Annotated in this window: 52 protein-coding genes and 3 pseudogenes (1 of these 55 cut by a window edge); 29 read left to right on the top strand and 26 right to left on the bottom strand. The window is 59.1% G+C overall.

Going from position 1 to position 48,355, the window contains the following annotated elements:
* From ACLH1I_RS12375 to ACLH1I_RS12365, 3 genes and pseudogenes are all read left to right on the top strand, one after another.
* A pseudogene (locus ACLH1I_RS12375) lies at positions 1-95 on the top strand (integrase); the annotation flags it as partial.
* A gap of 193 nt (positions 96-288) precedes the next feature.
* Positions 289-477, top strand: a pseudogene (locus tag ACLH1I_RS12370) (hypothetical protein); the annotation flags it as partial.
* Positions 478-676: 199 nt separating this feature from the next.
* Positions 677-916 carry a DUF333 domain-containing protein gene (locus ACLH1I_RS12365; RefSeq protein ID WP_004203736.1) on the top strand — a complete coding sequence of 80 codons (240 nt, stop codon included), beginning with the start codon at positions 677-679 and terminating at the stop codon, positions 914-916.
* On the opposite strand, the gene ACLH1I_RS12360 is transcribed toward ACLH1I_RS12365, so the two are convergent.
* Together ACLH1I_RS12360 and ACLH1I_RS12355 are read right to left on the bottom strand one after the other, a co-directional pair.
* Positions 906-1,244 (bottom strand): DUF488 domain-containing protein, encoded by a 339-nt coding sequence (locus ACLH1I_RS12360; protein ID WP_074194547.1) that lies wholly within the window; start codon positions 1,242-1,244, stop codon positions 906-908. The two genes, ACLH1I_RS12365 and ACLH1I_RS12360, sit on opposite strands and share 11 nt — an antisense overlap.
* A gap of 4 nt (positions 1,245-1,248) precedes the next feature.
* Positions 1,249-1,758, bottom strand: a complete 510-nt coding sequence (locus ACLH1I_RS12355; protein ID WP_049004563.1) for a DUF523 domain-containing protein — start codon at positions 1,756-1,758, stop codon at positions 1,249-1,251.
* A gap of 145 nt (positions 1,759-1,903) precedes the next feature.
* Here ACLH1I_RS12355 and ACLH1I_RS12350 point away from each other — a divergent pair, with 145 nt between their 5' ends.
* Entirely contained in the window at positions 1,904-2,596 is a 693-nt protein-coding gene (locus tag ACLH1I_RS12350; RefSeq protein WP_004203741.1) for a CTP synthase, read from the top strand.
* Positions 2,597-2,627: 31 nt separating this feature from the next.
* On the opposite strand, the gene ACLH1I_RS12345 is transcribed toward ACLH1I_RS12350, so the two are convergent.
* Positions 2,628-3,803, bottom strand: a complete 1,176-nt coding sequence (locus ACLH1I_RS12345; protein WP_072140547.1) for a CynX/NimT family MFS transporter — start codon at positions 3,801-3,803, stop codon at positions 2,628-2,630.
* 107 nt (positions 3,804-3,910) lie between these two features.
* On the opposite strand from ACLH1I_RS12345, the gene ACLH1I_RS12340 reads away from it, so the two are divergent.
* Positions 3,911-4,705 (top strand): AraC family transcriptional regulator, encoded by a 795-nt coding sequence (locus ACLH1I_RS12340; RefSeq protein ID WP_072500731.1) that lies wholly within the window; start codon positions 3,911-3,913, stop codon positions 4,703-4,705.
* Here ACLH1I_RS12340 and ACLH1I_RS12335 read toward each other — a convergent pair.
* From ACLH1I_RS12335 to ACLH1I_RS12325, 3 genes and pseudogenes are all read right to left on the bottom strand, one after another.
* The gene (locus ACLH1I_RS12335) at positions 4,689-5,135 is read right to left on the bottom strand and encodes a DUF441 domain-containing protein (RefSeq protein WP_004203746.1); all 447 of its coding nucleotides are present in this window, start codon (positions 5,133-5,135) and stop codon (positions 4,689-4,691) included. The two genes, ACLH1I_RS12340 and ACLH1I_RS12335, sit on opposite strands and share 17 nt — an antisense overlap.
* 117 nt (positions 5,136-5,252) lie before the next feature.
* A complete protein-coding gene (locus ACLH1I_RS12330) occupies positions 5,253-5,753 on the bottom strand; it encodes a YbaK/prolyl-tRNA synthetase associated domain-containing protein (protein WP_004203748.1) in 501 nt (166 codons plus the stop codon).
* A 95-nt stretch (positions 5,754-5,848) separates the two neighbouring features.
* Positions 5,849-6,005: pseudogene (locus tag ACLH1I_RS12325) on the bottom strand (hypothetical protein).
* Here ACLH1I_RS12325 and ACLH1I_RS12320 point away from each other — a divergent pair.
* On the top strand, positions 6,000-7,136 hold the full coding sequence (locus tag ACLH1I_RS12320; RefSeq protein WP_074404065.1) for a glycosyltransferase family 9 protein: 1,137 nt from the start codon (positions 6,000-6,002) through the stop codon (positions 7,134-7,136). The pseudogene ACLH1I_RS12325 and the gene ACLH1I_RS12320 overlap by 6 nt on opposite strands.
* A 183-nt stretch (positions 7,137-7,319) precedes the next feature.
* On the opposite strand, the gene ACLH1I_RS12315 is transcribed toward ACLH1I_RS12320, so the two are convergent.
* Positions 7,320-7,562, bottom strand: a complete 243-nt coding sequence (locus ACLH1I_RS12315; protein WP_004203750.1) for a DinI family protein — start codon at positions 7,560-7,562, stop codon at positions 7,320-7,322.
* Between the two features lie 270 nt (positions 7,563-7,832).
* Here ACLH1I_RS12315 and ACLH1I_RS12310 point away from each other — a divergent pair, with 270 nt between their 5' ends.
* Positions 7,833-8,252 carry a translesion error-prone DNA polymerase V autoproteolytic subunit gene (locus tag ACLH1I_RS12310; RefSeq protein ID WP_004203751.1) on the top strand — a complete coding sequence of 140 codons (420 nt, stop codon included), beginning with the start codon at positions 7,833-7,835 and terminating at the stop codon, positions 8,250-8,252.
* Between the two features lie 2 nt (positions 8,253-8,254).
* Positions 8,255-9,520: a Y-family DNA polymerase gene (locus ACLH1I_RS12305; protein ID WP_004203752.1), complete on the top strand. Its 1,266-nt coding sequence runs from the start codon at positions 8,255-8,257 to the stop codon at positions 9,518-9,520.
* 6 nt (positions 9,521-9,526) lie between these two features.
* Here ACLH1I_RS12305 and ACLH1I_RS12300 read toward each other — a convergent pair whose 3' ends face one another.
* A complete protein-coding gene (locus tag ACLH1I_RS12300; protein ID WP_198079784.1) occupies positions 9,527-10,432 on the bottom strand; it encodes a LysR family transcriptional regulator in 906 nt (301 codons plus the stop codon).
* 165 nt (positions 10,433-10,597) lie between these two features.
* On the opposite strand from ACLH1I_RS12300, the gene ACLH1I_RS12295 reads away from it, so the two are divergent.
* Positions 10,598-11,347, top strand: a complete 750-nt coding sequence (locus tag ACLH1I_RS12295) for an SDR family oxidoreductase (RefSeq protein ID WP_017898608.1) — start codon at positions 10,598-10,600, stop codon at positions 11,345-11,347.
* A gap of 88 nt (positions 11,348-11,435) precedes the next feature.
* On the opposite strand, the gene ACLH1I_RS12290 is transcribed toward ACLH1I_RS12295, so the two are convergent.
* Positions 11,436-12,029, bottom strand: coding sequence for an ester cyclase (locus tag ACLH1I_RS12290; RefSeq protein WP_064794860.1), 594 nt, complete (start codon positions 12,027-12,029; stop codon positions 11,436-11,438).
* Positions 12,030-12,031: 2 nt separating this feature from the next.
* Positions 12,032-13,141: an alkene reductase gene (locus ACLH1I_RS12285; protein WP_043522464.1), complete on the bottom strand. Its 1,110-nt coding sequence runs from the start codon at positions 13,139-13,141 to the stop codon at positions 12,032-12,034.
* Between the two features lie 100 nt (positions 13,142-13,241).
* Here ACLH1I_RS12285 and ACLH1I_RS12280 point away from each other — a divergent pair, with 100 nt between their 5' ends.
* From ACLH1I_RS12280 to ACLH1I_RS12245, 8 genes are all read left to right on the top strand, one after another.
* Positions 13,242-14,150: a LysR family transcriptional regulator gene (locus ACLH1I_RS12280; RefSeq protein ID WP_004203758.1), complete on the top strand. Its 909-nt coding sequence runs from the start codon at positions 13,242-13,244 to the stop codon at positions 14,148-14,150.
* A 124-nt stretch (positions 14,151-14,274) separates the two neighbouring features.
* On the top strand, positions 14,275-15,132 hold the full coding sequence (locus ACLH1I_RS12275; protein WP_004203760.1) for a MurR/RpiR family transcriptional regulator: 858 nt from the start codon (positions 14,275-14,277) through the stop codon (positions 15,130-15,132).
* 128 nt (positions 15,133-15,260) lie between these two features.
* Positions 15,261-16,589, top strand: coding sequence for an aspartate aminotransferase family protein (locus tag ACLH1I_RS12270; RefSeq protein ID WP_064794770.1), 1,329 nt, complete (start codon positions 15,261-15,263; stop codon positions 16,587-16,589).
* Positions 16,586-17,140 carry a carboxymuconolactone decarboxylase family protein gene (locus tag ACLH1I_RS12265; protein WP_023317981.1) on the top strand — a complete coding sequence of 185 codons (555 nt, stop codon included), beginning with the start codon at positions 16,586-16,588 and terminating at the stop codon, positions 17,138-17,140. Before ACLH1I_RS12270 ends, ACLH1I_RS12265 begins: the two co-directional genes overlap by 4 nt.
* A gap of 126 nt (positions 17,141-17,266) precedes the next feature.
* Positions 17,267-18,019 (top strand): glutamine ABC transporter substrate-binding protein GlnH, encoded by a 753-nt coding sequence (glnH, locus tag ACLH1I_RS12260; RefSeq protein WP_048294509.1) that lies wholly within the window; start codon positions 17,267-17,269, stop codon positions 18,017-18,019.
* 51 nt (positions 18,020-18,070) lie between these two features.
* Positions 18,071-18,727 (top strand): glutamine ABC transporter permease GlnP, encoded by a 657-nt coding sequence (gene glnP, locus ACLH1I_RS12255; RefSeq protein WP_062913803.1) that lies wholly within the window; start codon positions 18,071-18,073, stop codon positions 18,725-18,727.
* A gap of 2 nt (positions 18,728-18,729) precedes the next feature.
* Positions 18,730-19,452, top strand: coding sequence for a glutamine ABC transporter ATP-binding protein GlnQ (glnQ, locus tag ACLH1I_RS12250; RefSeq protein ID WP_064794861.1), 723 nt, complete (start codon positions 18,730-18,732; stop codon positions 19,450-19,452).
* A gap of 21 nt (positions 19,453-19,473) precedes the next feature.
* Positions 19,474-20,490 (top strand): acyl-CoA--6-aminopenicillanic acid acyl-transferase, encoded by a 1,017-nt coding sequence (locus ACLH1I_RS12245; protein WP_048295789.1) that lies wholly within the window; start codon positions 19,474-19,476, stop codon positions 20,488-20,490.
* On the opposite strand, the gene ACLH1I_RS12240 is transcribed toward ACLH1I_RS12245, so the two are convergent.
* The gene (locus ACLH1I_RS12240; RefSeq protein WP_048294510.1) at positions 20,487-21,677 is read right to left on the bottom strand and encodes an MFS transporter; all 1,191 of its coding nucleotides are present in this window, start codon (positions 21,675-21,677) and stop codon (positions 20,487-20,489) included. The two genes, ACLH1I_RS12245 and ACLH1I_RS12240, sit on opposite strands and share 4 nt — an antisense overlap.
* 175 nt (positions 21,678-21,852) lie before the next feature.
* On the opposite strand from ACLH1I_RS12240, the gene ACLH1I_RS12235 reads away from it, so the two are divergent.
* Complete coding sequence (locus tag ACLH1I_RS12235) at positions 21,853-22,734, top strand: LysR family transcriptional regulator (RefSeq protein WP_004203772.1); 882 nt, start codon at positions 21,853-21,855, stop codon at positions 22,732-22,734.
* A 70-nt stretch (positions 22,735-22,804) separates the two neighbouring features.
* Here the strand turns inward: ACLH1I_RS12235 and ACLH1I_RS12230 are convergent, their stop codons facing one another.
* On the bottom strand, positions 22,805-22,924 hold the full coding sequence (locus tag ACLH1I_RS12230) for a hypothetical protein (protein ID WP_032425956.1): 120 nt from the start codon (positions 22,922-22,924) through the stop codon (positions 22,805-22,807).
* Between the two features lie 67 nt (positions 22,925-22,991).
* Between ACLH1I_RS12230 and ACLH1I_RS12225 the strand changes: the two genes are divergently transcribed.
* On the top strand, positions 22,992-23,303 hold the full coding sequence (locus tag ACLH1I_RS12225; RefSeq protein ID WP_004203773.1) for a hypothetical protein: 312 nt from the start codon (positions 22,992-22,994) through the stop codon (positions 23,301-23,303).
* Between the two features lie 246 nt (positions 23,304-23,549).
* A complete protein-coding gene (locus ACLH1I_RS12220; protein ID WP_004203774.1) occupies positions 23,550-23,990 on the top strand; it encodes a VOC family protein in 441 nt (146 codons plus the stop codon).
* A 147-nt stretch (positions 23,991-24,137) separates the two neighbouring features.
* On the opposite strand, the gene ACLH1I_RS12215 is transcribed toward ACLH1I_RS12220, so the two are convergent.
* From ACLH1I_RS12215 to yeaG, 3 genes are all read right to left on the bottom strand, one after another.
* Positions 24,138-24,620, bottom strand: coding sequence for a glutathione peroxidase (locus tag ACLH1I_RS12215; RefSeq protein ID WP_004203776.1), 483 nt, complete (start codon positions 24,618-24,620; stop codon positions 24,138-24,140).
* A 251-nt stretch (positions 24,621-24,871) separates the two neighbouring features.
* A complete protein-coding gene (locus ACLH1I_RS12210; protein ID WP_012968476.1) occupies positions 24,872-26,155 on the bottom strand; it encodes a YeaH/YhbH family protein in 1,284 nt (427 codons plus the stop codon).
* A gap of 85 nt (positions 26,156-26,240) precedes the next feature.
* The gene (gene yeaG / locus ACLH1I_RS12205; protein ID WP_004203779.1) at positions 26,241-28,175 is read right to left on the bottom strand and encodes a protein kinase YeaG; all 1,935 of its coding nucleotides are present in this window, start codon (positions 28,173-28,175) and stop codon (positions 26,241-26,243) included.
* A gap of 416 nt (positions 28,176-28,591) precedes the next feature.
* Between yeaG and ACLH1I_RS12200 the strand changes: the two genes are divergently transcribed.
* The gene (locus tag ACLH1I_RS12200) at positions 28,592-29,338 is read left to right on the top strand and encodes a MipA/OmpV family protein (RefSeq protein ID WP_004203780.1); all 747 of its coding nucleotides are present in this window, start codon (positions 28,592-28,594) and stop codon (positions 29,336-29,338) included.
* A gap of 91 nt (positions 29,339-29,429) precedes the next feature.
* Positions 29,430-30,284 (top strand): aldo/keto reductase, encoded by an 855-nt coding sequence (locus ACLH1I_RS12195; protein WP_025999078.1) that lies wholly within the window; start codon positions 29,430-29,432, stop codon positions 30,282-30,284.
* A 60-nt stretch (positions 30,285-30,344) separates the two neighbouring features.
* On the opposite strand, the gene ACLH1I_RS12190 is transcribed toward ACLH1I_RS12195, so the two are convergent.
* Positions 30,345-31,229, bottom strand: a complete 885-nt coding sequence (locus ACLH1I_RS12190; RefSeq protein ID WP_004203783.1) for a D-hexose-6-phosphate mutarotase — start codon at positions 31,227-31,229, stop codon at positions 30,345-30,347.
* Between the two features lie 74 nt (positions 31,230-31,303).
* The gene (gapA, locus tag ACLH1I_RS12185) at positions 31,304-32,299 is read right to left on the bottom strand and encodes a glyceraldehyde-3-phosphate dehydrogenase (protein ID WP_004203784.1); all 996 of its coding nucleotides are present in this window, start codon (positions 32,297-32,299) and stop codon (positions 31,304-31,306) included.
* Between the two features lie 338 nt (positions 32,300-32,637).
* On the opposite strand from gapA, the gene msrB reads away from it, so the two are divergent.
* Together msrB and ACLH1I_RS12175 are read left to right on the top strand one after the other, a co-directional pair.
* Positions 32,638-33,051 carry a peptide-methionine (R)-S-oxide reductase MsrB gene (gene msrB, locus ACLH1I_RS12180; protein ID WP_198079782.1) on the top strand — a complete coding sequence of 138 codons (414 nt, stop codon included), beginning with the start codon at positions 32,638-32,640 and terminating at the stop codon, positions 33,049-33,051.
* Between the two features lie 43 nt (positions 33,052-33,094).
* The gene (locus tag ACLH1I_RS12175) at positions 33,095-33,373 is read left to right on the top strand and encodes a YeaC family protein (protein ID WP_004203787.1); all 279 of its coding nucleotides are present in this window, start codon (positions 33,095-33,097) and stop codon (positions 33,371-33,373) included.
* A gap of 93 nt (positions 33,374-33,466) precedes the next feature.
* Here the strand turns inward: ACLH1I_RS12175 and yajD are convergent, their stop codons facing one another.
* From yajD to sppA, 5 genes are all read right to left on the bottom strand, one after another.
* The gene (gene yajD, locus ACLH1I_RS12170; protein ID WP_002901254.1) at positions 33,467-33,811 is read right to left on the bottom strand and encodes an HNH nuclease YajD; all 345 of its coding nucleotides are present in this window, start codon (positions 33,809-33,811) and stop codon (positions 33,467-33,469) included.
* Between the two features lie 163 nt (positions 33,812-33,974).
* Positions 33,975-35,228 carry a glycoside hydrolase family 18 protein gene (locus tag ACLH1I_RS12165; protein ID WP_064794771.1) on the bottom strand — a complete coding sequence of 418 codons (1,254 nt, stop codon included), beginning with the start codon at positions 35,226-35,228 and terminating at the stop codon, positions 33,975-33,977.
* 170 nt (positions 35,229-35,398) lie between these two features.
* The gene (gene pncA, locus ACLH1I_RS12160; protein ID WP_004203790.1) at positions 35,399-36,040 is read right to left on the bottom strand and encodes a bifunctional nicotinamidase/pyrazinamidase; all 642 of its coding nucleotides are present in this window, start codon (positions 36,038-36,040) and stop codon (positions 35,399-35,401) included.
* 9 nt (positions 36,041-36,049) lie between these two features.
* On the bottom strand, positions 36,050-37,069 hold the full coding sequence (gene ansA, locus ACLH1I_RS12155) for an asparaginase (RefSeq protein ID WP_064794772.1): 1,020 nt from the start codon (positions 37,067-37,069) through the stop codon (positions 36,050-36,052).
* 138 nt (positions 37,070-37,207) lie between these two features.
* Entirely contained in the window at positions 37,208-39,061 is a 1,854-nt protein-coding gene (sppA, locus tag ACLH1I_RS12150; protein ID WP_004203792.1) for a signal peptide peptidase SppA, read from the bottom strand.
* A 166-nt stretch (positions 39,062-39,227) separates the two neighbouring features.
* Between sppA and ACLH1I_RS12145 the strand changes: the two genes are divergently transcribed.
* Positions 39,228-39,779, top strand: a complete 552-nt coding sequence (locus ACLH1I_RS12145) for an NAD(P)H nitroreductase (protein ID WP_004176531.1) — start codon at positions 39,228-39,230, stop codon at positions 39,777-39,779.
* Positions 39,780-40,365: 586 nt separating this feature from the next.
* Here the strand turns inward: ACLH1I_RS12145 and phoC are convergent.
* Positions 40,366-41,112 (bottom strand): acid phosphatase PhoC, encoded by a 747-nt coding sequence (gene phoC, locus ACLH1I_RS12140; RefSeq protein ID WP_004203793.1) that lies wholly within the window; start codon positions 41,110-41,112, stop codon positions 40,366-40,368.
* Positions 41,113-41,337: 225 nt separating this feature from the next.
* Between phoC and selD the strand changes: the two genes are divergently transcribed.
* The 3 genes from selD (at position 41,338) to ACLH1I_RS12125 (ending at position 45,489) form a co-directional block, all read left to right on the top strand.
* Positions 41,338-42,381: a selenide, water dikinase SelD gene (gene selD, locus ACLH1I_RS12135; protein WP_198079780.1), complete on the top strand. Its 1,044-nt coding sequence runs from the start codon at positions 41,338-41,340 to the stop codon at positions 42,379-42,381.
* A 4-nt stretch (positions 42,382-42,385) separates the two neighbouring features.
* Positions 42,386-44,332 (top strand): DNA topoisomerase III, encoded by a 1,947-nt coding sequence (locus tag ACLH1I_RS12130; RefSeq protein ID WP_023318003.1) that lies wholly within the window; start codon positions 42,386-42,388, stop codon positions 44,330-44,332.
* 176 nt (positions 44,333-44,508) lie between these two features.
* A complete protein-coding gene (locus tag ACLH1I_RS12125) occupies positions 44,509-45,489 on the top strand; it encodes an NAD(P)H-quinone oxidoreductase (protein WP_004203796.1) in 981 nt (326 codons plus the stop codon).
* A 43-nt stretch (positions 45,490-45,532) separates the two neighbouring features.
* Here the strand turns inward: ACLH1I_RS12125 and gdhA are convergent, their stop codons facing one another.
* Together gdhA and ACLH1I_RS12115 are read right to left on the bottom strand one after the other, a co-directional pair.
* Entirely contained in the window at positions 45,533-46,876 is a 1,344-nt protein-coding gene (gdhA, locus tag ACLH1I_RS12120; protein WP_004203797.1) for an NADP-specific glutamate dehydrogenase, read from the bottom strand.
* Between the two features lie 182 nt (positions 46,877-47,058).
* Positions 47,059-47,469, bottom strand: a complete 411-nt coding sequence (locus ACLH1I_RS12115; RefSeq protein ID WP_064794862.1) for a pyrimidine (deoxy)nucleoside triphosphate diphosphatase — start codon at positions 47,467-47,469, stop codon at positions 47,059-47,061.
* An 86-nt stretch (positions 47,470-47,555) separates the two neighbouring features.
* Between ACLH1I_RS12115 and ACLH1I_RS12110 the strand changes: the two genes are divergently transcribed.
* Positions 47,556-48,170, top strand: a complete 615-nt coding sequence (locus ACLH1I_RS12110) for a CDP-alcohol phosphatidyltransferase family protein (RefSeq protein ID WP_198079779.1) — start codon at positions 47,556-47,558, stop codon at positions 48,168-48,170.
* A gap of 48 nt (positions 48,171-48,218) precedes the next feature.
* Here the strand turns inward: ACLH1I_RS12110 and ACLH1I_RS12105 are convergent, their stop codons facing one another.
* Positions 48,219-48,355, bottom strand: the end of a protein-coding gene (locus ACLH1I_RS12105) for a sulfurtransferase (RefSeq protein WP_069603647.1). The gene runs 1,171 nt beyond the window's last position; only the last 137 of its 1,308 coding nucleotides appear in the window; the start codon falls outside the window, past its right edge — the gene reads right to left on this strand; the stop codon is at positions 48,219-48,221.

Genomic DNA, 48,355 nt, shown 5'->3' with positions numbered 1-48,355 from the left:
GTGAACGCCCTCATGAATCACTGAACAATATGACACCGGAGGAATACCGACAGCACCATTATTTGGCCGGGATCTCAAAAAATGCATGGAACTAAAACGGGTCTATTTACATAACCAGCCGACGCCTTCCATTAACTTCTGAAGGGGCCAAAGCAGAACGCTAAGTGCGGTCCCCAGGACCTCGCCAAAGGTCTGCCCGGCGCAGGCGCATTTGTTTAGCGCTTCGCGACTCTCCTCCGTGGGCCTTAATACTTTTTTAAACCAGTTCCAGACGTTTTTGACTCTATCCTGCATCTGACCGTGTCTGGCTTTAAGCCTGAAATCGATATTCAGGATTGGATCATTGCAAGAGCGGAATATGTGATCGGTGATAACGGATTTACCACGAAAATGGAGTTTGAGGCTAAAATAAGCGACTGTATTGAAGAGGGGGCTATTCTTGTCAATGTGGTCGATATGTGGACATTTTTGAAATAAATCCTTTTATTTCAATTTATTAAATCCCAAAAAAAAGCCCCGTCGGGGGCGACGGGGAAAAACTCATTGATTATGGAATGATCTGTTCTCTGGTCAGTTCGAGAACAGGGGCTACTCTACGGGGGAAAAGTGCAGGCAAGATGGAGAAACCATGGAGATTCAGGCTAAAATCCCCGGGAATTGGAGAAAGGGAGAAAAGATGAAAAAGTTACTGGCTATTTTGCCCCTGGCGCTGGCCGGCTGTGCCCAGCCGCAGCCCACCGCGCCGACGAAAACCATCGGCATGCCCAATCCCGCGGCGGTCTACTGCCAGCAATCCGGCGGCACCCGGGTGCCGGTGCAAACGCCGCAGGGCGTCAGCACCCAGTGCAAGCTGCCCAGCGGCGAAACCCTCGATGAGTGGGCGCTATGGCGCCGGGACCATCCGGCTAAATCGTAACCGGCAGGGCCGCCAGCCAGGCGGCCAGCACCCGGGCATGATTCTGCTCGGTGTTCTTCGCGGCGTACAGCAGCGTCAGCGTCTGGCGCTGCGCCAGCGCCGCCAGCCGCAGGCCCGTGTCGCGATGGGCGTCGAGCTCCTGAAGATAGCGCTGGCTGAAGTGGTCGAAATCGATCGCCTCGCCGTGAAAGGCTTTCCGCAGCTCAGCGGACGGCGTTAACTCTTTACACCACTCATCACAGGCCAGCGCCTCTTTTTTAATCCCCCGCGGCCAGAGACGGTCGACCAGCACCCGGTAGCCGTCGCTGCTTTCCTGCGGATCGTACACCCGTTTACATTGAATCATCATCCTGCTCCCTCTGTGCCATCCAGGCGAGCAACTGCGGGATCTGCCCGTCGGAAAATACCGTGATGCCGTGGGCGCGCAGCAGCTCGGCGGCCACGCCGGCGCCCGCTTTGCGCCGCCCGCGAAAGGAACCGTCATAGATAAACTGGCTGCCGCAGGTGGGGCTGCCGTCGGTGAGTAACGCCGCCTGACAGCCCGCTTCCCGGGCGGCGCTGAGCGCCAGCCAGGCGGCCAGCTGATAATGTCCCGTGACGTCGCGGCCGTCGCTTTCCACGATCCGCGCCCGTCCGGCAAGCACATCGCCGCCGGCGCCGCCGAGGATCTCCGCCGGCAGGCGGGGCGTCGGCAGACCGGCCGCCAGCTCCGGGCAGTGGATCACCAGACGATCCGCCTGCTGCCAGCGGGACAGGGTCGCCGCCAGCTGCGCCTTCTCGCTACCGTTATATCGCACCTGGAATCCCATCAGGCAGGCGCTGACCAAAAGCTTACTTTTCATCCTCTCTCCCTTTTGCGCTTGCTCCAGTATACCTCACCCGCTGGCCACGGCGGTGGGGTGAAAATAAGGATTGTGTTCCACAGAGGGGATCGCTATCCTGACGTGCCTTGTGCTGCTCGTCTCGTCCAGACATAAGGAACCTGCTATGAAAACCCCTTTACGCCTCGCCCTTGTCGGCGATTATCACCCCGATATTGTTGCCCATCAGGCCATTCCCCTGGCAATAGACGATGCTGCCGCCGTGCTGGAGCAGCCGGTGAAATATGACTGGCTCGCCACCCCGTCGATCGCCTCCGGCGACGCGCTGGCGGAGTACGATGCCGTCTGGGTCGTTCCCGGCAGCCCGTATCGTCACCCGGAAGGCGCGTTTACCGCTATCCGCTATGCCCGTGAAAACAGCATTCCTTTCCTCGGCACCTGCGGCGGCTTTCAGCACGCGGTGATTGAATACGCCCGTAACGTGCTCGGCTGGCAGGATGCCGGTCATGCGGAAACCGACAGCGAAGGGCGGATGGTGATCGCGCCCCTCAGCTGCTCGCTGGTGGAGGCTTCTGCCGTCGTCGAGCTGCGGGCGAATACGCTGATTGCCCGCGCCTATGGTCGGGAGAGCATTGAAGAGGGCTACCACTGCCGCTACGGTGTGGACAGCGCGTTTGCCGCGGAGCTGGAGCAGGGCGATCTGCGCGTCACCGGCTGGGATGAAGAGGGTGAGATCCGCGCCGTCGAGCTGGTGACGCACCCGTTTTTTGTCGCCACCTTGTTCCAGCATGAGCGCCACGCGCTGGACGGGCGTCCTGCGCCGCTGGTGCAGGCGTTGCTGCGCGCCGCGGCACAATAACCCTACCGGCAGCGCCCGCTGCCGGTCATCTTCAGGGATGAATCTCCCGGTCGCGCCCGGCGAGGGCGCCGCAGATCGCCATCACCAGCGAAATCAGCGCCACCGCCAGCAGCGGAATATGCCAGTCGCCATTGGCATCGTGGATCCTGCCCATCAGCGGCGGCCCGCAGGCGGCCAGCAGATAGCCGACGCTCTGCGCCATCCCCGACAGCGCCGCGGCCTGGTGCGCCGAGCTGGCGCGCAGGCCGATAAACGTCAGGCCGAGGATCATCGTGGCTCCGGAGCCAAAGCCGAACAGCAGCGTCCAGCCGATCGCCAGCCCTGGCAGTAGCCACAGCCCGGCGGCGCTGATGGCGCACATCAGGGCGACCAGCACCGCGATCCCGCGCTGGTCGCGCAGCCGATGCAGGATCAGCGGTATCGCCAGGCCGGGCGCAGCGGTCGCCAGCTGCAGCAGGCCATGCAGCGAGCCGGCCTGCGCTTCGCTATAGCCCATACTCTGCAGAATCGACGGCAGCCAGCCGATAATCACGTAATAGACCAGCGAGTTGATGCCGAGGAACAGCGTCACCTGCCAGGCCAGCGCCGACCGCCAGATCCCCCGGTTATGCATGGCACCTGAGCCGGTCAGCGGGGCCTCCGCTTGACGCCGGGACTGCGGCAGCCAGCTGAGGAGCGCCAGCAGCGGAAAGATCATCAGCAGCAGCAGCGCCCCGCGCCAGCCGAATCCGGCCATCGCCACGGGGACCACCAGCGCCGAGCCTAGCGCCGCTGCGCCGCCCATCGTCAGGGAATAGGCGCCGGTCATCCGCGCGACATGCTGCGAGAAATCCCGTTTAATCAGCCCGGGCAGCAGCACGTTTCCCAGCGCAATGCCGCAACCGATCACCGCCGTGCCGATAAACAGCCATGCAGCGGAGGGCAGGGAGCGCAGGGCAATGCCGGCGCAGATCAGCAGCATCGCCAGCAACAGGCTGCGCTCCATGCCGAACCGGCGGGCAACCCCTGCCGCCAGCGGCGAGACAAGGCCAAAGGCCAGCAGCGGCAGGGTGGTGAGCAGCCCGGTCTGCGCGGTGGTCAGGCCATAGTCGCTACGAATCGCGTCCAGCAGCGGCGCCGCGCCGGTAAAGACCACGCGCAGGGTGGTGGCGATGAGCAGGATACCGGCAATCAGCAGCGCGGAGCGGCGGCCGGTGGAGGAGGTCACAGAAGACATATCATTCTCAAGGTAACTAAAGAGGGGGGTTACGATAGCGACTTTGTCCTCTGTTTAAATCAAGCTAAAATGACAGATTATCGCTAATATCGGACAACATGATGATCGGACTGGGTCTGGATGGTTATGAACCGGACAGTGGCCACGAATCGGCCATTGCCTTTCGTATTCGGGTGGTGGAGGCGGAGCAGTATATTCCGGCGCATTCCCACCGTAAGGGGCAGCTGATCCTCGCCCTGCACGGCGCCTTAACCTGCGAGGTGGAGAACGCGATGTGGATGGTGCCGCCGCAGTATGCGGTGTGGGTCCCGGGGCAGCTTTCCCACAGTAACCGCGCCACCCCCGGCGCCCAGGTGTGCTTCCTGTTCATCGAGCCGGGCGCCGCGCCGATGCCGGACCGCTGCTGTACGTTAAAGATTTCCCCGCTGGTGCGGGAGCTGATCCTCGCCCTGGCGGAACGCGGCGGGGAGTCGCTGGCCGCCCCCGCCACGGCCCGGCTGGTGCAGGTTCTGTTTGATGAGCTGCCCCGTCAGCCGCAGGAGCACCTGCAGCTGCCGGTATCGAACCACCCGAAAATTCGCCAGATGGTGACGATGATGGCTGAGGATCCGGCGCGCTGGCAGACCCTGAACCAGTGGGCGGCGGAGTTCGCGATGAGCGAGCGCAATCTGGCGCGGCTGGTGGTGCGTGAAACGGGGCTGAGCTTTCGCCGCTGGCGCCATCAGCTGCAGCTGATCCTTGCACTGCAGCAGCTGATCCGCGGGCAGACGGTACAGCAGACGGCCCAGGCGCTGGGCTACGATTCCACCACCGCCTTCATCACCATGTTTAAGAAAGGGCTGGGGCAGACGCCGGGCCGCTATCACGGCAGCCTGGCTACGACTTCCCAATAAACAGCGAGATGATCCCGGCGGCAATCAGCGGCCCGACCGGGACGCCGCGAAACAGGGCGACGCCGAGCACCGTACCGACCAACAGCCCGGCCACCAGATGCGGCTGGGAGCCCATCAGCGAGACGCCGCGTCCGCCAAGCCACGAGACAAACACCCCGACCGCAATCGCCAGCAGCGATTTCCAGTTCATAAAGGAGTGGATCAGCGTCGATGGCGGCAGCGTGCCGCTGGCGATGGGCGCCATCACGCCGATAGTCAGAATGATGATCCCGACGGTCAGGCCCTGCTTCTCAATCCAGGGAAAGAAGGCGTTCAGCGGCGTGACGCGCACGATAATCAGCACGAGGATGGAGATTGCTACGGTGGTGTTATGACTGATAAAGCCGAGCGCCGCCAGACCCAGCAGGATCAACAGGGTGGTATCAAACATGTACAGAGGTCCTTGCCAAAAAAAGAATGCCAAAAAATATCCTGCTGACTCTACGCATCGTGGCGTGAATAAACAGGATTTTTACGCCATGCGGCGGAAATCAGGGCCGATGCCCGGTTAGCTAAGACGGCGAAAGGTCGCGATCTCCGGTCGGGCGATATGTAAATAGTCTTCGGTATCGAGAATGATCGATCGGTCCAGGCGCCCGGCGTTAAAGGCGATTTGTGGGAAGCGCTCAAACAGCAGCGGGTCGGCCACCAGCCGCAGCGCCGGATGGAAACTGAAGGGGGGAATGGCGCCGAACGCGCAGGCGGTGAGCGCTTCCACTTCCGCCGGGCTGGCCAGCGAGGCTTTGCTGCCGCCGATATGCCGGGCCAGGCTGGCGAGGTCGGCCTGCCGATCGGCGGCGAGGATCGCCAGCACATGCTGGTTGACGCCGTTTCCTTTGACTTTACAGACTAACGCTTTCGCGCCCTGGCCAAGCGCGGTGCCGCGGATCGCCGAGACGGCTTCGCACTGGCCGACCGCCTCGTGCGCCATCACCCGATAGCGCGCCTGATGTTCGTCGAGCAGCGCGCACAGCCGCTGATGGATATTACCTTCTACTGCTTCAAGCATAGCGTCCTCCTGACTTCATAAAGCAGCCAGCTTAGCGCTGTTGCGCCGGCCTGCCAACGGTGGGCCGGCAAATTCACTATTCACTCATTATTGCTTCACAGTGCTGTGGTGCAATCCCGCAGGGCTGGATGAGTTTTGTAAATAAAAAAAAGAATGATTTTCATTTTCAATCGAACTTTTTTTATTTCGCTCAGTCTCTATCGGACGACACAGAATATTAATGATTGCCGTAATGAGGTTAGGATGATGCACGATGCAACCATGCAGGGCTCCCCACGCAAGAAGTTTAATAAAATAAGGGAGCTCAACAGACGGCGAAATTACTTTACTAAGAAAGTACGTAATGCCCTGCGGGTGGGCGTGGCGAAAGCGCTCTGGGATCGCCGACGCCGTCAGCCGGTGGATTTGTCGTCCGCGAAAACCGTCTTACTGATGCGCAATGAGGGGGCGGTCGGCGATGTGGTGGTGGATTCCGCGCTGGTGAAATGCCTGCATCAGTCAGGCTATATCGTTGATTTCCTGCTGACGACCTCTAATAGCCAGGTGATGCGTTATAACCCGCGGATCCGCTATATTTATGAAGCTGAACCGGTTACGTCCGCCGATTTTTTGCGAAAATTTAATCATAACGTTCCCCGCGATGTTATTAATGAACTAGCTAATAATAAGTACGATATTATTATTGACCCTTCGCTGTTCGATATACCCGTGCATCGCCTGCGGCTTTTCCGACAAATAAAAGCGAAATCGGTGCTCGGGTTTAATAAATGGCCGTCGATTAAGCATTATTCCCACTCTTTTGATTTTGACTGCCAGCGCTGGCACGTGACGAAAACGTTCGAGTTGATCGCCGATTATCTCAAACTGGACACCCGCGGGCTGGACGCTTACGACCTGGCGGTGCCCGGGCCGATTATGCAGGAGGTGGCGCAGTATCTGGCGTCGCTGAGCAGAAAAGCGGTAGTGATTAATATTTTTGCCGGCCATGGCGACCGCAGTCTCTCGCAGACGCAGTTGGCCGAACTGCTTGACAAGCTGCTGGCTCGCCATCCGGGGATCGCGGTTATTCTGCTCGATCACCGGCGTGAGATCCGCATCCCGCTGCCGCCGGAGGTGGTGATTAACCCATTTAACACGTTACACCATGCGATGGCGCTGATTGCCCAGGCGGAGCTGATTATCTCCCCGGACACCTCGGTGGTGCACATGGCGGCGGCGTGGAACAAACCGCTGATCGCGGTCTACAAGGACGTTCTGCTTAATAATCGGCTGTGGGCGCCGGGCTATGACAACGCCAGACAGATTATTGTTAAATGCGGGAAGGTGCATGAGCATCGCGAACTGGTGGATAGAATTATAGCGGCGCTACCGGAGACGCTGTGAGGGCGATGAGGAAAGGCCGGCAGGCATGTCCGGGAGGCTCACCTGCTGGCCGTATGCAAGAGCCAGCAGGTGAGCGAAGGTTGCATTGCCAGTCTGCAACCGCCGCTATTGTACTGTTGCCCGTGGCTCTGCTACATCCGGGAAAGCTCTTAAAGAGGGGGGCGCCGCGACTAACGGGCGGCATTACTCTTCAGTGAGCCACATGTCCGCCTCTTCAAACATCTCCTGCACCGTGCGGCTGATCAGCTCTTTTTCATGCTTGCTGGCGTCGGTGTTGATCGCCGGCAGCGTCATCATCGGCTTCACGCGCACTTCCGCCTCCGGGAAAATGCGCTGCATGCGTTTGGTCAGCTCGTTAAGAATGGTCTCTCTGGCGCCCGGCAGCCCGGCAAAATTGCGCTTGTCATAAATCAGTTCCACAAACATCTTCTGTCCTCTGTATGCTGATCGCGGGCGTTAGTTTTACTGTATTAATGTACAGTGTCAAGCGAATGCCGCGGCGCGGCGCATCTACCACCTCGCGCGGCGGGCGGGCTGCGCGCAAAAGCAGCAAACGGTTCGCGGGCGCTGAAGAGGACCCCCATTGACATCAAGGAGTTATTTCAGTGCTGGCGATTGATAGCTGGAGCCGATATTGACCGGCAAAACAGGCAAAACTACTGTATATATATTCAGTTTTATGTGGTGGGTTAAAAAATGAACTTTTACACGCCGGTTGAGCTACGTCAGATTGTCTCCTTTCCCTTTTTTGCCGACCTGGTGCAGTGCGGCTTTCCCAGCCCGGCCCAGGACTATGTCGAGAAGCGAATCGACCTCAACGAGCTGCTGGTGCAGCATCCCAGCGCGACCTATTTTGTCAAAGCCGCAGGCGACAGCATGATCAATGCCGGCATTGACGAAGGCGATCTGCTGGTGGTGGACAGCGCGCGTAAAGCGGAGCATGGCGATATCGTCATTGCCGCCGTCGGCGGCGAATTTACGGTAAAAAAGCTGCAACTTCTGCCCCGGGTGCAGCTTAACCCGATGAACCCGGCCTATTCGCCCATCGTGGTCGGCCGCGAGGAGACGCTCGATATTTTCGGCGTGGTGACCTACATCATCAAGGCGGCGGGTTGATCATGTTCGCGCACTGTGATGTGAACGCCTTTTATGCGAGCTGCCAGACCGCCTTCCGGCCAGACCTGAAGGGGCGGCCGGTGGTGGTGCTGTCGAACAACGATGGCTGTGTGATCGCCCGCTCGGCGGAGGCGAAGCCGTTTGTGAAAATGGGCGAACCCTACTTTAAGCAGAAGGCGGCGTTTCTTCGCCACGGCGTCGTGGCGTTCAGCAGCAACTATGAGCTGTACGCCGACATGTCCAACCGGGTAATGACCACCCTGGAAGAGCTCGCCCCGCGCTGCGAAATTTACAGTATCGATGAAGCCTTTTGCGATGTCAGCGGCGTGCGCCACTGCAAAGATCTGACCGACTTTGGCCGGGAAATCCGCGCCACGGTGCAGCAGCGCACCCATCTGACGCTGGGCGTCGGGATCGCCCCGACCAAAACCCTGGCGAAGCTGGCCAACCACGCGGCGAAGCAGTGGCAGCGGCAGACGGGCGGGGTGGTGGATTTATCCTGCCCGCAGCGGCAGCGGAAGCTGATGGCGCTGTTGCCGGTGAGTGAGGTCTGGGGCATCGGGCGGCGGATCGGTAAAAAGCTCGAGGCAATGGGGATCGGCACGGTACTCCAGCTGGCGGAGAGCGATATCCGCTTTATCCGCAAGCACTTCACGGTGGTGCTTGAGCGAACGGTACGGGAGCTGCGCGGCGAGCCTTGCCTGGCGCTGGAGGAGTTTGCTCCCGCTAAGCAGGAAATTATCTGCAGCCGCTCGTTCGGGGATCGCATTACGGCCTATGAGGATATGCGCCAGGCGATCTGCAGCTATGCCGCGCGGGCAGCAGAAAAGCTGCGCGGTGAGCATCAGTACTGCCGGTTCGTCTCCGCCTTTGTCAAAACCAGCCCCTTCGCGCTGAATGAACCCTATTACGGCAACAGCGCCTCACTGAAGCTGCTGACGCCGACGCAGGATTCCCGGGATATTATCGCCGCGGCGACAAACTGCCTGGATGCCATCTGGAAAGCGGGGCATCGCTATCAGAAGGCCGGGGTGATGCTCGGCGATTTCTACAGCCAGGGCGTCGCCCAGCTGAACCTGTTCGACGAGCTTGCCCCGCGGCAGAACAGCGCCAGGCTGATGCAGGTGCTCGACCAGCTGAATGCGAAAAACGGCAGGGGGGCGCTCTATTTTGCCGGCCAGGGGGTCCAGCAGCAGTGGCAGATGAAGCGAGAGATGCTATCGCCGCGCTACACCACGCGATACGGCGACCTGCTCCGCGTCAGATAACGCGCGCTATCCCTGCACCGCAGACGGAAAAACCGCCGCCAGCCAGTCAATAAAGACGCGGAGCCGGGGCGGGACGTGCCGGTGCCGGGCATAGACAACGTGAAAAGGATAGGGGGCCGGGCGCCAGGCGCTGAGGATCTCCACCAGCTTGCCGCTCGCCAGCGCCGGTTTCAGCGAATAGGTAAAGGTCTGCACAATGCCTAAGCCCGCCTCGCCGGCGGCAATATGCGCGTTGCTCTCATTGATGCCGAGATGGTGCTCCGTCTTCAGCTCGGTGCTGACGCCGTGACGGGCAAAACGAAACGGAAACGCTCTGCCGCTGGCCGGCGACAGGTAGCTGATGAGCCGGTGGCCATGGTTCAGTTCATTCGGTGAGGTGGGCGTACCATAGCGCTGAAGATAGCCCGGGGTGGCGCAGGTAACCAGCGCCGCCTCGCCGATTTTACGGGCAATCAGCGTCGAGTCTTCCATCGGTCCGCCGCGGATGGCGCAGTCAATATTGCCGCCGATCAGGTCCGAGGGCTTATCGGCCACTTGCAAATCGATACGGATATCCGGCCAGGTGGTCATAAAGTCCGCCAGCAGCGGGATCAGCACATCGCGCGCGGTCGACCCGCCGATGGCGATCCGCAGATGGCCCTTTGGCTTATTGCGGGCGGTATTGAAGGCGGCGTCGATCTCTTCCAGGTCTTCCAGCAGGCGCCGGGCCTTTTCATAGTATTCCCGTCCTTCCGGCGTCACGGTGATACGCCGCGTAGTGCGCTGCAGGAGAGAAACCCCAAGATGCGCCTCCAGTTGCTGAATGGTTTTGCTGAGGGTGGCGTTGGGCATATTCAGCGAGTCCGCGGCGCGGGTAAAGCTGCCGGCTTCGACAACGCGGGTGAAGGCTTTAAGAGCTGAAAACCGGTCCATTATTCGCTTTATCCTGGTTACTGGAGGTGATTATCCACCGAGGGGAAGAGTGTTTTTCAGATTAGGCCATTTTTCCGCCTCGCCGGGACGATTACAGTGCTTTCCATACCCGGCGGGCGCTTTCGCGAGCCTGGCCTGTTTATACTCTAACCAAGGAAATGCACCATGAGCAAAAAACTTGCGGATAAAGTGGCGTTAGTCACCGGCGGCAGCGCCGGGATTGGCCTGGCGTCGGCGAAAGCGCTGGCGGAGCAGGGCGCGAAGGTGTACATCACCGGCCGCCGTCAGGAGGAGCTGGATGCGGCGGTAAGATTCATCGGACCCGCCGCCCGCGGGATCCGCGCTGATGCCGGCGTGTTAAGCGACCTTGACGCGGTATTTGCGACCATTGCCGACGAGTCCGGCCGGCTGGATGTACTGTTCGCCAATGCCGGCGGCGGAGAAATGCTGCCGCTCAGCGCCGTTACCGAAGCGCACGTTGACCGGATTTTTGCCACTAACGTGCGCGGGGTGGTGTTCACCGTGCAGAAAGCGCTGCCGTTGCTCACCGACGGCGCCTCGGTGATTTTGACCGGCTCTACGGCGGCGGTAAAAGGGACGGCTAACTTCAGCATCTATAGCGCCAGTAAGGCCGCAGTACGCAGCCTGGCGCGCTCCTGGGCGCTGGAGGTTAGCGACCGCGGGATCCGCATTAATGTGGTCAGCCCGGGGCCGGTACGTACCCCGGGTCTGGGAGGGCTGGTGGCGGAGGCGGATCGCCAGGGCTTGTTCGATGCTCTGGCCGCCGGCGTACCGCTCGGGCGGCTGGGCGAGCCGGAGGAGATTGGCCGGACGGTGGTGTTTTTAGCGTCGGATGAGTCGAGCTTTATTAACGCCGCAGAGATCTATGTCGACGGCGGGCTGGCGCAAATCTAAGCGCCGGCTGACGCCAGGCGAGTCGTCCCAGCGGAGACCGGGGCGGCTCGCCGTGTTGGCGATCGCTGACGCACCGTCCGGAGGCAGCTTATTGCGCGCCCAGCTGTTTCATCAGCGTCAGGTTATCTTCAATATGCCAGTTGGCGGTAATTTTACCGCCGCGGATCTGATAGATATCGGTGGCGATAAAATCGATATTTTGTCCCTTACCCTGCCGGGTGCCGAAGGTCCCGGTAAAGTGGCCATGAAAATGTAAGTGTGAGACCACCCGGTCACCGGCCACGATCATTTGTTCGACATCACAGCGTAAATCCGGCACCGCCTGGCGAAACGCTCTGGAGGCGAGGATCGCCCCTTCCGGCCCCTGTCGGCGGCCTTCCGGGGGCGTTTTATCGATAAAATTCTTCGCCAGCGCCGCCCGGGCCAGCGCGGCATCACCGGTATTCCAGAACGTGGCATACTGCCTGGCGACATATTCATTGGCGGCGCGTGTGGCTGCGGGAAGGCTGCCGTCAGCGATGAGTTGCGCCGGCTTCAGCAGATCCTGTTGGGCTGCATACGCGGAGCCGGACATTGCGACAAGCAGCAGCGCGGTGGCGCAGCGATGGCGCGTGAGGCCGCGTCTGGCCTGCGTGCGGGCAACCGCGACACCACGGCCGGCAGGTAACATTTTGCGGGTCATTTTCACTCTTTATGCTCCGTATAGAAGGGATAGTCGGTATAGCCCGCCGCCGTGCCGCCAAACAGCGTGCCGGGATCGCTGACGGTCGCCAGCGGCCAGCGGTGCAGAAGCCGCTGCGGCAGGTCGGGATTGGCAATAAACGGCCGGCCGAAAGCCACGAGGTCGGCGAGACCGGCGTCAAGAATGCGCTCCGCCTTCTGCTGATCGTAATTCCCGGCCACGATCAGCGTGCCGCTGAAGGTCGCGCGCAGCGTGTCGCGGAAGCGTCGGGGAACGGCTGGGGCATCGTCCCAGTCCGCCTCCGCCAGATGGATAAAGGCGATGCCCTGCTGTTCGCACCAGGCCGCCAGGGCAAGGATGGCATCGATCACCTGCGGGTCATTCATCCCGCGCTGGGTAATGAAGGGGGAAAGGCGGATGCCCGTCCGCTCGCGGCCGATTGCGTCGCCGATGGCGGTCAGTACCTCCTGGGCAAAACGGATCCGGTTGTTCAGGCTGCCGCCGTACTCATCGGTACGCTGGTTGGCGGTCCGCCGCAGGAACTGGTCGATCAGATAGCCATTGCCGCCGTGTACTTCCACGCCGTCAAACCCCGCCGCGATCGCATTGCGCGCCGCCTGACGGTAATCGGCGACAATACGCTGGATATCCGACCGGGAGAGCGCCCGCGGCGGTGAACAGTCAACCATCTGGCCCCGGCCCTGCTCATCCACCACCCAGACCTGGGCGTCCGGCGCCAGCGCCGAGGGGGCCACGGGTTGACCATCCGCATGGAAACGGGCGTGCGACATGCGTCCCACGTGCCAGAGCTGAGAAAAAATAACGCCGCCGGCCTGATGTACGGCGCGGGTCGTCAACTGCCAGCCGGCAATCTGGTCTGCGGAATGCAGGCCGGGCGTCCAGGAATACCCCTGTCCCTCGGGAGAGATTTGCGTCGCTTCCGTAACGATCAATCCCGCGCTGGCGCGCTGGCGGTAATACTCCGCCATCAGCGCGGAGGGGATATTTCCCGGCTGCAGCGCGCGCGCCCGGGTCATGGGAGCCATGACGATACGGTTTTTCAGCGGCAGCGTACCGATGCGATGACGATCAAAAAGTGAGAGCGTGTTCATAGTGGTGTCCCTTGCGAGTGGAATGGAAATCACTTTACAGTCGGGAGCTGATTTTGATAATTAGACGAAAAATAGATTCACTTTTCGGGATATACGAAAAATGGGCAAGCTGGAAGATATGGCGCTGCTGGTGGCAGTCGCCGAAGCGGGGGGACTCTCCGCCGCCGGTAGACGGTTGTCGCTTTCGCCGGCCACCATGACGGCCCGCCTGAAGGCGATGGAAGAGCGTTACCAGACCCGCCTGTTCCATCGCTCCACGCGCGCTATCACCCTGACCAACGCGGGGGAAGATTTTTATCATGCCGCGCGGCGCGTACTGGAGGAGGCGCGCCACGCCGAGTCGTTGCTGACGCAAAAAGAGGGCGTCCTGAGCGGCGATATTCGCCTTTCCGCCCCCTCCGACTTTGGCCGACAATACCTTAGCCCGGCCATCGTCGACTTTACCCGCCGTCACCCGGAAGTGACCTTTTCCGTCTACTTAGGCGAGCGCGTGGAGGATCTGGTCGCCAACCGGCTGGATATGAGCATTCGCGTCGGTAATCTGCCGGACAGCAGCCTGGCCATCCGCCACATCCGTCCTAACCACCGGGTGCTGGTGGCCTCGACGGCTTACCTTGCCGCCCGTGGAACGCCGGCTTCGCCCGAGGCGCTGCATCATCACCGCTGCCTGGCGCTGGAGCGGCACGGTGTGGTGATGAACGAGTGGCGCTTTGAGGAGGCGGGAAAAGAGCAGATCATCCGGGTGACGCCGGCGATGGTCTGCGACGATGGGGCGCTGCTGCGGCAGTGGGCGCTCAGCGGGTCGGGGATCGCCGGTAAATCATGGTGGGATGTGAAGAGGGATGTCGAGGAGGGGCGGCTTCAGGTGCTGTTTGCCGATCGCTTCACCGGATTTAGCCCCTTAGACCGCAAGGAGGTTGGGCTGCAGTTTGTCTTTCCCCAGCGAAAGCTGCAACCGCCGCAGGTGTCGGCGTTTATGGCGTTTTTTATCGACTGGCTGGAGAAGTGACGGGTAGGGCGGTTCGCCATGCTCAGGAGCGCAAAGGATGGCCCCCGGGTGTTAGACCAGCCTATAGAGTCTTGATCTCAAATATGATTAGATAGCTTTCACTTAAAACCAGTCAGTGGCTGCCATGAATCTCAGGGAAAAAATCATTAATGAATTCGGCGGGTTGTCGCCCGAGCTGCAACGCGCCGCCGAGTTCTCACTGCAAAATGCCAGTCAGCTGGTGGTGTTATCAATGCGTGCCTTCGCGGCGGAAGCCGGGGTAAAACCGGCGACGCTGCTGCGTCTGGCGCAGCGGCTGGGCTACCGCGGCTGGAGCGAGCTGAAAAGTGATTTCATTGACGATCTGGGGCTGCGCAATGATACATACGTATCAAAAGCGGAAAAAATGATGGCCCGCGGGACGCAAACGCAGCTGTATAAAGAGGTTTTTCAGGCGCATCAGGCGAATCTGACCTTTACGCAAAATGAAAATGCCCAGGAGATGGAGCAGGCGGTGACCTTGCTCGATAGCGCGGAGAATGTCTATATCTGCGGATTCCGCGCCAGCTTTCCGATCGCGTGGTCGCTGTTCTATGTCTATCGACTGTTTAACCGCCAGGTGTCATTGATCGATGGCCTGGCCAGCAATATCGAAGTTTTTACCCGCGAACTAACCGCCCGGGACTGCGTCTTACTCACCAGCTTTGCTCCCTATTCACGCGAATCACTGGATGTTTTACAGGCAGCCCGGCAGGCCGGGGCGAAGATCCTCGCCATTACCGACTCGCCGGTTTCCCCCTTAGCGCAGGCGGCAGACTGCACGCTGCTGTTCTCCATCGACAGTCCGTCATTTTTCCCTTCCGTGGTCTCCGGCATGGGCCTGGCGGAGTGCCTGCTGGCGATGCTGGTGGTGCGCCACGGTCGGGAGGCGGTGAGTAAAATTGAAAATGCCGAACGCTATCTTATTGAGTCTGGCGCCTACGTGATCCCCGGTAAGTCCTGATAAATGATTCAAATGTATCAATTATAAGAATAAAGGATGCATTTATATCTTTAATTCGTTGACGTGATCCAAATGGATCCTGCAAGATACGCTCAATTCATGTAGCGGATTCAGGAGCAGAACCCAGTATGAGTCATGTCATTCACCGCAGCCTGCGTAGCACGCCGATGGTGGCTTCACGTGCGCAAGGGGCCTATATCTTTGATGCCCAGGGAAAACAGTATCTTGATGCCTGCGGCGGGGCGGCGGTTTCCTGCCTCGGACACGCGCATCCTGATGTGCTGGCGGCGATGCACCGCCAGATCGATCGGCTGGCCTATGCGCATACCAGCTTTTTCACCAGCGATGCCGTCGAGCAGCTTGCCGAACATCTCACCCGCACGGCGCCCGGCGAGCTTAACTACGCCTACTTTGTCTCGGGCGGTTCTGAGGCGGTAGAGACAGCGCTGAAGATGGCGCGGCAGTACTTTGTGGAGATCGGCCAGCCATCGCGCACCCGCTTTATCGCCCGTAAACAGAGCTATCACGGCAATACGCTGGGCGCGCTGGCGGTGGGGGGGAACGAATGGCGCCGTCGTCAGTTTGCTCCCTTATTAATGGATGTTATCCGCGTCTCCGCCTGCAATGAGTACCGCGATCGCCGGGCTGACGAGACCCAACAGCAATATACCGAGCGCCTGCTTAATGAGCTGGAGCAAGCCATCCTTGAGGCCGGCCCGGAAACGATCATCGGTTTCTGTGCCGAAACCGTGGTGGGGGCGACGACGGGAGCCACGCCGCCGACGCCGGGCTATCTGCAAGGGGTCCGCCGCCTGTGCGACAAATACGGCATCCTGTACATCGCGGATGAGGTGATGTGCGGTATGGGGCGGACCGGGACGCTGCATGCGTTTGAACAGGATGACGTGGTGCCCGATTTAGTGACCATCGCCAAAGGACTCGGCGGAGGCTATCAGCCGATTGGGGCGGTGCTGGCGAGTGAGACTATCGTCTCCGCGCTAAAGGCGGGCAGCGGGTTGTTCCAGCATGGTCACACTTACATTTGTCATGCCACCGCCGCGTCGGCAGCCCTGGCGGTGCAGCAAGTGATCGCGCGGGATAATTTGCTGGACGCCGTCAAACAGCAGGGCGCCTATCTGCACAAGGCGCTGCGCGAGGTGCTGGGGGAGTTACCGCATGTCGGTGATACGCGCGGACGCGGCCTGTTTGCGGGGGTCGAGCTGGTGCGTGATAAAGACGACAAAACGCCGTTCGATCCTTCCCTGAAGCTGCACGCTGCGATCAAAGCAAACTGCATGGCGCGTGGACTGATGGTCTATCCCATGGGCGGCACCATCGATGGCCAGTCTGGCGACCACATTCTGATTGCACCGCCGTTTATCATCACCCCGGCGCAGCTCGATTTTGTGGTCGATACCCTGAACTGCGTGATCCGTGAAGAGACGGGGAAATTATGAGCAATCGTTTACCGCCCCTGGCGGAACAGGAATGGGACGTTCAGCAGCGTCAGTTAGCGGAAGAGATTATCAACGGACCGCGCGGCGCCTTGCTGCCGCCCTTTGAACCGCTGCTGAGGAGCCCCGAGCTGATGGCCCATGCCCAGCGTATGGGGGAGTACCTGCGCTATCGCAGCGCGCTGGGCCAGCGTCTTTCTGAACTGGCGATTTTGCTGACCGCGCGGCACTGGTCGCAGCCGGTTGAGTGGGCGATCCATGCGCCGATAGCACGCGAGAAGGGGATTGCTGCCGCGGCGGTGCAGGCGATTAAGGAAAGGCGCCGGCCCGTGGATCTCCGGCCCGATGAGCAGACGGTCTATGACTTCTGTCAGCAGCTGCATCAACAGCAAAAGGTCAGCGATGAGACCTGGCAACAAGCCATTGAGTTATGGGGCGAGAAGGGCGTGGTGGATCTGATTGGAATAAACGGTTATTACAGTTTTCTCTCCATGGTGATGAACAGCGCCCAGACGCCAGCACCGGCTACCTCTGACTCTCTGTTTTCTGCATAAGTTATCGTTTTATTCGGGCGCATAAAACTGCGCCCGGTATATCAGCTCTTGTTATTGGTTCTTCCGGCGAGATATTTCGCAGGGTGACGTTCGTTGTAGGCTATTTCACTGACGCTGAGGGTAATTATGAGTGGATTATTTAAGAAATTAAAGCTGACGCTGGCATTAGTTATTTGTTCAGCCAGTTTTGTTACAGCAGCAGAAGATAAAATAACGGTGGGTGTCGATACTGCCTTTGTTCCATTTGAATTTAAACAAGGCGATAAATATGTCGGCTTTGATATCGATCTGTGGGACGCGATTGCGAAGAAAATGCATATCAGCTACGAATTAAGGCCGATGGATTTCGGCGGCCTGATCCCCGGTCTGCAGTCGCGTAATCTGGACGTGGCGATGGCGGGAATAACGATTACCGATGCGCGCAAGCAGGTCGTGGACTTCAGCGAAGGATATTATAATGCCGACCTGTTAATAGCCGTGAAAAGTAATGATAATTCCATTGTTAAATTCAGTGATTTGACCGGGAAAAAAGTTGGCCTTAAGCAGGGGACGGCGGCGGCCAGCTTTATGAAAAGCAAATATAAAGCGAATTATATCGAGTTCCCGAATATCGATAACGCTTACCTTGACCTGCAGGCCGGTAATCTCGATGCCGTCGTTCATGATTCGCCGAATGTACTTTACTACGTGAAGACGGCGGGTAATGGCAAGGTCAAATCCACTGGTGAGACGGACAGCATTCTGCCACAGCAGTATGGCTTTGCGATGCAGAAAAACAGCAGCCTGACGCCAAAAGTCAACCAGGCCCTGCAGGCCCTGCGCGCCGATGGTACCTACGACAAGATTTACGTAAAGTGGTTTGCTAAACAGCCGAAATAACCCTGCCAGGTCGGAGCGATCCGACCTCATATTTTCTTTACGGGTAGAAGCATGAATTTTGACAGTCGCTATATTTGGGATGCATTGCCGCTGCTGATGCAAGGCTTGCAGCTGACGCTGATTATTTCGTTATCAGGTTTGTTAGGTGGATTAATCATTGGCTTGCTGGCCGGGACCTGCCGCGCATTAGGCGGGGCAATATCCAAAACGGTATCGCTGGTGTTTGTGGAATTAATCCGCGGGACGCCAATTATGGTGCAGGTGATGTTTATCTACTTCGCCCTGCCGATGGTGTTGCCGGTGCGTATTGACCCGGTTCCTGCCGCCATTATCACCATTGTGATTAACTCCGGGGCTTATATAGCGGAGATCACCCGGGGCGCGATTCTGTCGATCAATAAAGGATTTAAAGAAGCCAGCCTCGCGATGGGATTATCGCCGCGCAGCACCCTGTGGCATGTCATTATGCCGCTGGCTTTTCGGCGGATGATCCCGGCATTAGGCAATCAATGGATTATCAGTATTAAAGATACGTCGCTGTTTATTGTGATTGGCGTGGCAGAATTAACCCGTCAGGGACAAGAGATTATTGCCGGCAACTTTCGGGCGCTGGAGGTGTGGACGGCGGTGGCGATGATTTATCTGTTTTTGACATTGTGCCTGAGCTTCCTGCTAAAACAAGTTGAGAAAAGGATCCATATTTTATGAGCATGGTTGAATTTAGCGCGGTGGCGAAAAACTTCGGCGCCACTCAGGTGCTGCACGATATCAATTTAAAGATTGAAGCGGGCGAGGTGGTGGTGATCATCGGTCCTTCCGGCTCGGGAAAATCGACCCTGCTGCGTTGTATTAACAAGCTGGAAGAGATCTCCTCCGGCACGCTGCTGGTGGCGGGCATGCATATTACGGATCCGCACGCGAATGAGTGTGATATTCGCCGCGAAGCCGGTATGGTGTTTCAACAGTTTCATTTGTTCCCGCATCTGACCGCCCTGGAGAATGTCATGTTCGGTCCGCTTCGCGTGCGCAAGCAGAGCAAGGCCACAGCGCGGGAGCAGGCGCTGGCGTTGCTGGATCGCGTGGGGCTGCGTGAACGCGCTAACCACTATCCTGCCGAGCTCTCGGGCGGTCAGCAGCAGCGTGTGGCGATAGCTCGCGCCCTGGCGGTGAAACCCAAAATGATGTTATTTGATGAGCCAACATCCGCCCTCGATCCTGAACTGCGGCATGAGGTGTTAAAGGTCATGCGCTCGCTGGCCGACGAGGGCATGACGATGGTGATTGTGACCCATGAGATTGGCTTTGCCAGAGAGGTGGCTTCCCGGTTGATTTTTATTGATGGCGGCACTATTGCCGAAGATGGTTCACCTGAGCCGCTGCTCACGGCCAGCAGCAATCCGCGTCTGCAAGAGTTTTTGCAACACGTATCCTGAACATAAGTGAATAATGACAATATGAAAACAATCGCAATCCGAGGTTCCGCTTTTGCGGTCGGTCAGCAGCTTGGCGCGTTTGGTCGTGAGGCCTGGCAGACAAAAATCAGGCAAACGGCGCTGTGGCAAACGGTGGCCGCCCTGAAAACGACGGAACAGACCCAGCGCATGCGCGCAGCCGTGCAGGCTCAGTTCCCGCTGATCTGGCAGGAGCTGGAGGGCATGGCGGAGGGGCTGCAGGCGCCGGTGGATGAGGTGTTCGCCTGGAACTGTCGCGGCGATCTGGTGCGTTCGACGTCGGATGGCTGCACCACCCTGGCGGGGAGAAGCGCAGAGGGCGAGTTGATCATTGCGCACAATGAAGACGGCTTCCCGCAGCTGCGTGAAGACTGCGCCATCGTCAGCATAACCCCGGACGTGGGCCTCGCCTTTACCAGCTTCGCCTATCCCGGCTCCCTGTGCGGACATACCTTCGCAGTGAATGAGAAGGGGATAGTCAATACGGTCAACAATATTCGCGCCGTGCATCGTCCGGACGGGATGCCGCGCCAGATTCTGGCCCGCGCCTCACTGAACGCCACCACCTTAGAGGAAGCCGTCACTCTGCTGAGCGCCACGCCGCGCGCGGGCGCGTTTCACCACACCCTGGGCCAGATGGGCGATAGCCGTCTGTTTAGCGTGGAAGCCACCGGCTCCGGCAGCTCGGTGCTCGCGTTGTCCGCCACCAGCGGGCATGCCAACCATCTGATCCATCCCCAGCTTGCGGTCATTGAACAGATCGTGACCGGCAGCTCCGGCTCGCGCCAGCGGCGCCTGGACGCGTGGCTGGCGACGGACCCGCCGCTGGATGGCGTGACAGCGAAAGCGATGCTCTCCGACCAGCAGGATCCGTTGTTACCGATTTACCGGCTGTCTCCCGACGATCCTGATGAGGAAAATACGCTGGCGACGGCCATTTTTACCTTGAGCGCGACCCGCGTCGTGTGGCAGGTCTTCACACTGGACCGTGAAAACGCGGTTTTACAGGGCAGCGTTTAGCGGCCCGAGGGCGCTTTCAGCAGAGCGATCAGCAGCGTACTGCCCACCATGGTCCCCGCCGCCAGCCACACCATTCCCGACAGGCCAGCTGAGGCGATCAGCTGGCCGCCGACAAGCGCCCCGGTGCCGATGGCGGCATTAAAAATGGCCACGTAAATGGCTGACGCCGGCTGGGCGACCGCGCCCGCGCTGCGCAGTAGCCAGGTCTGTAAGCCGACGAACACAATCGCGATGCCGGCGCCCCACAGGGCTAACAGTAGCCCGCTAAAACAGAATGGCAGTGGCGCAAAACGGGCGGTGCCAAGGATCGCCAGCGCGCCCCCGCTCAGCAGCAGCGCAGCGAAAATCAGCCCCTTCAGATGACGATCGATGAGCTTCCCCGCGATAACGTTACCCAGCAGCCCGGAAACCCCTGACAGCAGCAGCAGGCCGGAGAGGGCGGTCGCCGGGACTCCCTGCAGATTTATCAGCAGCGGTTCAATGTAGGTGAAGGCGGCAAAGTGAGCGGTAATGATGCAGGCCGTGGCGCCATACAGGCCACCGAGCAGCGGATTGCGGAAAATATCACGATAAACGCGCAGCCTGACGGGGGCTGGGGCGGCCAGCGCGGGCAGCGTCGAGCACAGCACCGCAGCGGCGGCCAGTGACAGCAAGGCCATCGCCATAAACGCGTATCGCCAGCCCGCCAGGGTGGCGATAAAGCTCGCCAGCGGCACCCCCACTACGCTTGCCGCCGACACGCCGCCAAAAATGATCGCCGTGGCCAGCCCCAGCCGGTGCGGCGGCACCAGCTGCGCGGCGACGATGCCAATTAAGGCCCAGAAGGCGCCATGCGCCAGGGCGCCAATCATGCGGGCGCTCATCAGGGCGAACATCGAATAAGACCGGGTTGCGGCGAGGCAGGAAAGCGCGAGGATCAGCATCAGCCCGACCAGCAGCGCCTTGCGGGAAATACGCGCCGGCATCGCGCCGGAAAGCAGAGCCGCCAGGGCGCCCACCCAGCCATAGGCGGTGACGGCGAGACCCATGCCAGATTCAGTCTGGTGAAAATCCGCCGCCAGGGCGCTGAGCATGCCCACCGGCGCCAGTTCGCTGGTGACGATCGAAAAGGCGCAGATCCCGAGCGCTACGACGGCTATCCAGACGCGCGCCGGCGCCGGGTGGAGGGGTAAAGCAATCTCTTTCATATCAGGCGTATCCTTAGGAAAGGAGCGTTCCGCGCGGTACACGGACGTTCAGGTGAGGAGAGAGCAGGCGACCGGATGGCCTGGTTGTCTCCGCGAGTGGCGTGCAGTATCATCCCTGCGAAAATGATAAAAAAGAGTGGAAAATGGATAGCCGTTTTCCATAAATGGAAAATAGATGACTGCAGAATTTAACTGGGATGATGCGCGCATATTCCTCGCCATCGCCCGGGCGGGAACGCTGAGCGGCGCCGCCGACAAGCTTAACATGGGCATTGCCACGGTCTCCCGTCGGCTGGATCGGCTGGAGCAAGCGTTGAACGTTCCGCTCTTCAGCCGCCATCAGAGCGGCTATCGCCTGACCGATGATGGCGAAGCCCTGCTCGCGCGGGCCGAGGCGCTGGAATACGCAGGCCTGGCGTTTGGCGAAGCGGCGCAACTGCAGGGGCATGTCGCCGGGGTTGTCCGCCTGGCCACCTCGGATAACCTGGCCACGCATTTTATTCTGCCCTCCCTGAAAGGGCTCCTGGACCATTATCCCGAGCTGCGGGTGGAGGTGCTGAGCGGCGTGCAGCCGGTGAACCTGCACCGTCGGGATGCCGATCTGGCGATCCGCATGGTCAAGCCTGAGGCCGGGCATTTGACGTTAAAGCGACTGGGGACGGTGGGGTTTGGCGTCTATGGCGCCGCCGGCTATCTGGCCGGTGCGGACGGCCTGTCGCTGAGCGAGGCGGACTTTGTGGGGTGGCCGGAAACTCACCAGCACCTGCCGGCCGCCCAATGGATCGCGCGCACCCTGCGCGGCCGGCCGTGTAAAGTCGAAGCCAATACGCTCGTGGCCCAGGTTTCCGCGGTATCCGCGGGCCTCGGACTGGGCGTTCTGCCGCACTTTATGGCACGGGCCAGCGGCCTGCAGTGCCTGCAGCCGGAGATCGGCGCGGATCAGACTCTCTGGCTGGTGATGCATTCCGACCTGGCCGGGTCCAGACGCGTGCGGGTTATCGCCGACCATCTCATCACCCTCTTTGCGGCCCATCAAGATCGGCTGGCGATGCCCTGAAGGGGCGCGGCTTGGGCGTGTAGCGATACGACTGCCCGAGGCTGACGAGCCACGATTTTTTCCGCGCCAGCTAACAGCGATACTCGCCGCGCAATATTCGGCCCAATGCTGCTCCGCAGTCAAAAATCGTGCAGAGTGAGAGGATATCCCCGTCCGGCAAAATAATTTTGTGTTGTGGCCAGCGCCGCATTGTTGCGCTCCCCCAGAAATGCCTGTCGATGTTAGGGTGAAATGTTTATCACCACAGGAGAATGCAAATGATTGTCAGGACCTGGCACGGCTGTGTGCCATTGCAGCATGCTGAGGGGTTTGCCCGCCACCTCGAGCGGACCGGCGTGGAACACGCTCAGAGCATCGCCGGCAACAGAGGCGCCCTGGTGCGCCGGGAAAACCAGGGCGAATGGGCGCATTTCTTTCTCGCCACCTACTGGCAGGATCTCGCGGCGGTCAAAGCCTTCGCAGGCGAAGACTATCACGTCGCGGTCACCTATCCGGACGATGAAGTATTCGAACTCCTCTCCGACCCCTACGTGTTTCAGCATGAAGTTGAGGCCGTGTCGCCGCTGTAGACTGATGACCGGGCAGGTGGAAGATCGGCCAGCAACAGACGGTTGCTGGCCGCGTGAGATCGACTGACGTCACCGGTTAATTAACCCTGGACCGCTCAACTGCGCCAGCGTTTAACAGGTCGGGCTATGTCGAAACCGCCGATGCTCAGACGGCAAACGGCGTCAGGCGCATCAGAGGAAATCGTTTATTGTTACGTTAAGAGGTATCCTGCCTGTTCTGGGAAACGGCAAAGAGGATGTCATAAGATGCTGGCTTATATCACGATAGGTACCAATGATTTTCAGCGCTCAGTAGATTTTTATGACGCTATTTTTAATGTTCTTGGCTACTCACGTCTGCCTGCCTGGACAGACAGCTGGGCAATGTGGGGAGATAAAAATAATCCGGATAAGGCGTTCAGCTTTTGTATTTGCCCTCCTTTTGACGGACATTCCGCAACGGCGGGAAACGGGACAATGTTTGCATTCCAGGCTGATAACGCAGAGATTGTCAGACAGTTCCATGCCGCAGGCCTTCTTGCAGGAGGGCAAAATGAAGGCGCACCGGGCACACGCCCCGCCTATGGCCCCGACTTTTATGTGGCCTACCTGCGCGATCCTGACGGGAATAAGCTGGCATGCGTTTGTCAGCATTATTCTCCCGCAACTGATAAGTTCGTCAACCAGAAACAGGCGCTTCGCATATAGCATCTTACGGTTTTGCGCGTTTACAGCCCCTGACGTGAAATAGGGCGTTCCGGCGACAGCTGGCGCGGTCGGCTACAGGCCAGGAACCAACATCTATCTTGTATGGGCAGACAGCCACCGTTGGGTGAACGTGGAATGACTGCACACTCAGCGCTTGAGGGCGGCAACAATGGAAGCCTCCATTTTCTCCGGTGTCGTGAACGGCGCAAAACGCGTGAGGGGTGTGCCGTCGCGACCGATGAGGAACTTGGTGAAATTCCACTTGATCCGTCCGCCGAGCACGCCGGGCAACGCTTGTTTCAAATAACGAAACAGCGGGTGTGCAGCGGGGCCGTTGACGTCCACTTTCGCAAACATCGGGAAGCTCACGCCGTAGTTAACGTGACAGGTCTGCTCGATTTCATCCGCACCGCCGGGTTCCTGCTTGCCAAACTGGTTGCACGGAAAACCAAGCACCACCAGCCCCTGAGCCGCGTACTTTTTGTAGAGCGCTTCCAGGCCAGCATACTGTGACGTGAAGCCACAATGGCTGGCCGTATTCACCACCAGAACCACCTTGCCAGCATAGTCAGCCATGGAGAGAGGTTGGCCGCGCAGGCGGGTGGCGGTCAATTGATAAAAAGGGGTCATAGCAGGCTCCTGAGAGTGGAAACAGTGCAACGCTGACGATCGCGTGAATGTTTGAAGCAGATTAGGCAGTTATAATACACAGGGTTAGGGATTTGTACCTGGAATGTACAACATGGGGGAAAGAAGCATTTTGCGATGAGGCATTTGCATCTATTCTGCACAAAAAATGAGCGTATTGATTAATAGAGAAATAACAGCATTTAAAAAATAAATCAGCCAGCAGGTGACACTAACTGGCTGATTTTATTTAACTACGCTTCACTTTTAGAGGACTGCTTGTGAAACAGTTCGCGGAATACCGGGTAGATATCCTCCTGGTCGCGAATATGCTGCATGGCGAAATTATCAAAGGTCGCCTGCAGGTGTTCATACTCGCGCCACAGGGTCTGGTGCGCCCGGCGGGTAATTTCGATATAGCTGTAATAACGCACCACCGGCAGAATTTTCTTCGCCAGCAGTTCGTGGCACAGTGGGGAGTCATCGGCCCAGTTGTCGCCATCCGACGCCTGGGCGGCGTAGATGTTCCACTGCGCCGGGTCATAACGCGCCTGCACCACCTCATCCATCAGCTTGAGGGCGCTGGAAACGATGGTGCCGCCGGTTTCCTGAGAATAGAAGAATTCGTGTTCATCCACCTCTTTCGCCTGGGTATGGTGGCGGATATAGACCACATCGACGTTTTTATAGGTCCGGCTGAGGAACAAATACAGCAGGATATAAAAGCGCTTGGCCATGTCTTTGGTGGCCTGGTCCATCGAGCCTGAGACGTCCATCAGGCAGAACATTACCGCCTGGCTGGAGGGCTCCGGCCGTTTTTCGTAATTTTTGTAGCGTAAGTCAAAGGTGTCGATAAACGGCACCCGTTCAATTTTAGCCCGCAGCTCGGCAATCTCTTTGCGCAGGCGCTCCTCCTCCAGCAGCTGCACCGGCTCGCTGCGGCTGATGGTCTCCAGGTCCTCCTCCAGAGCGCGCAGTTCACGGCGCTTGCCGGCGGTCATCGCAGTCCGACGGGCCAGCGAGTTCTGCAGCGAACGCACCACGCTGATGTTGGCCGGCACCCCGTTAGAGGTAAAACCCGCGCGATGGGTTTTAAACTCGTTTAGCTGCCGGTGCTGATTTTTCTTCAGGTTCGGCAGGGCGAGATCTTCAAACAGCAGATCCAGGTACTCATCTTTTGAAATCTGGAAGACAAACTCATCCTTCCCTTCGCCATCGGCGCTGGCTTGCCCCTGACCGCCGCCACCGCCGCCGCCGCCCCCTTGCGGGCGTTCGATCCGATCGTTTTGCACGAAATGGTCATTGCCCGGGTGGACGCGGTTGCGTAGTCCGCCGCGACCCTGATGAAACATCGGCTCGTTGATATCGTCCGTCGGGATCGAGACGGATTCTCCGCTCTCAATATCGGTCACCGAGCGCTTGTTGATGGCCTCGGAGATTGATTGTTTAATCTGCGCCTTATAACGGCGCAAAAAGCGCTGACGATTGACGGCGCTTTTGTTTTTCCCGTTCAGGCGTCGGTCTATGAACCAGGTCATATGCCCTCCTGTACTGCATTAGCCAACTTTACTTATCATCATTCAGCTGCAGTTGACCCGGCGGCGCACCGCCGGGCTGGACGCATCAGGACGATTTACGAACCCGCAGGTACCACTCGCACAGCAGGCGAACCTGTTTGCGGGTGTAGCCTTTCTCCATCATGCGGTCGACAAAGTCGTCGTGTTTTTTCTGCTCATCGGTTGAGGTTTTGGCGTTAAACGAAATGACCGGCAACAGCTCTTCGGTATTGGAGAACATTTTCTTCTCAATAACCGTGCGCAGTTTCTCATAGCTGGTCCAGTTCGGATTACGTCCGCTGTTGTTGGCTCTGGCGCGCAGCACAAAGTTGACGATTTCATTACGGAAGTCTTTCGGGTTGCTGATCCCGGCCGGCTTCTCAATTTTCTCCAGCTCGGCATTCAACGATTCACGGTCAAACAGCTGCCCGGTGTCCGGATCGCGATATTCCTGATCCTGGATCCAGAAGTCAGCGTAGGTGACATAGCGATCGAAAATGTTCTGCCCATACTCGGAGTAGGATTCCAGATAGGCGGTCTGGATCTCTTTGCCGATAAACTCGGCGTATTTCGGGATCAGATAGCCTTTGAGGAACTCCAGATAGCGCTCGGCCTGCTCCTGCGGGAACTGTTCGCGCTCAATCTGCTGCTCCAGGACATAGAACAGATGCACCGGGTTGGCCGCCACTTCAACATGGTCGAAGTTAAACACCCTTGAGAGGATCTTAAAGGCGAAGCGGGTGGAGAGCCCGTTCATCCCTTCATCCACCCCGGCATAGTCGCGATACTCCTGATAGGATTTCGCTTTCGGGTCGGTATCTTTCAGGCTCTCGCCGTCATAGACCCGCATTTTCGAGTAGATACTCGAGTTTTCCGGCTCTTTCAGGCGCGACAGAATCGAGAAGCGCGCCAGCGTTTCCAGAGTGCCCGGGGCGCATGGCGCATGAGTCAACTCGCTGCTGTTGAGCAGTTTTTCATAGATACGGATCTCTTCGGAGATCCGCAGGCAATAAGGCACTTTGACGATATAGACGCGGTCGAGGAAGGCCTCATTGTTTTTGTTATTACGGAAGGTCACCCATTCCGATTCGTTAGAGTGGGCAAGGATGATCCCGTTAAACGGCAGGGCGGAGATCCCTTCGGTCCCGTTGTAGTTACCCTCCTGGGTCGCGGTCAGCAGCGGATGCAGCACCTTGATCGGCGCTTTAAACATCTCGACGAACTCCATGATCCCCTGGTTGGCGCGGCACAGCGCACCGGAGTAGCCGTAGGCGTCCGGGTCGTTCTGCGCATAGTGTTCCAGCTTGCGGATATCCACTTTACCCACCAGCGCCGAAATATCCTGGTTGTTTTCATCGCCCGGTTCGGTTTTGGCGATGGCGACCTGTTCGAGAATCGATGGCCAGACTTTGACCACGCGGAATTTCGTGATATCGCCGCCAAACTCATGCAGGCGTTTGGCCGCCCATGGCGACATAATAGTGCCGAGATAGCGGGTAGGGACGCCATACTCTTTCTGAAGGATCTGCGCATCCTCCTGGGGATTGAACAGGCACAGCGGGTGATCGTTAACCGGGCTGCGCTCGCCGTTGGCGCTCAGCACATAGATAGGCACGCGCTGCATCAGGGCTTTCAGCCGTTCAGCCAGCGATGATTTACCCCCGCCCACCGGTCCCAGCAGATAGAGGATCTGTTTCTTCTCTTCCAGCCCCTGGGCGGCATGCTTGAGGTAGGAAACGATCTGCTCAATGGCGTCTTCCATACCGTAAAACTCTTCAAACGCCGGATAGCGTGCGATAACCCGGTTTGAAAAGAGACGGGATAGCCGCGGCTCGAGAGCCGTATCAACCATGACGGGTTCACCAATGGCCATCAACAGACGTTCTGCCGCATTGGCATAGGCACTGCGATCTTGCCGGCAGATGGTAAGAAACTCCTGCAGTGTGAACTCTTCGTCCTTGGCAGCTTCATAGCGCTGGCGATAGTGATCGAATATATTCATGGCATGCCGTCCTTTCGTTTTTTAGCACAGGTTGAGAGCCGTTCATATGAATAGTGGGGGCCCCCGGAAGACATAAGCTGAACATCGCTCTCCTGGTATCCAGCAACCCTTATGCCAGGTTGCGGGTGGGGTAGCGTGAATGTGCCCTGCAATTACACCTTCTAAATTTAAGCGTAGATGCATTTAGAAATCTTGCATGACGCAGAAAATCAATTTCAATGACATATCAATAACTCATCCTGAAAAAGACGCTTTTTGCTTCGCCGGGACGTGAAGCTGTCATCGGGCTGTCACCAGATGGTAAGAGAAGGGTGGGAAAGTGAACGATTTGTGTCATATCGGGTAAAGAATTTGAGGCATGAGACCTACGACGGTAAACTGCACGGGCTGATTATTTGACAACGGGAATATGGATTGTGACTAAAATCAAACTTCTGGCACTCGGCGTGCTGATTGCGACCTCCGCCAGCGCGGCGCATGCCGATGGGAAGTTCACGCTTGGCGCTGGCGTCGGCATCGTTGAGCATCCGTACAAGCAGTATGATGCGGATGTGTATCCGGTGCCGGTCATTAGTTATGAGAGCGATAACTTCTGGTTCCACGGTCTGGGTGGGGGTTACTACCTGTGGAATGACACCAATGATAAGCTGTCGATAACGGCTTACTGGTCGCCGATGTACTTCAAGCCGGGCGACAGCGATAGCGAACAAATGCGTCGCCTGGATAAACGTAAATCAACCGTGATGGCCGGTCTTTCTTATGTCCACAACACGCCCTATGGTTTCCTGCGCACGACGATTGCCGGCGATACGCTGGATAACAGCAACGGCATCAACTGGGATCTCGCCTGGCTGTACCGCTACACCAACGGGAACCTGACGCTGACGCCGGGCATCGGCGTGGAGTGGAACAGCGACAATCAGAACGAATACTATTATGGTGTCTCGCAGCATGAGTCCCGTCGCAGCGGCATGCGCAGCTACGATCCGGACAGCAGCTGGAACCCGTATCTGGAGCTGTCGGCCAACTATCGCTTCCTCGGCGACTGGAGCGTATACGGTATTGCGCGCTACACCCGTCTGTCGGATGAAATTACCGATAGCCCGATGGTGGACAAATCCTGGAGCGGTCTGATCTCAACCGGGATCACTTACACCTTCTGATTGTGCATTATTACAGTGCGCTTTATGCATCAAAACAGGGCTTCGTGCCCTGTTTTGCTTTATGGTGGTGCAGGGCGCTAAGGAGGAGACGATGGTGAAAAAAACAGTATGCTTTGGCGAGCAGGCGGCAGTTCCGGCCATCGGGCTGGGGACCTGGTATATGGGCGAGAACGCGGCGCAGCGTCAGCAGGAGGTGGCTGCACTGCGCGCGGGCATCGACCATGGCCTGACGGTAATCGATACCGCTGAGATGTATGCCGACGGCGGGGCGGAGGAGGTGGTGGGCCAGGCGGTCCGCGGCCTGCGCGACCGGGTGGTGCTGGTCTCCAAAGTCTATCCCTGGCACGCCGGCGGCGCGGCGATGCGCCGCGCCTGTGAAAACAGTCTACGCCGGCTGCAGACCGACTATCTGGATATGTATCTCCTGCACTGGCGGGGCGATATCCCGCTAGAGGAGACGGTCGAGGCGATGGCAAGGCTGGTGGCCGAGGGTAAAATCCGCCGCTGGGGCGTCTCCAATCTGGACACCGACGATATGCAGGCGCTGTGGCGCACGGCGGGTGGCGAACGCTGCGCCACCAATCAGGTGCTCTATCATCTCGCGTCGCGGGGCATTGAATACGATCTCCTGCCCTGGTGCCAGCAGCACACCCTGCCGGTGATGGCCTATTGTCCGCTGGCCCAGGCGGGGCGCTTACGTGATGGACTTTTTCAGCATACCGATATCATCAAAATGGCTAACGAGCGGGGCGTGACGGTGGCGCAGCTGCTGCTGGCCTGGGTGATTCGTCATCCGGGAATGCTGGCGATCCCGAAAGCGGCCAGTATTGAACATGTGGTGCAGAATGCCGCCGCGCTTGATCTCGTTCTCAGCCCGCAAGAGCTTGCGCAGCTGGACCGCCTCTATCCACCGCCGCCGCGGAAAACCCGGTTGGATATGGTTTAACCCACAGCGCATCCTGGTGGAGAAGAGAAAAAGCCCCGTGATAAACGGGGCTTTTTGCGCTTAGCGTTTTTTCACGCTGATGGTTTGCGCCAGGCGAGACGGGGTCTCTTCACTGGCTTTCTGCGGCTGGGTCACGCAGCAGGTTTCGACGCACACGAAGGTTTTGTAGCCATCGTCCGGCATGTCGCCCATGCTGACGGACAGCGCCGGGCCCGGGTTCCAGGCCACCACGTTGTGCTGATGATGATGCACCACGTCGATAGTGCGGCTGAGCGCGTCGTCGTGGATCACGCTGCAGCCTTCGGCGTCGAGATAGACGCGGTCGGTACGATCCGGGAAGGTCTGCACGCCGTTGCTCAGAACGCCTTCTTCGGCATTTTTCACTTTATCGATATAGCGCTCGCCAAGACCGCTCACTTTCACCGCCGCGATATCGCCGACGTTGAAGTAGCTGTGCAGGGCAGAGGTGGTCTCAAATTCGCCGTGGGCTTCCAGTTCGATTTCGCAGGTCTTGCCCAGCTTGAAGCGGGCATAGAGGGTGAACTCATGCGGCCACAGCTTCATGGTTTCGGCGCTGTTCTGCAGCGCAAAGGTCAACATCACGCCGCCGTCGTCTTCATCATGGCCTTCCAGGGTCCACGGCAGGTTGCGGGCAAAGCCGTGCGACGGCAGGCCCTGCTGCGCCGATGGGCCAAACCAGGGCCAGCAAATCGGCACGCCGCCGCGCAGGGCGACGCCCTGTTTAAACGGGGTGTTGTTGCTCAGCCACAGGACTTCTTCTTCACCGGCGGGTTTCCAGGAGAGCAGATGCGCCCCCTGCAGCGCCACAGAGGCTTTCACCTGCGGATGGTCGATGACAATCAGCTCCAGGTCGTCCAGCTGGCGACGGGAGATAACGGGCGAAATGGTTTCATTCACCGGGAGAGCAAAAATTTTATTTATCATTGTGCAATCCTATCTCTGCAGACAAAAAAAAGAGCGACCGAAGTCGCTCTTACAGATTACTTTTTCATCTCAACTTATTTGGAGATGTGGGCAATCAGGTCCAGAACTTTGTTGGAGTAGCCAGTTTCGTTGTCGTACCAGGAAACCAGTTTAACGAAGTTGTCGTTCAGTGCGATACCCGCTTTAGCATCGAATACGGAAGTGCAAACTTCGCCGTTGAAGTCGGTAGAAACAACGTCGTCTTCGGTGTAACCCAGAACGCCTTTCATTGCGCCTTCAGAAGCGGCTTTGATAGCTTTCTTGATTTCTTCGTAGGACGCTGCTTTTTCCAGACGAACGGTCAGGTCAACAACGGATACGTTCGGAGTCGGAACGCGGAACGCCATACCGGTCAGTTTGCCGTTCAGTTCTGGCAGTACTTTACCTACTGCTTTAGCAGCGCCGGTAGAGGACGGGATGATGTTCTGAGCTGCGCCGCGGCCGCCGCGCCAGTCTTTGTGAGACGGGCCATCAACGGTTTTCTGGGTAGCGGTGGTAGCGTGGACGGTGGTCATCAGGCCTTCAACGATACCGAAGTTGTCGTTGATGACTTTAGCCAGCGGCGCCAGGCAGTTGGTGGTGCAGGATGCGTTGGAAACGATGTCCTGGCCAGCGTAAGTGTCGAAGTTAGCGCCGCGAACGAACATCGGGGTGTTGTCTTTGGACGGGCCAGTCAGAACGACTTTTTTCGCGCCAGCGGTGATGTGTTTACGAGCGGTTTCGTCGGTCAGGAAGATACCGGTTGCTTCAGCAACAACGTCAACACCAACTTCGTCCCACTTCAGGTTAGCCGGGTCACGTTCAGCGGTAACACGGATTTTTTTACCGTTAACGACCAGATGACCGTCTTTCACTTCAACGGTGCCGTCGAAACGACCGTGAGTGGAGTCATACTTCAGCATGTAAGCCATGTACTCTGCGTCTAACAGGTCGTTGATTGCAACGATCTCGATGTCAGAACGTTTCTGAGCAGCACGGAAAACAATGCGACCGATACGGCCAAAACCGTTGATACCTACTTTGATAGTCATATATTCCACCAGCTATTTGTTAGTGAATAAAAGGTTGCCTGTAAAATTACAAAAACCTTACGCAGCGTCAAGCGGAATCGTGTCAATCATTGCGACAAATCAATCCTGAGCAGACCTTTGCGCGATTGATTTGCCTCACTCTCCCTTTGAGCCCAATTCCATATGGGGGCTGCGCGCGGAATTTTAAAGGGCATTTAAGATAAAAACGTGATTTAAGTCACAATTATCTGGCTGCCTGTGGGCACCGGATAAGTTTAGAACAAAAGTGTACGCTTCATTGTTAATGTTTTGTTAGAATTGGGGCGAAAGTTGTCCATTGCAAAGCGAGATGTAAGCCCATGGCAAATAAACCCTCCCCGGAAGAGCTGAAAAACGGCTTGAGCGAAATGCAGTTTTACGTGACCCAACATCATGGTACCGAACCGCCTTTCACCGGACGGCTGCTGCACAACAAGAAAAATGGCGTGTATCACTGCCAGGTGTGCGATGCGCCGCTGTTCAACTCCCAGACCAAGTACGACTCTGGCTGCGGCTGGCCGAGCTTCTACGAGCCGGTAAGCGAAGAGGCCATTCGCTATCTGGACGACAGCTCCCACGGCATGCAGCGCATAGAGATCCGCTGCGGAAATTGTGATGCCCACCTCGGTCACGTGTTTCCGGATGGCCCGCAGCCGACCGGCGAGCGCTATTGTGTGAATTCGGCGTCGCTCAGCTTCACCGATGAGCAGAACGGCGAGCAGATCAAGGGTTGAAGAAACGATTCAGCAAATTATTCCAGGTGGAGATGAGCGGAAGATGGATATTGAGCAAATTATCGACAGCATGACCCCGGAAGTGTATCAGCGTCTGGCGACGGCGGTGGAGCTGGGAAAATGGCCGGATGGCGTGGCGCTGACGCCGGAGCAGAAGGAAAATAGCCTGCAGCTGGTGATGCTGTGGCAGGCCCGGTATAACACCGACGCCCAGCATATGACCATCGATACTCGCGGGCAGATGGTGATGAAGAGCAAACAGCAGCTGAAGGAAGATTTCGGTATCGTGCCGAAGCCGATCGCAACCGTGAAGCTGCAATAAACTGCCGGCCGGCGGGGAGAGGTTCCGGCGTCGGGTGATCCGGCGCCGGAAGGGTTAGCGTCTACGACCGAGCCCGGCGGTCAGCCGCTTCGCTTACTTTTTGTTCATCATCGCTTTCAGGTCGGCAAACGGATTGTAGGTGGCCTCGCCGACGCTCTTTTGCGCATCTTCGCCGGCCACCACCGTGGAGCCATACTGATCGGCTTCGGTGTACTTGGAGTGTTCGTGATCGTGACAGTAGAGGCACAACATCTCCCAGTTGCTGCCATCTTCCGGGTTATTGGAGTGGTCGTGATCGATATGGTGCACCGTCAGCTCGCGCAGATTGGAGTAGACAAACTCCCGCGAGCAGCGTCCGCATACCCAGGGAAAGAGCTTGAGCGCCTTTTCGCGATAACCCACTTCCAGACGTGCGTAATTTTTGGGGATATAGGCCATGGCCCCCTGCCTCCTGTCAAACGGTTAAGCTGCGCCAGCCCCTGGCGCAGCGGATAACAGGCATCATAACCTATCCCGGGCGGCGCGATATACCTGCATTGCAAGCGATGCTGTCTGCGTCACGCCGCCCGGCGGAGACGATGCGGCGGAGGAACAGCCGCGATTAGTGTTTGATCCCCAGGGATTCCGCCAGCTGGCGGGCCAGCTGGTTCTGGTCATCGGCGCCATACTCCCAGAACATCGCCCCGGCGAGGCCCTTCGCCTTGATGTAGTCCGCCTTGATGGCTACCGAGCGCGGGTTCTCATAGGAGAGGGCGAACAGCGGCTTGCCCTCCGCGGACTGCACCGACAGCCACGGGACTTTCGCCTCATCGTCCCAGTGCTCGGTAAAGCGTTTCTGCGGATCGTTGAGCAATTTGCCCACGATATCATTGTATTTCACGTAGGTGTCTTTGCTCAGGTCATAGCCCAGCGAGGCAAACAGCGCGATCTGCTGTGGACCAAAATAGGGCTGGGTGACCGGGTTCTTTTGCGCATCCGCTTTACTCCAGTCAATCCCCGGCTCGACCGCCCGTTTCGGTACCCGGCCATAAAAACCAATCCCGAGGTTCATCTGGCTGGGTTTAAGCCCGGCGGCCAGGTAATTGTTGACCACAAAATCGGCGCTGTATTTATCCGCCGCGGCGACCGTCGGCCAGTGGCTGGAGTCATACAGGTTCGAGTTGAAGTACTGCGTGCCGTAGGCCATGTCGTAGGTCATCAGGTTGATGTAGTTCAGCACCGGGGCCACCGCTTTGACATCCACCCAGCTTTTCGGGCTCTCGGCGTTGGCGCCCACGGCAATAGTAACCAGTTTCTTCGTACCAAACGCTGCGCGCAGCTCTTTTAACAGCGCGGTGAAGTTATCGCGATCGGTCGGTTGATTGGCAACCAGCCCCCACGCGCCGTTGACCGGAAACTCCCAGTCGAGGTCAATCCCATCCAGACCATATTTTTCAACAATTTCCTGCGCAGACTGAATAAACACCTTACGGGTTTCTTTGCTTGCCGCCGCGCCGGAGAAACCGCGCGCCCCCCAGCCGCCGACCGACAGCAGGACCTTGAGGTCCGGGTTCTGTTTACGCAGGGCAGGGAGCTTTTGCAGATCCGCCTGCACCTTTGGCGACAGCCAGATCTCGTGCAGATGGTCAGGATCCTTCAGGGCCGCATTGGTCTCGTCTTTTTCATCGTTATAGATAAGGCCAAACGAGTAGTTGAGATGGGTGATCTGCCGGACGTCCAGCTTGTCGATATCCCCGCCCGGCCCGGCAGTGACGTCGCCGCCGCCGTTGAAATAGCCGACGGACATCAGCGGTTGGGCAGAGAGCGCGGAAGCGCAAAGCAGGGGCAAGGCTGCCAGCAAGGGCAAACGTTTCATAGTGGTTCCTCTTTGACATAAAAAAATAACCGCGCCACGGAAATGGCGTGGCGAAAAAACAGCCTTGCCAGACTACCAGCAATAACTTGTTGAAACTGCGAGAGAGTTCAATTTATGGACGATAACGAAGCGGCAGAAGAAGACCCGGCGCGGAAGCGCCGGGTGAAGGATCAGGCGTGGGTTTCCCGCCAGTCATCAAGGGTATAGAGCGTGGCGCCTGCGGCGGCCATCTCCATAAACGCCTGGCTGCTGTCCTGCGGCTGAAGGTTCACCCCGCGGCAGCCGTCGGTAATGACGTTGACCGCGTAGCCGAGCGCCAGAGCATCCAGCACGGTAAACTTCACGCAATAATCAGTGGCGAGGCCGAGAACGGTCAGCTCCACGATCCCCTGACCACGCAGCCAGCCGTCCAGTTCGGTTTTCTGCCGGTGACCGTTGTCAAAAAAAGCGCTGTAGCTGTCGATGACCCGGTTTTGCCCTTTGTGGAACACGGCGGCGATCGCCTGCTGCTTGAGCAGGGGATGCAGCGCCGCGCCTTCGCTGTGCTGAACGCAGTGATCCGGCCAGAAAGTTTGCGCCAGGCCGTCCAGGTCGCCTACGGTGTAGGGCTCCACCTGGTGCTGGCTGGCGAAGCTACCGTGATCCGCCGGATGCCAGTCCTGACTGGCGACGATGGGCTCGCCGCGCGCCAGGCTCCAGTCGATAAGCGCGTTGGCCACCTCGACGGTGCTGTCGCCTTCGGGAACCGCCAGCGCGCCGCCGGCGCAGAAGTCGTTCTGCAAATCAACCAGTAACAGCGCTCGATGTGCCATACGTCCTCCTTAAGCTTCGTCAGGGGTCAGTTCGCCACGCAGATTCTGCTGCATCGCCGCGCGAATGGCGTCAACGTCCAGCTGCTGGCTCAGCAGATAGTGTAGCTTGGTCAGCGTCGCTTCCACCGTCATATCGAAACCACTGATGACACCCGCCTGGGCGAGGGCATTGCCGGTGGCATAGCCGCCCATGTTCACTTTGCCGGACATACACTGCGTCAGATTGACCACCACAATGCCGCGCTGGCTGGCTTCCGCCAGCACCTGAATAAACTCGCCGTTCTGCGGGGCATTGCCGACGCCGTAGGAGCGGAGGATCAGCGCTTTCACCGGCTGGCGCAGGAAATTACGCACCACGTCGGCGGAGATGCCGGGGTAAATCGTCACCACGCCAATCGGCTGCGGGGTGATGGGGTGGACAATCAGCTCTCCACGGCCCTGCGGCGCCGGCGGGGTACCGAGACGGCGAATATGGATCCCGGCCTCCAGCAGCGGCGCGAGGTTGGGCGAGGCGAAGGCGTCAAAGCCGTCGGCATGGGCTTTAGTGGTACGGTTGCCGCGGTACAGTCGATTGTTGAAGAACAGCGCCACTTCGTTAATCGGATAGTTGGCGGCGACGTACAGGGCATTGAGCAGGTTGATCTGGCCGTCGGAACGCAGCTCGGCCAGCGGAATTTGTGACCCTGTCACAATCACCGGTTTGCCGAGATTTTCCAGCATGAACGACAGCGCTGAGGCGGTAAACGCCATGGTGTCGGTACCGTGGAGGATCACAAAGCCATCATACTCCGCGTAATGGCTGCGGATATCGTCGGCGATGTGCTGCCAGTCCTCAGGGGTCATATCGGATGAATCCATCAGCGGATGGTATTCATGGATCGTGAAGTCCGGCATCTCCGGACGATGGAACTCCGGCATCAGCGCCAGCTGACGCTGCAGATGGCCGGAAACGGGTACATAGCCGTGTTCTGAGCGCTGCATACCGATGGTCCCACCGGTGTAGGCAACGTAAATCGATTTTTTTTGCATAGCATCGCTTAGGTTGGTCGTAGACAGGCGCAGTATAAAGAGACGGAGGAAAAAATACAGTGTTGGCCGCTCGCTTTGTGGCGGCGCTGGCAGGTGCGGAAAAAAGGCTGCCCCGTGAGACGGGGCAGCCGCTGCGTATTAACGAATGTTGGCGCAGGTCAGGCAGAAGGCATAGCGGTTCTGCGGGTCGTTGAACGCCGCCAGCTTGTCGCTTTCCGCTTTCACCGTCTCGGCCGCCGCGGCCACCGGCGCAGGCAGCCAGGCCTGAATGGCGGCCGGCAGCGAGGCGCGTACCGAGCCGGTCAGGCTGTCCAGCACCATCGAGAAGAAGGTTGGCTCTTCCTGATAGTAGTTAAGGTGCCAGGTTTTCAGCTTCGCCAGCTCGGCGGCCTTGGCCACCGCGTCGTCGAAATCGCCGAGGCTGTCGACAAGACCGTTGGCTTTGGCATCTTCCCCGGTCCAGACGTGGCCCTGGGCTATCTGGTCGATTTTCTCCGGCGTGCTCTTACGGGCGTTAGCCACCAGGGTGATAAAGCGCTGATAGCCGTTCTCAATGCTCAACTGCATCAGCTGCTGCACTTCTGGCGGCAGCGCTTTGGTGCTGGAGATATCCGCCAGCGGCGACGTGGCGACGCCGTCGGTGTGGACGCCAATCGACCCGAGGGTATTTTCCACGGTGTTGATCACCCCAAAGATGCCAATGGAGCCGGTGAGGGTGCTTGGGTTCGCCACGATGTAATCCGCGGGGGTGGAGATCCAGTAGCCGCCGGACGCCGCCATGCCGCCCATTGAAACGACCACCGGTTTACCCGCGGCTTTGGCTGCCGCCAGCTCTTCACGAATGATTTCCGAGGCGGTCACGCTGCCGCCAGGGCTGTTCACGCGAAGAACGATGGCCTTAATTTTCGGGTCGAGGCGCGCATCGCGAATTTGCGCTGCGGTGGTGTCGCCGCCGACGTTGCCCGGGGTCTCCTCGCCGTCCATGATGGCGCCGTTGGCGAAGATCACCGCGATAGCGGAACCCTGGTCAGACGGCGTCTTCACGTTGTAGTCGTAATAGCTAATCGCCCGATAATTGTTATCCGCTTTGCTCCAGCCAAACTGTTTGGTCAGCGCTTTTTCCACTTCCGTGGAGGTCGCCAGCTCATCCACCAGCTTATTGTCCAGCGCATATTTCGCCGTATCGCCGCCCACTTTACGCAGGCCATCGATAATGCCCTGGGCGCCCGGGAAGAGCTGCTGGGCGGTGATCTGCCGGTTGGCGGCAATGGTGTTGAGGTAGTTCTGCCACAGTTCGCCAATCCAGCGGCTGTCCGCTTCGCGGGCGGCAGGGGACATGTCATCGCGAATGAAAGGCTCGACGGCGGATTTATAGGTGCCGACGCGGAAGACATGGGTGGAGACTTTCAGCTTATCCAGCAGCGACTTGTAATACAGCCCGTTGGTGGCGAAGCCGTGGAGGTCTACCTCGCCCTGCGGCGAGAGCCAGATTTTGTTGGCAAAGCTCGCCAGGTAGTACTGGCCCTGGCTGTAGCTGCTGCCGACGGCATAGACCGGTTTGCCGCTGTCGCGGAATTCGCGCAGCGCTTTACCGATGTACTGCATGGACGGCTGATCGCCGCCGACGAAGTTTTTCAGATCCAGCACAATACCGGTGATATTACGATCATCCTTCGCCTGACGGATGGTCTGCACGATATCGAACAGAGAATTCTCCTGCAAACGGTCCGAGCTGGCACCAAACAGCTGGCGGCCTATCACGCCGAGTTTGCTGCTGGCGGAAGGTTTATCCACCACCACGCCGGTAATATCCAGGAGCAGCGCGCCGCGCGCGGCATGTTCGCTGGTGGTGCTGCTGAACTGGCTCCAGATGCCGATACACACCAGCACCAGTACCAGGAAGATCGCATTGAGGGCCAGTTTGCGAATAAAGTTGAGTATCCGCCACGTCCATTTAAAAAAGCTGGCAATCAGTCGCCAAAGGGTTCGCATGTCTTCTCCCTAACGTTATCTAAAAATGGGCAGGCCGCAGGGGCCGCCGCGTCTGGCTATCCTAAAGAGTGAGCCGTCGGTTGTCAGCAGGAATCACCGACCGCGCTGTAACAAAATCCTTGTGCATGTTAATTTTATGAAAAATGACATCACAGGAGTTATACAGATGGATGCTCTCGACCTACTGCTTAATCGCCGCAGCGCTTCCCGCCTGGCGGAACCGGCCCCGGCCGGCGAACAGCTGGAAAACATTCTGCGCGCCGGGCTGCGCGCCCCGGATCATGGCACCCTGCAGCCGTGGCGCTTTTTCATTATCGCCGATGACGGCCGCGAACGCTTCAGTCAGTTGCTGGAAAAGGGGGCCAGGGAGGCCGGTCAGGATGAGAAGGGCATAGAGAAAGCCCGAAATGCGCCGTTCCGCGCGCCGCTAATCATTACCGTCGTGGCGCGTTGTGAAGACCACCCGAAGGTGCCGCGCTGGGAGCAGGAGATGTCCGCTGGCTGCGCGGTGATGGCGATGCAGATGGCGGCCCTGGCTCAAGGATTCAACGGCATCTGGCGCAGCGGAGCATTGACCGAGAGCCCGGTGGTGCGCGCCGGCTTCGAGTGCCGCGAGCAGGATAAAATCGTCGGTTTCCTCTATCTGGGCACGCCGCAGCTGAAAGCCTCAACCACCATTGCCCTGCCGGATACCGCGCCGTTTGTGACGCGATTCTGAGTCAGCGGGTGTTATGCCGGGCTGCGGCTTGCGCCTTACCCGGCCAACGCATCCGGCTCTGACTGTCTGTAGGCCCGCGCAAGCGCAGCGCCGCCGGGCAAGGACAGCGGGTACGGAGCCGATTTTGTGCCGGGTGGCGGCTGTCGCCTTACCCGGCCTACGTTCGTACGACCTGTCGTTAACTTATTCACTTTTCTTGCTGAAACTGCCGGTGCTGGCCGGAGCCCGGGGGTACAGGGGGCGGCGGCGACTGGCCGCCCCCTGTGCGCTCCCGGCGCCATGAGTGACATAACGCAGACGATTAACCGGGAGCGCAAACTACGCTGAAGCCACAGATAACATAAACAACCACACTGCAGTGCTTCCCCTCACCCTGGCCCTCTCCCGGAGGGAGAGGGAACCGTCCGGCTGGCCGCGCAAGCGCAGCGCCGCCGGGCGACGGCAGCAAGCTCGGAGCCGCATCTATGCCGGGCGGCGGCTGGCGCCTGACCCGGCCTTCAAACCCTACCCTTCGAATCAATCGCGGTTTTTGTCGCCCGGACAAGGCGCGCCAGGCGCCGTATCCGGGAGTTCAACGGTGATGACGTTACTTCTGCGTTTTGGCGAATTCGTCTTTGGCTTTCTGCAATTGCTGCTGGAAGGCCGGGTTGGTGTGCAGCGTGGCGACCACCGCGGAGCCGACGATGCGCGCCGCATCGACATCGCTCTGCCAGTGATAGCCGCAGATCACCCGGCTCTCGCCAAGCTCATAGCCGCGCTTCAAAATTTCGTTCTGCCGCTGCGGGTTGATCTCCGCCAGCACCAGGGCGGTGGCCCAGCCGATGGAGGTATGCCCGGACGGGTAAGAGCCGTTTTTCGCCAGCTTGTCCTGCTCGGTGGTGTTGCAGGTGGAGACGCCGTAGAAGGCAAACGGGCGAATGCGCATATACTTCTCTTTCGCGCCGCGGGTCGCCAGATCGCCGGCGTCTTCAATCATATTGGTCAGCAGCTTATGGAGCTGCGGCGCGTCTTTTTCGGTGATCGGCGAACCGAAGGCGCTGGAGAAGGCGTTAGCCACGCCGCCCGCGCTGAGGTTGGCATCCTCTGCCGCCAGCTTCCCGCGCTCGGTGTTGCGCAGCAGGCGCCCCTGCTCATACATCGCCTGATCGTTTAAGAACGCAATACTGCCCACCGCCGGCGGCGGCGGCAACAGCGCCAGGCTGTCGATGGCCTGGGCATTGGTCAGATAGTAGAGATCGGGCTTGGTGGTGACATCGTTACCGGGGGGAACCAGTGCGAAGGCGTTAACGGAGAAAAAACTGGCCAGGCAAAGGGCAAGAACACGCTTTTTCATTAGAATTTCCTTACGTCATAATCATTCCAGAGAAGACAGTCCTGTGTTGTCACATTTCTGTCATCTTTAAGTAAAAGTGAAAATGGTCGGGAAAAAATTGCCGCGTCTCGCAAAAACGGCTTTTTGTCTGCTTAATGAGCAACCATACGCGATTTCAGACTGTCGTACTTACCACCCTGGCGTTTGGGCGCTAACATAGCGGGATTGCAATGACAGGAGATGTCCATGAGCGAGCAAGCCATTCGTTTAACGCAATACAGCCACGGAGCCGGTTGTGGTTGTAAAATTTCCCCGAAAGTGCTGGAAACCATCCTGCATAGCGAGCAGGCGAAGTTCGTCGACCCGAACCTGCTTGTCGGCAACGAAACCAGCGATGATGCCGCCGTTTACGATCTCGGTAATGGCACCTCAATCGTCAGCACCACCGACTTTTTTATGCCGATTGTCGATAATCCGTTCGACTTTGGCCGCATTGCCGCCACCAACGCCATCAGCGATATTTTCGCCATGGGCGGGAAACCGATTATGGCGATTGCCATTCTCGGCTGGCCGATCAACACCCTGGCGCCGGAAATCGCCCGCGAAGTGGTGGAGGGCGGGCGCTTTGCCTGTCAGCAGGCGGGGATCGCGCTGGCGGGCGGCCACTCCATTGACGCCCCGGAGCCGATCTTCGGTCTGGCGGTCACCGGCGTGGTGCCCACCGAGCGCATCAAGAAAAACAGCACCGCGCAGGCGGGCTGCAAACTGTATCTCACCAAACCGCTGGGGATCGGCGTGCTGACCACCGCAGAGAAAAAATCGCTGCTCAAGCCGGAGCATCACGGGCTGGCGACGGAGACCATGTGCCAGATGAACCTCGCCGGCGCCGCGTTTGCCGCTATCGACGGGGTGAAGGCGATGACCGACGTCACCGGCTTTGGCCTGCTCGGCCACCTCAGCGAGGTTTGTCGCGGAGCCGGCGTGCAGGCGCAACTGCGCTATGCCGATATCCCGAAACTGCCGGGGGTGGAGGAGTATATCGCCGCCGGCGCGGTGCCGGGCGGCACCGGGCGCAACTTTGCCAGCTACGGCCATCTGATGGGCGAGATGCCGACGGAGTGGCGCGATCTGCTCTGCGACCCGCAGACCTCCGGCGGTCTGCTGCTGGCGGTGACCCCGGAGGCGGAGGTGGAAGTGCAGGCTGCCGCGGCGGAGTTCGGTATTAAGCTGGCCGCCATCGGCGAGCTGGTGACCGCCCGCGGCGGACGACCCATGATCGAGATCCGTTGATTCGATGCGGTTGTTTATTGCAGAAAAACCGAGTCTCGGTCGGGCTATTGCCGATGTGTTGCCTAAACCGCATCGCAAAGGCGATGGCTTTATTGAGTGCGGCAACGGGCAGGTGGTCACCTGGTGTATCGGTCACCTGCTGGAGCAGGCGCAGCCGGACGTCTATGACAGCCGCTATGCCCGCTGGAATCTCACCGATCTGCCGATTGTACCGGAGAAATGGCAGCTGCAGCCAAAACCTTCGGTCACCAAACAGCTGAATGTCATCAAGCGCCTGCTCGGCGAGGCCGAGGAGGTTATCCACGCCGGCGACCCCGACCGTGAGGGGCAGCTGCTGGTGGATGAAGTGCTCGACTACCTGCAGCTGGCGCCGGAGAAGCGTCAGCAGGTGCAGCGCTGTCTGATAAACGATCTTAACCCGCAGGCGGTTGAGCGGGCGATCAACCGCCTGCGCGCTAACAGCGAGTTTGTGCCGCTTTGCGTGTCGGCGCTGGCGCGGGCGCGCGCCGACTGGCTGTACGGCATCAATATGACCCGGGCCTATACCCTGCTGGGGCGCAACGCCGGCTATCAGGGGGTGCTCTCCGTGGGGCGGGTGCAGACCCCGGTGCTCGGCCTGGTGGTGCGCCGCGATGAAGAGATTGAAAACTTCGTCGCCAAAGACTTCTTCGATGTCAAAGCGCATATCGTCACGCCGCAGGAGGAGCGCTTTGTCGCGACCTGGGTGCCGAGCGAAGCCTGCGAACCTTACCAGGATGAAGAAGGGCGCCTGCTGCATCGTCCGCTGGCCGAGCACGTGGTTAAGCGTATTGAAGGCCAGCCGGCGCTGGTGACCGGCTATAACGATAAGCGCGATTCCGAACCCGCGCCGCTGCCGTTTTCGCTGTCGGCGCTGCAGATTGAGGCGGCCAAACGTTTCGGCTTCAGCGCGCAAAACGTGCTGGATATCTGCCAGAAGCTGTATGAAACCCACAAGCTCATCACCTATCCGCGCTCGGACAGCCGCTATCTGCCGGAAGAACATTTCGCCGGCCGCCATGCGGTGCTGAATGCGATTGCCGTCCATGCGGCGGATCTGCTGCCGCAGCCGGTGGTGGATCCGGAGATCCGCAACCGCTGCTGGGATGATAAAAAGGTCGACGCGCACCATGCGATTATCCCGACCGCCCGCAGCAGCCAGGTCAAACTCACCGATAACGAAGCGAAGGTCTACACCCTGATCGCCCGCCAGTATCTGATGCAGTTCTGCCCGGACGCGGTGTTCCGTAAATGCCAGATTGACCTCGAGATCGCCAACGGTAAGTTTGTCGCCAAAGCGCGTTTTCTGGCCGAGGCGGGCTGGCGGACGCTGCTTGGCAGCAAAGAGCGCGATGAAGAGAACGACGGCACGCCGCTGCCGGTGGTGGCCAAAGGCGATGAACTGCTGTGCGAGAGGGGCGAAGTGGTGGAGCGCCAGACGCAGCCGCCGCGCCACTTTACCGACGCCACGCTGCTGTCGGCGATGACCGGGATTGCCCGCTTCGTGCAGGATAAAGATCTGAAGAAGATCCTCCGCGCCACCGACGGCCTCGGCACCGAAGCAACCCGCGCCGGGATTATCGAGCTGCTGTTTAAGCGCGGTTTCCTGACTAAAAAGGGGCGCTATATCCACTCCTCGGAGGCCGGAAGGGCGCTGATTCATTCCCTGCCGGAGATGGCCGGTCGACCGGACATGACCGCCCACTGGGAGTCGGTATTGACGCAAATCAGCGAGAAACAGTGCCGCTATCAGGACTTTATGCAGCCGCTGGTGGGCACGCTGTATCAGCTAATCGAGCAGGCGCGCAGCACGCCGGTGCGCCAGTTCCGCGGTCTGGTGGCGCCGGGCGGGGCGAAAAAATCGTTCAGTAAAGGCAAAGGCAAAGCGAAAGGCAAAAAAGCGGCAGAGGATGCCGCGCCGCCGCCGCAATAACCCGCCCGGCGGCCGTGAGGAGGTCATTCCCCACGGCCGCCGTTTCTCCGCCAGACTGGTCAATGGTCTACACTAAACAGCCGGGAAGGGGGGGACGATCGCCCCGCAAAACGGGGGGCGCCCATTGCCCTTCCCGATGCCTTGCTTAATTCTCTCACAGGCGATAAGGAGGACCCGTGAAATATATCGCTATCAGCCAACCGGGTGGCCCGGAGGTTTTACAGATCCGCGAAGGTGAGATCCCCACTATCGGGGAGCATGAGGTGCTCATCGAGGTGAAAGCGGCGGGCGTCAACCGGCCGGATATTCTGCAGCGCCAGGGTCTGTATCCCATGCCTGAGGGGGTTACCCCCGTGCCCGGCCTCGAGGTGGCGGGCGTGGTCGTGAAGGTTGGTGCGCAGGTCGCGGCCTTTGCCCCCGGGGATCGCGTCTGCGCGCTGACCAACGGCGGCGGGTATGCCGAATACTGCGCCGTCCCGGCAGGCCAGACGCTGCCGATCCCGGCTGGCCTCAGCTTTAGCGAAGCGGCCGCCATTCCGGAAACCTTCTTCACGGTGTGGGCGAACGTTTTCCAGCTCGGTAAGCTGCAGCCCGGCGAGAGCATTCTGATCCACGGCGGCGCCAGCGGGATTGGCACCACCGCGATCCTGTTGTGTCACGCGCTGGGGATGACCGTCTATGCCACCGTCGGCCAGGACGAAAAAATTGCCGCGCTGCGGCCCTACGCCACGGCGATCAACTACAAAACCGAAGATTTCGCTGAGAAAATTCATCAGCTGACCAACGATGAAGGGGTGGATGTCATTCTGGATATCGTGGGCGGCCCTTACTTTAACCGCAACCTGGGGCTGCTGAAAAAGGACGGGCGGCTGGTCATCATCGGCTTTATGGGCGGGCGAATGGCCCATGAGGTCGACATTCAGACCCTGATGCTCAAGCGGGCCACCGTCACCGGCTCCACCATGCGCGGCCGGACGGCGGCGGAGAAACAGGAGATTGCCGAGGCGCTGCGGCGCCACGTCTGGCCGCTGCTTGAGGCTGGGAAATGCAAGCCGATGATCTACGCCAGCTACCCGATGGCGGAAATTGCCGAGGCGCATGCCTGTCTGGACAGTGGTCAGCATCTGGGGAAAGTGGTGATCACGATGTCATCGTGAGAGACATCCCGGCGGGCAGCCGCCGGGATGGCGAGAGGGGAGGTTAAATCACGCCCTGGGCCAGCATGGCGTCCGCCACCTTGACGAAACCAGCGATATTGGCGCCGCGCACGTAGTTGGTCTGCTTCGCTTCACCGCCGTACTGCACGCAGGCGTGGTGGATATCCAGCATGATGTGATGCAGACGGGCATCCACTTTTTCCGCTTTCCAGCCCATGCGCGCGGCGTTCTGCGCCATCTCCAGACCGGACGTCGCCACGCCGCCGGCGTTGGCCGCTTTGCCCGGGGCAAACAGCACGCCAGCTTCAAGGAACAGATCGGTCGCGGCGATGGTGGTTGGCATGTTGGCGCCTTCCGCCACGGCCTTCACACCGTTGGCAATCAGCTGGCGAGCGGCGTCGGCATCCAGTTCGTTCTGGGTGGCGCAAGGCAGAGCGATATCCACCGGCACTGACCACGGCTGCTGGCCTTCGAGATAGGTGAGGCCAAATTCGCGGGCGTAGTCGGCCACCCGGCCGTGGGCACGCTCTTTGATGTCGATCAGGCGGGCCAGTTTTTCTTTGGTGAAGCCCGCTTCGTCAACGACGGTGCCGTTGGAGTCGGAGGCGGTGACCACCCGCGCGCCAAGCTCCATCGCTTTCTCAATGGCGTATTGCGCGACGTTGCCGGAGCCGGAAACCGCCACGCGAGCGCCTTCGAAGCCGAGGCCGTGACGTTTGAGCATCGCTTCGGTGAAGTAGATCAGGCCGTAACCGGTGGCTTCCGGACGGATCAGGCTGCCGCCGAATGAGAGGCCTTTACCGGTGAAGACGCAGGCGCTGTTGTTGGAGAGCTTACGCATCATTCCGGCCATAAAGCCGACCTCGCGGCCGCCGACGCCGATATCGCCCGCCGGTACGTCGGTATCCGGGCCCAGATGGCGATAAAGCTCGGTCATCAGCGCCTGGCAGAAGCGCATCACTTCGCCATCGCTCTTGCCTTTAGGATCGAAATCGCTACCGCCTTTCCCGCCGCCCATCGGCAGCGTGGTCAGGGCGTTTTTGAAGGTCTGCTCGAAGCCAAGGAATTTGAGAATCGACAGGTTTACCGACGGGTGGAAGCGCATTCCGCCCTTATACGGGCCGATGGCCGAGTTGAACTGCACGCGCCACGCGCGGTTGACCTGGACCTGATTGCGGTCGTCCACCCACACCACGCGGAACTGGATCACGCGCTCCGGTTCCACCAGACGTTCCAGCAAAGCAAGCTGACGATAGCGCGGATTTTCCTCAAGGAAAGGCCACAGGGTGGTCATGACCTCCCGGACGGCTTGAGCAAATTCGGTTTGATGGGGATCGCGCTGTTGAACGCGGGTGAGAAAGCCTTCCAGAGTGCACGTCTGATCCATAGATATAAGTTCCCCTTATGGTTGTGGTTGCATGTATTTATTATGATTCGGTCCTTGAAAAAACCGATTTTCCGACTATAACACCGCTAATCCTTAGGCAAGCAAGGAAAAATTAAGCCGTCAGCAAAATTTATAATTGCCCGCCCGTCATAACTAAAAACGATGACGAGGCGGCGAGCGGATCAGCGGAGGGAAAGGGACGGGCGCCGGGCGATAAAGGCGTGCAGGAGGGGGATATCGGCCGGGGCGAGATCGAGGGTTAAGGCGTCGGCAGGAAGGCACCAGCGCAACTGGCTGTGATAGTGGGCCAGCGGCACGCCCTGAAAATCCGGCACCCACCAGGCGTGCAGATGGATCTGACGACCGGAGACTTCCCGCTGATGGCTGGCGATATAGCATGCCGTGTGGGCGATGATGCCCATTTCCTCCTGCAGTTCCCGGGTCAGCGCCTGCGGTTGGCTTTCACCTGGCTCCACTTTGCCGCCGGCGAACTCCCACATTCCCGGCTGGTCGGCGTGGGGCGGGCGCTGCGCCAGCAGAATTTTGCCATCCTGTTCAATAATGGCGGCGACAACTTCAATCATTTTTAGCATAAGCATCAACGTTAATAAGGCCAAACTGGCCTATTATCACCGCCATAGACCTTCACTGACAACCGCCAACTCTGCTGGAGATCCTCGTGCTTGATAGCCACCTGCATCCTCGCCTCAAACCCCTCCTTAACGCTGTCGCCGGCGCGCTTGACCGCCCGGGTATTTCACCAGACAGGCTGACGCTGCTCGGTTTTGCCATCGGCGTGCTGGCTCTGCCATTTCTGGCATTAGGGTGGTATGGCGCGGCGCTGGCGGCCATTCTTCTCAACCGCCTGCTGGACGGCCTGGACGGCGCCCTGGCGCGGCGGCGCGGGCTGAGCGACGCCGGCGGTTTTCTCGATATCTCACTGGATTTTCTCTTCTATGCCCTGGTGCAGTTCGGTTTTATCCTGGCGGATCCGCAGAATAACGCCCTGGCGGGCGGCTGGCTGCTGTTTGCCTTTATCGGCACCGGCAGCAGCTTTCTCGCCTTTGCCGCGCTGGCGGCAAAGCACCAGATCGCCAATCCCGGCTATGCCCATAAATCGCTGCACTACCTCGGGGGGCTGACGGAGGGGACGGAAACCATCCTGCTGTTTGTCCTCAGCTGCCTGTTTCCGGCACATTTTGCCTGGCTGGCGTGGCTGTTTGGCGCGCTATGCTGGCTGACGACGGCGACGCGTATCGCCAGCGGCTACCAGACCTTAAAGCGGGTGGCGTGAGCGGGAAAGCGCGCGTCGCCGGCTGGGGACGCACGCTGGTGGGGTGTGTTACTGACTGCTTTCCGGGCCGCGCTCGCCGCGGGCGACCGGATTGTGCGGGTTGCTGCTCCATTCGTACCAGCCGCCGTCATAGACAGCGACGTGCGGCCAGCCCATGGCCCGGGCATACATGAAGGTTTCCGAGG

Origin of the sequence: Klebsiella sp. 1SOBk10mer (assembly GCF_046602535.1) — a bacterium.
GTDB classification, from domain to species: Bacteria; Pseudomonadota; Gammaproteobacteria; order Enterobacterales; family Enterobacteriaceae; genus Klebsiella; species Klebsiella quasipneumoniae.
The sequence above is the reverse complement of the archived record's forward strand: the minus strand, read 5'-3'. Positions and strand labels throughout refer to the sequence as shown.

What these genes read in the sequence shown, in the direction of transcription:
- ACLH1I_RS12165 (WP_064794771.1), bottom strand. Translation starts at nt 35,228, where the DNA reads ATGAAACGTTTGCCCTTGCTGGCAGCCTTGCCCCTGCTTTGCGCTTCC.
- ACLH1I_RS12215 (WP_004203776.1), bottom strand. Translation starts at nt 24,620, where the DNA reads ATGACCCCTTTTTATCAATTGACCGCCACCCGCCTGCGCGGCCAACCT.
- glnP (WP_062913803.1), top strand. Translation starts at nt 18,071, where the DNA reads ATGAATTTTGACAGTCGCTATATTTGGGATGCATTGCCGCTGCTGATG.
- ACLH1I_RS12245 (WP_048295789.1), top strand. Translation starts at nt 19,474, where the DNA reads ATGAAAACAATCGCAATCCGAGGTTCCGCTTTTGCGGTCGGTCAGCAG.
- ACLH1I_RS12115 (WP_064794862.1), bottom strand. Translation starts at nt 47,469, where the DNA reads ATGCTAAAAATGATTGAAGTTGTCGCCGCCATTATTGAACAGGATGGC.
- ACLH1I_RS12130 (WP_023318003.1), top strand. Translation starts at nt 42,386, where the DNA reads ATGCGGTTGTTTATTGCAGAAAAACCGAGTCTCGGTCGGGCTATTGCC.
- ACLH1I_RS12290 (WP_064794860.1), bottom strand. Translation starts at nt 12,029, where the DNA reads ATGACCCGCAAAATGTTACCTGCCGGCCGTGGTGTCGCGGTTGCCCGC.
- gapA (WP_004203784.1), bottom strand. Translation starts at nt 32,299, where the DNA reads ATGACTATCAAAGTAGGTATCAACGGTTTTGGCCGTATCGGTCGCATT.
- yeaG (WP_004203779.1), bottom strand. Translation starts at nt 28,175, where the DNA reads ATGAATATATTCGATCACTATCGCCAGCGCTATGAAGCTGCCAAGGAC.
- sppA (WP_004203792.1), bottom strand. Translation starts at nt 39,061, where the DNA reads ATGCGAACCCTTTGGCGACTGATTGCCAGCTTTTTTAAATGGACGTGG.
- phoC (WP_004203793.1), bottom strand. Translation starts at nt 41,112, where the DNA reads ATGAAAAAGCGTGTTCTTGCCCTTTGCCTGGCCAGTTTTTTCTCCGTT.
- gdhA (WP_004203797.1), bottom strand. Translation starts at nt 46,876, where the DNA reads ATGGATCAGACGTGCACTCTGGAAGGCTTTCTCACCCGCGTTCAACAG.
- ACLH1I_RS12265 (WP_023317981.1), top strand. Translation starts at nt 16,586, where the DNA reads ATGAGCAATCGTTTACCGCCCCTGGCGGAACAGGAATGGGACGTTCAG.
- ACLH1I_RS12335 (WP_004203746.1), bottom strand. Translation starts at nt 5,135, where the DNA reads ATGTTTGATACCACCCTGTTGATCCTGCTGGGTCTGGCGGCGCTCGGC.
- ACLH1I_RS12340 (WP_072500731.1), top strand. Translation starts at nt 3,911, where the DNA reads ATGATGATCGGACTGGGTCTGGATGGTTATGAACCGGACAGTGGCCAC.
- ACLH1I_RS12280 (WP_004203758.1), top strand. Translation starts at nt 13,242, where the DNA reads ATGGGCAAGCTGGAAGATATGGCGCTGCTGGTGGCAGTCGCCGAAGCG.
- glnQ (WP_064794861.1), top strand. Translation starts at nt 18,730, where the DNA reads ATGGTTGAATTTAGCGCGGTGGCGAAAAACTTCGGCGCCACTCAGGTG.
- ACLH1I_RS12240 (WP_048294510.1), bottom strand. Translation starts at nt 21,677, where the DNA reads ATGAAAGAGATTGCTTTACCCCTCCACCCGGCGCCGGCGCGCGTCTGG.
- ACLH1I_RS12270 (WP_064794770.1), top strand. Translation starts at nt 15,261, where the DNA reads ATGAGTCATGTCATTCACCGCAGCCTGCGTAGCACGCCGATGGTGGCT.
- ACLH1I_RS12190 (WP_004203783.1), bottom strand. Translation starts at nt 31,229, where the DNA reads ATGATAAATAAAATTTTTGCTCTCCCGGTGAATGAAACCATTTCGCCC.
- ACLH1I_RS12210 (WP_012968476.1), bottom strand. Translation starts at nt 26,155, where the DNA reads ATGACCTGGTTCATAGACCGACGCCTGAACGGGAAAAACAAAAGCGCC.
- ACLH1I_RS12305 (WP_004203752.1), top strand. Translation starts at nt 8,255, where the DNA reads ATGTTCGCGCACTGTGATGTGAACGCCTTTTATGCGAGCTGCCAGACC.
- selD (WP_198079780.1), top strand. Translation starts at nt 41,338, where the DNA reads ATGAGCGAGCAAGCCATTCGTTTAACGCAATACAGCCACGGAGCCGGT.
- ACLH1I_RS12365 (WP_004203736.1), top strand. Translation starts at nt 677, where the DNA reads ATGAAAAAGTTACTGGCTATTTTGCCCCTGGCGCTGGCCGGCTGTGCC.
- ACLH1I_RS12355 (WP_049004563.1), bottom strand. Translation starts at nt 1,758, where the DNA reads ATGAAAAGTAAGCTTTTGGTCAGCGCCTGCCTGATGGGATTCCAGGTG.
- ACLH1I_RS12285 (WP_043522464.1), bottom strand. Translation starts at nt 13,141, where the DNA reads ATGAACACGCTCTCACTTTTTGATCGTCATCGCATCGGTACGCTGCCG.
- ACLH1I_RS12235 (WP_004203772.1), top strand. Translation starts at nt 21,853, where the DNA reads ATGACTGCAGAATTTAACTGGGATGATGCGCGCATATTCCTCGCCATC.
- ACLH1I_RS12315 (WP_004203750.1), bottom strand. Translation starts at nt 7,562, where the DNA reads ATGTTTGTGGAACTGATTTATGACAAGCGCAATTTTGCCGGGCTGCCG.
- ACLH1I_RS12350 (WP_004203741.1), top strand. Translation starts at nt 1,904, where the DNA reads ATGAAAACCCCTTTACGCCTCGCCCTTGTCGGCGATTATCACCCCGAT.
- ACLH1I_RS12225 (WP_004203773.1), top strand. Translation starts at nt 22,992, where the DNA reads ATGATTGTCAGGACCTGGCACGGCTGTGTGCCATTGCAGCATGCTGAG.
- msrB (WP_198079782.1), top strand. Translation starts at nt 32,638, where the DNA reads ATGGCAAATAAACCCTCCCCGGAAGAGCTGAAAAACGGCTTGAGCGAA.
- ACLH1I_RS12275 (WP_004203760.1), top strand. Translation starts at nt 14,275, where the DNA reads ATGAATCTCAGGGAAAAAATCATTAATGAATTCGGCGGGTTGTCGCCC.
- yajD (WP_002901254.1), bottom strand. Translation starts at nt 33,811, where the DNA reads ATGGCCTATATCCCCAAAAATTACGCACGTCTGGAAGTGGGTTATCGC.
- ACLH1I_RS12295 (WP_017898608.1), top strand. Translation starts at nt 10,598, where the DNA reads ATGAGCAAAAAACTTGCGGATAAAGTGGCGTTAGTCACCGGCGGCAGC.
- ACLH1I_RS12310 (WP_004203751.1), top strand. Translation starts at nt 7,833, where the DNA reads ATGAACTTTTACACGCCGGTTGAGCTACGTCAGATTGTCTCCTTTCCC.
- ansA (WP_064794772.1), bottom strand. Translation starts at nt 37,069, where the DNA reads ATGCAAAAAAAATCGATTTACGTTGCCTACACCGGTGGGACCATCGGT.
- pncA (WP_004203790.1), bottom strand. Translation starts at nt 36,040, where the DNA reads ATGGCACATCGAGCGCTGTTACTGGTTGATTTGCAGAACGACTTCTGC.
- ACLH1I_RS12300 (WP_198079784.1), bottom strand. Translation starts at nt 10,432, where the DNA reads ATGGACCGGTTTTCAGCTCTTAAAGCCTTCACCCGCGTTGTCGAAGCC.
- ACLH1I_RS12145 (WP_004176531.1), top strand. Translation starts at nt 39,228, where the DNA reads ATGGATGCTCTCGACCTACTGCTTAATCGCCGCAGCGCTTCCCGCCTG.
- ACLH1I_RS12195 (WP_025999078.1), top strand. Translation starts at nt 29,430, where the DNA reads ATGGTGAAAAAAACAGTATGCTTTGGCGAGCAGGCGGCAGTTCCGGCC.
- ACLH1I_RS12320 (WP_074404065.1), top strand. Translation starts at nt 6,000, where the DNA reads ATGCACGATGCAACCATGCAGGGCTCCCCACGCAAGAAGTTTAATAAA.
- ACLH1I_RS12175 (WP_004203787.1), top strand. Translation starts at nt 33,095, where the DNA reads ATGGATATTGAGCAAATTATCGACAGCATGACCCCGGAAGTGTATCAG.
- ACLH1I_RS12230 (WP_032425956.1), bottom strand. Translation starts at nt 22,924, where the DNA reads ATGCGGCGCTGGCCACAACACAAAATTATTTTGCCGGACGGGGATATC.
- glnH (WP_048294509.1), top strand. Translation starts at nt 17,267, where the DNA reads ATGAGTGGATTATTTAAGAAATTAAAGCTGACGCTGGCATTAGTTATT.
- ACLH1I_RS12220 (WP_004203774.1), top strand. Translation starts at nt 23,550, where the DNA reads ATGCTGGCTTATATCACGATAGGTACCAATGATTTTCAGCGCTCAGTA.
- ACLH1I_RS12330 (WP_004203748.1), bottom strand. Translation starts at nt 5,753, where the DNA reads ATGCTTGAAGCAGTAGAAGGTAATATCCATCAGCGGCTGTGCGCGCTG.